At 62.1% G+C, this 55292-nt stretch carries 55 protein-coding genes and 1 tRNA gene (2 of these 56 only partly in view); 20 read left to right on the top strand and 36 right to left on the bottom strand.

Annotated features, from left to right (window positions below; genetic code table 11):
* The 3 genes in view from rpsF to rplI are tightly spaced (at most 19 nt apart) and all read left to right on the top strand, a layout consistent with a single transcriptional unit that may run on beyond the window.
* On the top strand, nt 1–365 hold the 3' portion of the coding sequence (rpsF, locus tag LOKVESSMR4R_RS08550) for a 30S ribosomal protein S6 (RefSeq protein WP_087207500.1). 19 nt of this gene lie to the left of the window's left edge; 365 of the gene's 384 nt are visible here — the last part of the coding sequence; its start codon lies off the left edge, out of view; it ends in the stop codon at nt 363–365.
* 19 nt (nt 366–384) lie between these two features.
* Nucleotides 385–612, top strand: a complete 228-nt coding sequence (rpsR, locus tag LOKVESSMR4R_RS08555; RefSeq protein WP_087207502.1) for a 30S ribosomal protein S18 — start codon at nt 385–387, stop codon at nt 610–612.
* 9 nt (nt 613–621) lie between these two features.
* Nucleotides 622–1209, top strand: a complete 588-nt coding sequence (gene rplI / locus LOKVESSMR4R_RS08560) for a 50S ribosomal protein L9 (RefSeq protein WP_087207504.1) — start codon at nt 622–624, stop codon at nt 1207–1209.
* 74 nt (nt 1210–1283) lie between these two features.
* Here the strand turns inward: rplI and LOKVESSMR4R_RS08565 are convergent, their stop codons facing one another.
* The 5 genes from LOKVESSMR4R_RS08565 to LOKVESSMR4R_RS08585 form a co-directional block, all read right to left on the bottom strand.
* Nucleotides 1284–1763, bottom strand: a complete 480-nt coding sequence (locus LOKVESSMR4R_RS08565; protein ID WP_087207506.1) for a hypothetical protein — start codon at nt 1761–1763, stop codon at nt 1284–1286.
* 213 nt (nt 1764–1976) lie between these two features.
* Entirely contained in the window at nt 1977–2498 is a 522-nt protein-coding gene (locus LOKVESSMR4R_RS08570) for a DNA topology modulation protein FlaR (protein ID WP_087207509.1), read from the bottom strand.
* A 158-nt stretch (nt 2499–2656) separates the two neighbouring features.
* Nucleotides 2657–3988, bottom strand: a complete 1332-nt coding sequence (tig, locus tag LOKVESSMR4R_RS08575) for a trigger factor (protein WP_087207511.1) — start codon at nt 3986–3988, stop codon at nt 2657–2659.
* A 23-nt stretch (nt 3989–4011) separates the two neighbouring features.
* Nucleotides 4012–4096, bottom strand: a tRNA-Leu gene (locus LOKVESSMR4R_RS08580).
* 89 nt (nt 4097–4185) lie between these two features.
* Complete coding sequence (locus LOKVESSMR4R_RS08585; RefSeq protein WP_087207513.1) at nt 4186–5805, bottom strand: NAD(P)H-hydrate dehydratase; 1620 nt, start codon at nt 5803–5805, stop codon at nt 4186–4188.
* Nucleotides 5806–6003: 198 nt separating this feature from the next.
* Between LOKVESSMR4R_RS08585 and LOKVESSMR4R_RS08590 the strand changes: the two genes are divergently transcribed.
* The 3 genes from LOKVESSMR4R_RS08590 (at nt 6004) to LOKVESSMR4R_RS08600 (ending at nt 8811) form a co-directional block, all read left to right on the top strand.
* Complete coding sequence (locus tag LOKVESSMR4R_RS08590) at nt 6004–6342, top strand: P-II family nitrogen regulator (RefSeq protein ID WP_087207514.1); 339 nt, start codon at nt 6004–6006, stop codon at nt 6340–6342.
* 70 nt (nt 6343–6412) lie between these two features.
* Entirely contained in the window at nt 6413–7819 is a 1407-nt protein-coding gene (gene glnA, locus LOKVESSMR4R_RS08595) for a type I glutamate--ammonia ligase (protein WP_087207517.1), read from the top strand.
* Between the two features lie 230 nt (nt 7820–8049).
* Nucleotides 8050–8811: a glycosyltransferase family 25 protein gene (locus LOKVESSMR4R_RS08600; RefSeq protein WP_157898175.1), complete on the top strand. Its 762-nt coding sequence runs from the start codon at nt 8050–8052 to the stop codon at nt 8809–8811.
* A 196-nt stretch (nt 8812–9007) separates the two neighbouring features.
* Here the strand turns inward: LOKVESSMR4R_RS08600 and LOKVESSMR4R_RS08605 are convergent, their stop codons facing one another.
* Entirely contained in the window at nt 9008–9613 is a 606-nt protein-coding gene (locus tag LOKVESSMR4R_RS08605; RefSeq protein WP_087207522.1) for a biotin transporter BioY, read from the bottom strand.
* A gap of 85 nt (nt 9614–9698) precedes the next feature.
* Nucleotides 9699–10121 (bottom strand): DUF6314 family protein, encoded by a 423-nt coding sequence (locus tag LOKVESSMR4R_RS08610; protein WP_237331941.1) that lies wholly within the window; start codon nt 10119–10121, stop codon nt 9699–9701.
* A gap of 93 nt (nt 10122–10214) precedes the next feature.
* Here LOKVESSMR4R_RS08610 and purB point away from each other — a divergent pair, with 93 nt between their 5' ends.
* Nucleotides 10215–11522 (top strand): adenylosuccinate lyase, encoded by a 1308-nt coding sequence (gene purB / locus LOKVESSMR4R_RS08615; RefSeq protein ID WP_087212894.1) that lies wholly within the window; start codon nt 10215–10217, stop codon nt 11520–11522.
* Nucleotides 11523–11540: 18 nt separating this feature from the next.
* Here the strand turns inward: purB and LOKVESSMR4R_RS08620 are convergent, their stop codons facing one another.
* The 3 genes from LOKVESSMR4R_RS08620 to LOKVESSMR4R_RS08630 all read right to left on the bottom strand — a co-directional run bounded on the left by LOKVESSMR4R_RS08620 (nt 11541) and on the right by LOKVESSMR4R_RS08630 (nt 14060).
* On the bottom strand, nt 11541–12149 hold the full coding sequence (locus LOKVESSMR4R_RS08620; RefSeq protein WP_087207526.1) for an acyl-homoserine-lactone synthase: 609 nt from the start codon (nt 12147–12149) through the stop codon (nt 11541–11543).
* Between the two features lie 117 nt (nt 12150–12266).
* Nucleotides 12267–12875: a helix-turn-helix transcriptional regulator gene (locus tag LOKVESSMR4R_RS08625; protein WP_087207528.1), complete on the bottom strand. Its 609-nt coding sequence runs from the start codon at nt 12873–12875 to the stop codon at nt 12267–12269.
* A gap of 252 nt (nt 12876–13127) precedes the next feature.
* Nucleotides 13128–14060 (bottom strand): IS5 family transposase, encoded by a 933-nt coding sequence (locus LOKVESSMR4R_RS08630; protein WP_087207531.1) that lies wholly within the window; start codon nt 14058–14060, stop codon nt 13128–13130.
* A 136-nt stretch (nt 14061–14196) separates the two neighbouring features.
* Here LOKVESSMR4R_RS08630 and LOKVESSMR4R_RS08635 point away from each other — a divergent pair, with 136 nt between their 5' ends.
* From LOKVESSMR4R_RS08635 to LOKVESSMR4R_RS08650, 3 genes are all read left to right on the top strand, one after another.
* Nucleotides 14197–14577, top strand: coding sequence for an autoinducer binding domain-containing protein (locus LOKVESSMR4R_RS08635; protein ID WP_087207534.1), 381 nt, complete (start codon nt 14197–14199; stop codon nt 14575–14577).
* A gap of 58 nt (nt 14578–14635) precedes the next feature.
* Nucleotides 14636–15673, top strand: coding sequence for a FliG C-terminal domain-containing protein (locus LOKVESSMR4R_RS08640; RefSeq protein ID WP_087207536.1), 1038 nt, complete (start codon nt 14636–14638; stop codon nt 15671–15673).
* Between the two features lie 406 nt (nt 15674–16079).
* A complete protein-coding gene (locus LOKVESSMR4R_RS08650; RefSeq protein WP_420645911.1) occupies nt 16080–16964 on the top strand; it encodes a lysophospholipid acyltransferase family protein in 885 nt (294 codons plus the stop codon).
* Here the strand turns inward: LOKVESSMR4R_RS08650 and LOKVESSMR4R_RS08655 are convergent.
* On the bottom strand, nt 16961–17677 hold the full coding sequence (locus tag LOKVESSMR4R_RS08655; RefSeq protein WP_087207541.1) for a DUF1223 domain-containing protein: 717 nt from the start codon (nt 17675–17677) through the stop codon (nt 16961–16963). The genes LOKVESSMR4R_RS08650 and LOKVESSMR4R_RS08655 overlap by 4 nt on opposite strands.
* 249 nt (nt 17678–17926) lie before the next feature.
* On the opposite strand from LOKVESSMR4R_RS08655, the gene acnA reads away from it, so the two are divergent.
* Nucleotides 17927–20704, top strand: a complete 2778-nt coding sequence (acnA, locus tag LOKVESSMR4R_RS08660; protein ID WP_087207543.1) for an aconitate hydratase AcnA — start codon at nt 17927–17929, stop codon at nt 20702–20704.
* A 125-nt stretch (nt 20705–20829) separates the two neighbouring features.
* On the opposite strand, the gene LOKVESSMR4R_RS08665 is transcribed toward acnA, so the two are convergent.
* Genes LOKVESSMR4R_RS08665 through yajC form a run of 9 tightly spaced genes read right to left on the bottom strand, consistent with a single transcriptional unit; the run spans nt 20830 to nt 26840 of the window.
* Nucleotides 20830–21369: a DsbE family thiol:disulfide interchange protein gene (locus tag LOKVESSMR4R_RS08665; RefSeq protein WP_087207545.1), complete on the bottom strand. Its 540-nt coding sequence runs from the start codon at nt 21367–21369 to the stop codon at nt 20830–20832.
* Nucleotides 21362–21505 carry a heme exporter protein CcmD gene (locus tag LOKVESSMR4R_RS08670; protein ID WP_087207546.1) on the bottom strand — a complete coding sequence of 48 codons (144 nt, stop codon included), beginning with the start codon at nt 21503–21505 and terminating at the stop codon, nt 21362–21364. The genes LOKVESSMR4R_RS08665 and LOKVESSMR4R_RS08670 overlap by 8 nt, the downstream gene beginning before the upstream one ends.
* Nucleotides 21498–22226 carry a heme ABC transporter permease gene (locus LOKVESSMR4R_RS08675; RefSeq protein WP_162290725.1) on the bottom strand — a complete coding sequence of 243 codons (729 nt, stop codon included), beginning with the start codon at nt 22224–22226 and terminating at the stop codon, nt 21498–21500. The genes LOKVESSMR4R_RS08670 and LOKVESSMR4R_RS08675 overlap by 8 nt, the downstream gene beginning before the upstream one ends.
* Before the next feature lie 42 nt (nt 22227–22268).
* Nucleotides 22269–22925, bottom strand: coding sequence for a heme exporter protein CcmB (ccmB, locus tag LOKVESSMR4R_RS08680; RefSeq protein WP_087207550.1), 657 nt, complete (start codon nt 22923–22925; stop codon nt 22269–22271).
* Nucleotides 22922–23536, bottom strand: coding sequence for a heme ABC exporter ATP-binding protein CcmA (gene ccmA, locus LOKVESSMR4R_RS08685; RefSeq protein ID WP_087207553.1), 615 nt, complete (start codon nt 23534–23536; stop codon nt 22922–22924). Before ccmA ends, ccmB begins: the two co-directional genes overlap by 4 nt.
* Nucleotides 23537–23890, bottom strand: a complete 354-nt coding sequence (locus tag LOKVESSMR4R_RS08690; RefSeq protein WP_087207556.1) for an Mth938-like domain-containing protein — start codon at nt 23888–23890, stop codon at nt 23537–23539.
* A gap of 12 nt (nt 23891–23902) precedes the next feature.
* The gene (secF, locus tag LOKVESSMR4R_RS08695) at nt 23903–24871 is read right to left on the bottom strand and encodes a protein translocase subunit SecF (RefSeq protein WP_087207559.1); all 969 of its coding nucleotides are present in this window, start codon (nt 24869–24871) and stop codon (nt 23903–23905) included.
* Nucleotides 24872–24875: 4 nt separating this feature from the next.
* On the bottom strand, nt 24876–26537 hold the full coding sequence (gene secD, locus LOKVESSMR4R_RS08700) for a protein translocase subunit SecD (protein ID WP_087207561.1): 1662 nt from the start codon (nt 26535–26537) through the stop codon (nt 24876–24878).
* 21 nt (nt 26538–26558) lie between these two features.
* Nucleotides 26559–26840, bottom strand: a complete 282-nt coding sequence (gene yajC, locus LOKVESSMR4R_RS08705; RefSeq protein WP_087207563.1) for a preprotein translocase subunit YajC — start codon at nt 26838–26840, stop codon at nt 26559–26561.
* 251 nt (nt 26841–27091) lie between these two features.
* On the opposite strand from yajC, the gene serS reads away from it, so the two are divergent.
* Nucleotides 27092–28384 carry a serine--tRNA ligase gene (serS, locus tag LOKVESSMR4R_RS08710; protein ID WP_087207565.1) on the top strand — a complete coding sequence of 431 codons (1293 nt, stop codon included), beginning with the start codon at nt 27092–27094 and terminating at the stop codon, nt 28382–28384.
* A gap of 176 nt (nt 28385–28560) precedes the next feature.
* Nucleotides 28561–29271: a hypothetical protein gene (locus tag LOKVESSMR4R_RS08715; RefSeq protein ID WP_087207567.1), complete on the top strand. Its 711-nt coding sequence runs from the start codon at nt 28561–28563 to the stop codon at nt 29269–29271.
* Here the strand turns inward: LOKVESSMR4R_RS08715 and der are convergent.
* Genes der through LOKVESSMR4R_RS08730 form a run of 3 tightly spaced genes read right to left on the bottom strand, consistent with a single transcriptional unit; the run spans nt 29261 to nt 32749 of the window.
* Nucleotides 29261–30718, bottom strand: a complete 1458-nt coding sequence (der, locus tag LOKVESSMR4R_RS08720) for a ribosome biogenesis GTPase Der (protein ID WP_087207569.1) — start codon at nt 30716–30718, stop codon at nt 29261–29263. The two genes, LOKVESSMR4R_RS08715 and der, sit on opposite strands and share 11 nt — an antisense overlap.
* A 47-nt stretch (nt 30719–30765) precedes the next feature.
* Nucleotides 30766–32049, bottom strand: a complete 1284-nt coding sequence (locus LOKVESSMR4R_RS08725) for a PQQ-like beta-propeller repeat protein (protein ID WP_087207571.1) — start codon at nt 32047–32049, stop codon at nt 30766–30768.
* 40 nt (nt 32050–32089) lie between these two features.
* Entirely contained in the window at nt 32090–32749 is a 660-nt protein-coding gene (locus tag LOKVESSMR4R_RS08730) for a hypothetical protein (protein WP_204248747.1), read from the bottom strand.
* A 247-nt stretch (nt 32750–32996) separates the two neighbouring features.
* Here LOKVESSMR4R_RS08730 and LOKVESSMR4R_RS08735 point away from each other — a divergent pair, with 247 nt between their 5' ends.
* On the top strand, nt 32997–34244 hold the full coding sequence (locus LOKVESSMR4R_RS08735; RefSeq protein WP_087207576.1) for an efflux RND transporter periplasmic adaptor subunit: 1248 nt from the start codon (nt 32997–32999) through the stop codon (nt 34242–34244).
* On the top strand, nt 34241–37918 hold the full coding sequence (locus LOKVESSMR4R_RS08740) for an efflux RND transporter permease subunit (protein WP_087207579.1): 3678 nt from the start codon (nt 34241–34243) through the stop codon (nt 37916–37918). Before LOKVESSMR4R_RS08735 ends, LOKVESSMR4R_RS08740 begins: the two co-directional genes overlap by 4 nt.
* Nucleotides 37919–38024: 106 nt before the next feature.
* Here the strand turns inward: LOKVESSMR4R_RS08740 and LOKVESSMR4R_RS08745 are convergent, their stop codons facing one another.
* Together LOKVESSMR4R_RS08745 and LOKVESSMR4R_RS08750 are read right to left on the bottom strand one after the other, a co-directional pair.
* Nucleotides 38025–39845 (bottom strand): ABCB family ABC transporter ATP-binding protein/permease, encoded by a 1821-nt coding sequence (locus LOKVESSMR4R_RS08745; protein ID WP_087207582.1) that lies wholly within the window; start codon nt 39843–39845, stop codon nt 38025–38027.
* 64 nt (nt 39846–39909) lie between these two features.
* Entirely contained in the window at nt 39910–41040 is a 1131-nt protein-coding gene (locus LOKVESSMR4R_RS08750; RefSeq protein WP_087212900.1) for a LysM peptidoglycan-binding domain-containing protein, read from the bottom strand.
* A 109-nt stretch (nt 41041–41149) separates the two neighbouring features.
* On the opposite strand from LOKVESSMR4R_RS08750, the gene LOKVESSMR4R_RS08755 reads away from it, so the two are divergent.
* A complete protein-coding gene (locus LOKVESSMR4R_RS08755; protein WP_237331942.1) occupies nt 41150–41704 on the top strand; it encodes a TIGR00730 family Rossman fold protein in 555 nt (184 codons plus the stop codon).
* Here LOKVESSMR4R_RS08755 and LOKVESSMR4R_RS08760 read toward each other — a convergent pair.
* The 7 genes from LOKVESSMR4R_RS08760 to LOKVESSMR4R_RS08790 all read right to left on the bottom strand — a co-directional run bounded on the left by LOKVESSMR4R_RS08760 (nt 41699) and on the right by LOKVESSMR4R_RS08790 (nt 49152).
* Nucleotides 41699–42667: a threonine ammonia-lyase gene (locus LOKVESSMR4R_RS08760; protein ID WP_087207587.1), complete on the bottom strand. Its 969-nt coding sequence runs from the start codon at nt 42665–42667 to the stop codon at nt 41699–41701. The two genes, LOKVESSMR4R_RS08755 and LOKVESSMR4R_RS08760, sit on opposite strands and share 6 nt — an antisense overlap.
* A gap of 73 nt (nt 42668–42740) precedes the next feature.
* On the bottom strand, nt 42741–43340 hold the full coding sequence (locus tag LOKVESSMR4R_RS08765) for a superoxide dismutase (protein WP_087207589.1): 600 nt from the start codon (nt 43338–43340) through the stop codon (nt 42741–42743).
* A 150-nt stretch (nt 43341–43490) separates the two neighbouring features.
* Nucleotides 43491–44054: a sarcosine oxidase subunit gamma gene (locus LOKVESSMR4R_RS08770; protein ID WP_087207591.1), complete on the bottom strand. Its 564-nt coding sequence runs from the start codon at nt 44052–44054 to the stop codon at nt 43491–43493.
* Nucleotides 44047–47055, bottom strand: coding sequence for a sarcosine oxidase subunit alpha family protein (locus LOKVESSMR4R_RS08775; protein WP_087207593.1), 3009 nt, complete (start codon nt 47053–47055; stop codon nt 44047–44049). The genes LOKVESSMR4R_RS08770 and LOKVESSMR4R_RS08775 overlap by 8 nt, the downstream gene beginning before the upstream one ends.
* Nucleotides 47052–47381 (bottom strand): sarcosine oxidase subunit delta, encoded by a 330-nt coding sequence (locus LOKVESSMR4R_RS08780; RefSeq protein ID WP_087207594.1) that lies wholly within the window; start codon nt 47379–47381, stop codon nt 47052–47054. The genes LOKVESSMR4R_RS08775 and LOKVESSMR4R_RS08780 overlap by 4 nt, the downstream gene beginning before the upstream one ends.
* Nucleotides 47382–47459: 78 nt before the next feature.
* Nucleotides 47460–47780: a hypothetical protein gene (locus tag LOKVESSMR4R_RS08785; protein ID WP_087207596.1), complete on the bottom strand. Its 321-nt coding sequence runs from the start codon at nt 47778–47780 to the stop codon at nt 47460–47462.
* A gap of 127 nt (nt 47781–47907) precedes the next feature.
* Nucleotides 47908–49152 (bottom strand): sarcosine oxidase subunit beta family protein, encoded by a 1245-nt coding sequence (locus LOKVESSMR4R_RS08790; protein ID WP_087207598.1) that lies wholly within the window; start codon nt 49150–49152, stop codon nt 47908–47910.
* Between the two features lie 189 nt (nt 49153–49341).
* Here LOKVESSMR4R_RS08790 and ccmI point away from each other — a divergent pair, with 189 nt between their 5' ends.
* Genes ccmI through LOKVESSMR4R_RS08805 form a run of 3 tightly spaced genes read left to right on the top strand, consistent with a single transcriptional unit; the run spans nt 49342 to nt 51250 of the window.
* The gene (ccmI, locus tag LOKVESSMR4R_RS08795; protein ID WP_087207601.1) at nt 49342–50538 is read left to right on the top strand and encodes a c-type cytochrome biogenesis protein CcmI; all 1197 of its coding nucleotides are present in this window, start codon (nt 49342–49344) and stop codon (nt 50536–50538) included.
* Complete coding sequence (gene ruvX / locus LOKVESSMR4R_RS08800; RefSeq protein WP_087207604.1) at nt 50535–51011, top strand: Holliday junction resolvase RuvX; 477 nt, start codon at nt 50535–50537, stop codon at nt 51009–51011. Before ccmI ends, ruvX begins: the two co-directional genes overlap by 4 nt.
* On the top strand, nt 51008–51250 hold the full coding sequence (locus tag LOKVESSMR4R_RS08805; protein WP_087207606.1) for a DUF1289 domain-containing protein: 243 nt from the start codon (nt 51008–51010) through the stop codon (nt 51248–51250). The genes ruvX and LOKVESSMR4R_RS08805 overlap by 4 nt, the downstream gene beginning before the upstream one ends.
* A gap of 187 nt (nt 51251–51437) precedes the next feature.
* Here the strand turns inward: LOKVESSMR4R_RS08805 and LOKVESSMR4R_RS08810 are convergent, their stop codons facing one another.
* The gene (locus LOKVESSMR4R_RS08810; protein WP_087207608.1) at nt 51438–52508 is read right to left on the bottom strand and encodes an ABC transporter ATP-binding protein; all 1071 of its coding nucleotides are present in this window, start codon (nt 52506–52508) and stop codon (nt 51438–51440) included.
* Nucleotides 52509–52578: 70 nt separating this feature from the next.
* Nucleotides 52579–53358 carry an SDR family oxidoreductase gene (locus tag LOKVESSMR4R_RS08815; protein ID WP_087212903.1) on the bottom strand — a complete coding sequence of 260 codons (780 nt, stop codon included), beginning with the start codon at nt 53356–53358 and terminating at the stop codon, nt 52579–52581.
* Nucleotides 53359–53454: 96 nt separating this feature from the next.
* Between LOKVESSMR4R_RS08815 and LOKVESSMR4R_RS08820 the strand changes: the two genes are divergently transcribed.
* Nucleotides 53455–54411: a Hint domain-containing protein gene (locus LOKVESSMR4R_RS08820; RefSeq protein ID WP_087207610.1), complete on the top strand. Its 957-nt coding sequence runs from the start codon at nt 53455–53457 to the stop codon at nt 54409–54411.
* Here the strand turns inward: LOKVESSMR4R_RS08820 and LOKVESSMR4R_RS08825 are convergent.
* Together LOKVESSMR4R_RS08825 and LOKVESSMR4R_RS08830 are read right to left on the bottom strand one after the other, a co-directional pair.
* Nucleotides 54408–54995 (bottom strand): hypothetical protein, encoded by a 588-nt coding sequence (locus tag LOKVESSMR4R_RS08825; protein WP_157898176.1) that lies wholly within the window; start codon nt 54993–54995, stop codon nt 54408–54410. The genes LOKVESSMR4R_RS08820 and LOKVESSMR4R_RS08825 overlap by 4 nt on opposite strands.
* 54 nt (nt 54996–55049) lie before the next feature.
* Nucleotides 55050–55292 carry the final stretch of a hypothetical protein gene (locus LOKVESSMR4R_RS08830; protein WP_157898177.1) on the bottom strand. It continues 381 nt past the right edge of the window, so only the last 243 of its 624 coding nucleotides appear in the window; its start codon lies off the right edge, out of view — the gene reads right to left on this strand; it ends in the stop codon at nt 55050–55052.

Consider the following 55292-nt stretch of genomic DNA (forward strand, 5'->3'; position numbering starts at 1 on the left):
TGATGATTGCGCGTCAGGACTTGTCCAACACGCAAGCCGAAGCCCTGATCGAACATTTCGGGACCGTTCTTGCCGACAATGGCGGCAAGATGCTGGAAAACGAATATTGGGGCGTCAAGACGATGGCCTATAAGATCAACAAGAACCGCAAGGGCCATTATGCCCTGCTGCGCACCGATGCGCCCGCACCTGCGATCCAGGAAATGGAACGCCTGATGCGCCTGCACGAAGACGTCATGCGTGTGCTGACCATCAAGGTCGATGCCCATGAAGACGGCCCTTCGGTCCAGATGCAAAAGCGTGAAGAGCGCGGCGACCGGGGTGACCGCCCTGACCGTGGCGGCGAACGCCGCGAACGTCGTTGATCAGTAAAGGATAGCAATCATGGCAACCAAACCATTCTTCCGCCGTCGCAAGTCCGATCCGTTCGAAGGCAATGACGCGCCCAAGATCGACTATAAGGACACACGCACCCTGCAGCGCTATATCTCTGAGCGCGGCAAGATCGTCCCCGCCCGTATCACCGCTGTCGGAGCCAAGAACCAGCGCGCGCTCGCCCGTGCGATCAAGCGTGCCCGGTTCCTTGCCCTGCTGCCATACGCTGTAAAGTAAGGACATATCATGGATATCATTCTTCTCGAACGCGTGGCAAAACTCGGTCAGATGGGCGAAGTTGTGTCCGTCAAGGACGGCTATGCCCGCAACTTCCTGCTGCCACAGGGCAAAGCCCTGCGCGTGAACGCGGCCAATATGGCCCGTTTCGAGGCTGAAAAGGCCCAGATGGAAGCCCGCAACCTCGAAACCAAGAAAGAGGCCCAGGCACTGGCCGAAAAGCTGGATGGTCAGCGTTTCGTGATCATCCGCTCTGCCTCGGATGGTGGCGCGCTTTACGGGTCGGTCACGCCCCGCGATGCCGCCGAAGCCGCGACAAAGGCCGGTTTCAGCATCAACAAAGGTCAGATCGTTCTGACCGGTGCGATCAAGGATCTTGGCCTGCATGACGTGCTGGTCAACCTGCACCCCGAAGTCGATGCCACGATCACGCTGAACGTCGCACGCTCTGCCGAAGAGGCCCAGCTTCAGGAAGCCGGCAAATCCATCGCCGAACTGGCCGCCGAAGAAGAGGCCGCCGCAGAGTTCGAGATCCAGGAATTGTTCGACGATATCGGCGGCGCTGCCGACGAATTCGGCGACGACGACCGCGGCTAAACCGCGACTTTACAGAATGAAAAAGGGCCGCGGCACATGCCAGCGGCCCTTTTTGTTTGGGCGGCCCTGCCCGTTCAGCGGTCGAAGGTTTCCAGCTGCAAGACCGCGTCGCAATAAGACCCGTCATAGGTGCCGATCCAGATGTCGATCCGCCCGTCCGCGGGCTGCGTCAGGGTGATCAGCGGATCAAGATTGCCGTTATCGTCGTCGTCATAATACCACGTCGCCGTCGCGGTATTGATCAACAGTGCCGCATCGCATCGGCTGACAACGCTGATGACAAGTCGGTAAGGCTGCATCCCCGATAGCGCGAACGAGAAATCCGGAGAGGCCGGGAAATACCCCGCCCCCACATCCGTGCTAGGCCGGATTTGCGGGCAATCGCCCAGTGCATGCTGGCCGCCCGCGCCGACCTCGAACTGCCTCGGCGCATAAAGCTCCTTGCCCGTCGCCTGAAAGGATTGCTGCGGCGCAATCGTAAAATCGGGACATGCGACCGCCGCTGTCCCTGCGGCCGAACTCAGGACCACCGCGAATAGAAACCGTCTTAGCATACTGGCGACCCTCGCTTTGCATGTCATCACACATCCGTGATGCTGCCGCCTGAAAACGGAAATTATGGGTCCGCTTTGCGGTCGCTTTATGGCAGCAGCACCCGTGAGCCAACAAAAAAGGGCTAAGGCAGAGCGCATCTTGACATTGCGCCACACCAAGACGCAGACGAGCGTCTTCGGTGCGCAATCTCCGCTTCGAGCCCAAAGCATCTCCTAGATCGAAGCTTTGGCCCACCGCGTGATCACTTCGTTGCGGTCGTTTTCGTTGCGGCATCGCCACTTTTGCGGTCCATCTGCGCTACCGAAAACGTCTGAGATGTAAGTGCGGAACTTCGATCTATTCTTGAGACTGCGAATGGCGAATTTGTATTGCTGCCACGGCCAATCAATGTTGCCGGGTGGAAGTTCTGATCTGGTCTTGCCACGATGTTTCCACGGGCGGGTAGCAAGCCGCCACGCCCTGACATGTTCTGGAGGGTCCAGCCAAACCAAAACGTCAGCCTTCTCAACAGCTTGAGCCAAAAGACTTGGGCCGCCTTCAAGTATCCACGCCTCTTTTTCAAGCGCTTCCGCCAGAGCAGCATCTATCTCAGCGCGTGGGCGTTGACGCCAGTCCTTCTGGAGCTTGATCGCATCGAAAGAGATCACAGGAACTTCTGGTCGGGCCAAAGCTAACTTTGCAGCGAAGTGGCTTTTCCCGACACCGTTTGATCCAGTGATGATTACCTTTTTCAATCCAGCCTCTTCAATAACGCTCTACCGCGCAGGATAGCGATTGTTGTTGGGATATCCAATGGCAACAAAGTCCGCATAACCGACAACCACATCTACGCCCACCCCAACAAAAAAGGGCGCCCGCAGGCGCCCTTTTCCGTCACGACATGCTGTCGCGCTTATTCTTCTTCCAGCTTTTCGACCGCTTTTTGCAGATCGTCCTTGCTGACTTCTTTTTCCGTCACGGTCGCGGCGGCAAGGATATGGTCGACAACCTTGTCCTCGAACATCGGGGCCTGCAATTGCTGGCGGAATTGTGCGTTCTGCTGCACGAATTCAAAGAACTGGCGTTCCTGGCCGGGATATTGGCGGGCCTGGTTCATGATGGCTTGGGTCATTTCCTGATCGGTGACCTTCACCTCGGCCTTCTGGCCGATATCGGCCAGCAACAGGCCCAGTTTCACGCGGCGTTCGGCCAAGGATTTATGCTCTTCGGTGGGCGTGATCTCGGGGTGATCATGGCCCTGCACCTCGGGGTTTTCCTCGTGCCACAGTTGATGCGCGATCTGGTTGGCTTCGGCCTCGACCAAAGCGGCGGGCAGATCAAAGCTGACGACGCCATCAAGCTGATCCAGCAAGGCGCGTTTGGCCAGCGCGCGCGAGGCACCGCTATATTCAGCCTCCAGCCGGTCGGCGATCTGGGTCTTGAGCGTGGCCAGATCCTCGGCGCCGAATTTCGTGGCCAGCTCGTCATTGATCTCGGGCGTTTTGGGCGCGCGGACTTCTTTGATCGTGCAGGTAAAGACGGCTGTCTTGCCGGCCAGATGATCGGCCTGATATTCCGCGGGGAAGGTCACCTCGACATCCTTGACCTCGCCGGCCTTGACCTTCAGCAACCCGTCTTCAAAGCCGGGGATAAAGGAATTGGACCCCAGCACCAGCGGGTAATCTTCGGCGGAACCGCCTTCAAAGGCTTCGCCATCAACCTTGCCCACGAAATCCAGAACGACCTGATCGTCCTTTTTCGCTTGGGTTTTCTTGGCTTCATAGGACACGGCCTGCGGCGATGCGGCCAGATTGTCCAGCGCTTCCTGCACGGCGGCATCATCGGCCTTTACGACCATGCGGTCGATCGTGATCTTGGCGAAATCCACGGCAGGGATCTCGGGCAGCTTTTCATAGGACACATCGACCTGCACATCATCGCCGGGCGTCCAATCGGGGTTCGACATCTTCATCTCGGGCTGGGCTGCGGGCCGGTCGCCTGTCGCATCCAGATGCGCGCGCACAGCAGAATCGATGCTGTCCTGCATGGCTTCGCCCATCAGACGCTCGCCATATTGCTTGCGCAGCAGCGCCATCGGGACCTTGCCCTTGCGAAAGCCTTTCATCTCGATGGTTGGCTGCGCTTCTTTGAGCTTTTCTTCAACCTTCGCGTCCAGTTCCGCCGCGGTGACGGTGATGGCATAGCCGCGCTTGAGGCCTTCGTTCAGGGTCTCGGTGACCTGCATTTGCTGTCCTTTTTTACCTATCTTGGTGCGGGTGGAGGGACTTGAACCCCCACGCCTTGCGGCGCCAGAACCTAAATCTGGTGCGTCTACCAATTTCGCCACACCCGCATGATCAAAAGGGGCAGGTTTTCGGGCCTGCCCCATGTTGGGCGCTGTCTAGCAAAGCTGGTGACGGGATGCGAGAGGAAAATAACCGCCTAAAGCCCCAGTTTGCGAAAGATGGCGGGCAGCTGTTCGGGCAAATCCTCGGCAATCAGACCGGGGCCGAAATGCAAGGCGGATTCGGCATGCAGCCATGCTGCGGTGACAGCGGCCTGCGACGGGGCAAATCCCCGCGCCAAGAGCCCGGTGATGATCCCCGCCAGCACATCGCCCGCCCCCGCCGTCGCCAGCCAGGGCGCGCGGCGCGCGTAAACCGCCCCGTGCAGGGTGCAGCCGCCCAAAGGATCGGCAATCACCGTATCAGGGCCCTTGCGCAACAGGATGCAGCCCGCCCGCTGGGCGGCGGCGCGCACAGCTGCGACGCGGGACAGCCCGGCCTCGGCCAGATCCGGAAACAGCCGCGCGAATTCGCCGTCATGCGGGGTCAGCAGGCACTGGCCATGCAAGGCCGCAAACAGCGCCTTGTCGCGCGCCAAAAGCGTCAGCGCATCGGCATCCAGCACCAGCCTTGCAGGGCCAGATTCTGGGCCGGATTCTGGGCCAGATTCCTGCGCAGGCCCGGGACGGGTGGCGGCAAGGGCCAGGCCCAGCATCGCCGCCGCCCGCGCATCAAGCCCAAAGCCCGGACCAAGACAAAGCGCAGTGATCCGCTTGTCCTGCAACACGGCACGCAGCGCCGCGGCATCGGCGACCTCGCGCAGCATGATCGCATCAAGCTGCGCCGCATTTTCCGCAATCGCATCAGGCGGGCAGGCAATAGTCACAGCCCCCGCCCCGACCCGCAGCGCGGCACGCGCCGCCAGGCGGGCGGCGCCACCCTGCCCGCTGCCCCCCGCCAGCACCAGCGCATGGCCATGCGTATATTTATGACCCTGCCCCTTGGCGCAGGCGCGGATCAGATCGGGCGGCAGCGCATCAACCAAGGTCACAGCCGGCACCGGACCCGCGCGCAGCACCGCATCACGATAAGGCGCAAGCCCGATATCGGCCACCACCAGACATCCGCAATATTCCGGCCCCTCGGCCAGGTAATGGCCCAGCTTGGGGCTGTCGAAAGTCACCGTCAGCGCAGCCCGCGGTACCTGTCCCAGCGCCAGACCGCGATCTGCCGACAAACCCGATGGCAGATCGACCGCCACCAGACGCGGCAGCGCCATCTCGGCCAGACAGGCAAGGATTGCAGCCAATTCCCCCGCCACTGGCCGCGACAACCCGGTGCCAAAAACCGCATCAACACAAAGATCCGCCCCCGCAGAACGCTGCAAGGCCGCCACATCCAGCGGCTGCACCGGCCCCATTGCACGCCAAAGCAATTCTTGCGCCCGCGCATCGGGCGCCTCGGCTCCGATCCCGGCTCCGGCCCCCGCCCCACGCCCAGCCCATGCCAGCACATCCACATGCCAGCCCGCCGCATGCAGTATCTGGGCCACGACATACCCGTCACCGCCATTATTGCCTGCACCGCAAAGCACCAGCGCCCGCCGCCCCATCTTTCGAGTGGAAATATCCCGGGGGTCCGGGGGCTGGCCCCCGGCTGCCGCCAGCTCTGGCCATTGCGCCATGACCGCGTCAACAACAGCGCGCCCCGCCCGCAGCATCAAGGCGGATCCGGTCACCGCGCCCTGCGCGATCGCGGCCTGTTCGATGGCGGTCATTTGGGCGGCTGTCAGCAAATAAGTCAAAAGATTGGCCCCTAAGTTTTCATTTCGCACACTATTTAGTCATCCCGCACAATCCATAATCACCAGCCTCTGTTTCCGGCGGCGCATCCGCATCAGGACTTTGCCACGAATTGTCCCCGTGCAACAGAAATGGTCTCACCGCTGTGACTGAAATCCAAGGAGTCGCATGCCATGAAAAAGATCGAGGCGATCATCAAGCCGTTCAAGCTGGACGAGGTGAAAGAAGCGCTGCAAGACATGGGCGTGCAGGGTCTGTCGGTGGTCGAGGTCAAAGGCTTCGGGCGTCAGAAAGGCCATACCGAACTCTATCGCGGTGCTGAATATGTCGTCGATTTCCTGCCCAAGGTAAAGATCGAGGTTGTGCTGCCCGACGATCAGGTTGATGGCGCAATCGAGGCGATCATTGCCGCCGCCAAAACCGACAAGATCGGCGATGGCAAGATTTTCGTTTCCTCCGTCGAACAGGCCATCCGGATCAGGACTGGCGAATCCGGCGACGAAGCCCTTTAACACCGCTTTCCGCCGCCCGGTCGGGCGTTCGCCAAGCAAAACCCGAGATACTACAGAAAGGTGCCCAAGAATGGACAAGAAAGCTGTTCTCAAACTGATCAAGGATGAAGAGGTCGATTACGTCGATATCCGCTTCACCGACCCGCGCGGCAAGTTGCAACACGTCACCGTGGTTGCCGATCTTGTCGACGAAGACTTCCTTGACGAAGGCTTCATGTTCGACGGCTCGTCCATCGCAGGCTGGAAATCCATCGACCAATCCGACATGAAACTGATGCCCGACGCCTCCAGCGCCTATGTCGATCCGTTCTATGCCGAAAAGACGATCTGCATCCATTGCAACGTGGTCGAACCCGATACGATGGAACCCTATGACCGCGACCCGCGCGGCACCGCCGTCAAGGCCGAGGAATATCTGAAATCCTCTGGCATCGGCGATTCCGCCTTTTTCGGGCCAGAGGCCGAATTCTTTGTCTTCGACGATGTGCGTTTCAGCGTGTCGATGAACAAAGTGTCCTATCAGGTCGATGCGCTGGACGGCGCATGGAACACTGACACCGAATATGAAATGGGCAATACCGGCCATCGTCCGGGCATCAAGGGCGGCTATTTCCCGGTCAACCCGATTGATGATGCACAGGAAATGCGGTCCGAAATGCTGTCCACGATGAAGCGGATGGGCATGAAAGTGGACAAGCACCACCACGAGGTCGCCTCTTGCCAGCACGAGCTGGGCCTGATTTTCGGCACGCTGACCCATCAGGCCGATGAGATCCAGAAATACAAATATGTGATCCACAACGTGGCGCAGGCTTACGGCAAATCGGCGACCTTCATGCCGAAACCCATCGCTGGCGACAATGGCACCGGGATGCATGTGAACATGTCGATCTGGAAAGACGGCAAGCCTTTGTTCGCAGGCGACAAATATGCCGATCTGTCGCAAGAGGCGCTGTATTTCATCGGTGGCATCCTGAAACATGCCAAGGCGCTGAACGCGATCACCAACCCGACCACGAACAGCTATAAGCGTCTGATCCCCGGCTTCGAAGCCCCCGTGCTGCGCGCCTATTCCGCCCGCAACCGGTCTGGCTGTGTGCGTATTCCATGGGCCGAATCGCCCAAGGCAAAACGCGTCGAGGCCCGTTTCCCCGATCCGGCCGCCAACCCTTATCTGGCCTTTGCAGCATTGCTGATGGCCGGGCTTGACGGGATCAAGAACAAGATCGACCCCGGCCCCTCCTCGGACAAGGATCTTTACGATCTGCCCCCCGAAGAGCTGGCATCGATCCCGACCGTCTGCGGCTCGCTGCGCGAGGCGCTGGAATCGCTGGAAGCCGATCATGAATTCCTGCTGGCCGGTGACGTGTTCACCAAATCCCAGCTTGAAGGCTATATGGCGCTGAAGTGGGAAGAGGTTTACGCCTACGAACACACACCGCATCCGATCGAGTTCAAGATGTATTACAGCTGCTGATCGCAGGCTGATTGCAAAGAAACCCCGCCTGAGAGATCAGGTGGGGTTTTTTATTGGGTGGGGCAAGCGTGCATGGCGGCGACCTGCGGGCAATCAAAGGCCGGATGTTAAGCCATGCCAAACCTGTCCCCCTTAGGTCCATTGCCCCGGATCGGTTGTGTCTGTTCCGCCGGTCAGCTAGCCATGCGCAAGCAGCGACGACGCGTCAATTTGAAATGGATGTGGTGATCATGACCGTTCTTGTGCAAGTCATAAATCTGGACAGATCACCCGAAAGACTGCGTGCAATCGGGGCTGATCTTGCGCTGGCGGGTTTGGAATGGACGCGCCTGCCTGCGATTGAGCCTGATAAAGACTACGCGACGACACTGCCCAGCTACCAGCGCGCCCGCGCCCATTATCTTTTCGGGCGCGATCTGACCCGTGGCGAAGTGGGCTGTTTTGCAAGTCATCTCATGGCGCTGCGCGCATTGGTGAACAGCGGGTATGAAACTGGCCTGATCCTCGAAGATGACGCGCAACCTGATCAAGACATGGGCCAGACCATGACCGATATCGCCACCGCATTGGCCAGCACGTCACCCAATTGGGCCTGTGTCAATCTAAGCTATACAACCCGCCTGCGACGTCGTGCGATCGCATCCGTTGCCAGCAACACTTTGTACAGAGCCTATCAATTTCCTTTGCTGACATCCGCCCTGCTGTGGCGCAGAGATCATGCAAAATCATTTGTCGATTGGTGCGACGACACCGGCATTTATGCGCCCTGCGACAATCAGCTCCGCGATTGGATCGCGCTTGGAAACATTGGCATTTCATGTGAATATCCGCCGGTAGGCTTGCGTGCATTTGCCTCGACAATCGCAGACCGGCCTGCCGCGTCATCCTCCCGCACCGGTAGGTTTGGGGGCAGCAAATTATCTGTGCATGAACTGCGGCAAAAGCTGCCTTTGTATTGGCGCAGCGGGATTGCCTATCTGACCAGGGCGTGAAACCACCCTGTCCCTGCCTTTGCGGGCCTGCGATGCGATGATGGCAGCGCGGCTGGTCAGGGCGGCGAAAGACTTTTGTCAAAAGTCTTTCTCTACACAACAAAAATATTCGTCGAATATTTTTGTCCCGCCCCCGTGGCATGAAAAAGGCGCGCAAGAACATTGCGCGCCTTGATCTTGTCGCGGTGTTGCGCGTTTATTTGCGCGCGTCGCCGATCAGCTTCCACAGGCCGGGCACCAGCAAGGCGGCCAGACCCAGTTTCAGCGCATCGCCCAGCAGGAACGGTGTCAGGCCCCAGGCCAGGATCGGTGCGTCCAATCCGTAAAGCACTGTCAGCCAGGCCAGGCCGGGCACATAGATCAGCACATTGCCCGCCAGCATCGCCAGCGCCATCAGCACGACCGACCGGTCCCAGCCCGCGCGTGCCGCATAGCCCAGTGCCAGCGTCGCCAGCACATAGCCGACCAGATAGCCGCCGGTGCTGCCCATCATATAGCTGATGCCGTTCAGGTCAGCGGTCGAGCTTTGGAACACGTCAAAGCCCAGCATCCCCACGATCATCCAGCCGAGAATCGTCGCCAGCCCCAGACGCGGGCCATAGGCCGCACCGATGGTCAGCACGGCGAATGTGCCCATGCTGATCGCGACGGGGCTGCCGGGAACCGGCACTTTGATCTTGGCCATGACCGCCAGCAGGACGATGCCGAAAACGACCATCAGCGCCTGTTTGACGCGCAGCGCGCTGCCTTCGCTTGGGCCGAAAACCTCGGTCATGACGGATTTATTGAGTGCGAGGGCCATGTGCCGCTCTCCCCTGTTTGTGATTACCTGCGTGATTTATTGCCGATGCCGCGTCGCAGCGCAAGCAAAGCCTGTAGGGTGCGCTTCAGCGCACCCCCCCGCGATACTCTGTAACGGACGTATAATCCTTGCGCGGCCCCGTCACATCCCATGTCGCGCGCCAATCCGGCCAGCGGGTAAAATCGTAAACAACGGTATAATGATCGTCTCCGCAGGGATGATCCGTCCCCGCCACCTGCCCCGCTGGCGCAAAGCTGTGAAAATCGCGCCCGTCGGCGAACCGGACGATGACCAGCCCGCCCTCAAAATCCCATAGATAGCGGCGCACCGCCTGCATCACCGGCGCCGCGCCAATCCGCATCTGCCCGCTTTCGGTATAGATCAGCCCTGCCTCACCCACGGGCTGCAACTCCGCGACACCGGTGAAATCGCCCTGCATTGCCCCAAGCCGGTCGTCGATCCGGCGCAGAACCTGCCAGCGCCCTGCAAAATCATCCCGTCCCAACACCGTATCTGTCCCGTTCTTGGCTTGAGGCTTGGCCCCGTCCCTCTTATGACGCAAAGGCAACCCGCTGCCCAGACCAACGAAAAGGTGCCCGCCATGATCCCACGTTATTCCCGCCCCGACATGACCGCCATCTGGGAGCCTGCCACCAAGTTCCGCATCTGGTACGAGATCGAGGCCCATGCCTGCGACGCCCAGGCCGCCATCGGCGTGATCCCCGCGGAAAATGCCGCCGCCGTCTGGAAAGCCAAGGATGCCACATTCGATGTCGCCCGCATTGATGAAATCGAGGCTGTCACCAAACATGACGTCATCGCCTTTCTGACCCATCTGGCGGAAATCATCGGCCAGGATACCGCGCGTTTCGTGCATCAGGGGATGACATCATCGGATGTGCTGGACACGACTTTCAACATCCAGCTGGTGCGCGCCACGGACCTGCTGCTGGCAGGCATGGACCGGCTGCTGGCCGCGCTGAAAACCCGCGCGCTGGAACATAAAGACACGGTGCGCATCGGGCGCAGCCACGGCATCCATGCCGAACCCACGACAATGGGTCTGACCTTTGCGCGTTTCTATGCCGAAATGGACCGGGGCCGCGCGCGGCTGGTCAATGCGCGCGCTGAAATCGCGACCGGTGCGATTTCGGGCGCTGTCGGCACTTTCGCCAATATCGACCCCTCGGTCGAGGACCATGTCTGCGCCCAGCTTGGCCTGACGCCAGAGCCGATCAGCACCCAGGTCATCCCGCGCGACCGGCATGCGATGTTTTTTGCCACCCTTGGCGTCATCGCCTCCAGCATCGAAAATATCGCGATTGAAATCCGCCATATGCAGCGCACCGAAGTGCTGGAGGCCGAGGAGTTTTTCTCTGCTGGCCAAAAAGGCAGTTCCGCCATGCCGCATAAACGCAACCCCGTGCTGACCGAAAACCTGACCGGGCTGGCGCGGCTGGTGCGGATGTCGGTGATCCCGGCGATGGAAAACGTGGCGCTTTGGCATGAACGCGATATCAGCCATTCGTCCGTGGAACGCGCCATCGGGCCGGATACGACGATCACGCTGGATTTCGCGCTGCACCGCCTGGCCGGGGTCGTGGAAAAGCTGGTGATCTATCCGGCCAATATGATGGCCAATATGAACAAATTCCGCGGTCTGGTCATGTCACAGCGCGTGCTGCTGGCGCTGACCCAGGCGGGCGTGAACCGCGAGGATGCCTACCGCCTTGTGCAGCGCAATGCGATGCGGGTCTGGGAACAGGGCGCGGATTTCAAAACCGAACTGCTGGCCGATAAAGAGGTGCTGGCCGCGCTGACGCCTGCCGAGATCGAAGAGAAATTCGACCTTGGCTATCATCTCAAACATGTCGATACGATCTTTGCCCGCGTCTTTGGCGCGCAATAACGCATCAGCGCGCGCCGCTTACAGCTGCGGGGTCGCAGGCTTGCGCGGGATTGCAGGCATGCGCATCGCCACATAGCGGCGCGCATCATGCAGGTTGATATAGGATTCCCCCATGATCCGGGCGGGAAACCCCAGCTGGCGCAGGGTCCGCGCAAAAACCGGCGGGCAAAGCGCGATGATTTCACTGGCGCCATGGGCGCGGGCCTGCGCCACCACACCGTCCAGCACCAGTGACAGGCACCGGGCGCGGTCGGCCTGGGTGGTGACCGTGTCGGAAATCACGACGCGGGTCGCCTCCCAGACCATGGGGGTGACCTCTGCGCGTGGCAGGATATCGGCGGGGATCCCGATCAATTTGCCATCAACCGCATCGCGCAACATATAGGTATGCGTGCCCCATTGCGCCGTGGTCGCCATCGCCCGCATGCCGCCGATGACCTTGCCCGCTTGCAGGACCAGTGAATAATAGGCCTTGGGATTGTCATATTGGTCCATTTCGACCTGATCATCATGCGGGATATCCCAGCCCAGCTGATCGACGAAAAACCGTTTGCGCAGCGCCAGGAATTCGAAAAAAGCCGGACCATGGCGGTGCAGATCCAAAAGATTGAAGGTGATATTGTCCATATCCGTCCCCTGAGCATGAAATCGACAGCCACGATCCGCGACAACCGAAGGTATCGTGACGGTGCCTCAAATTACGCTTTAATTGTAATTGATAAATCGAAAACTTGGGGAAAGCGGCTAAATCAGCCCATATTGGCTGGCCAAGGCGGCGGCCTGCGGGCCGGTTTTTGCGCCCAGCTTCAGCTTGGCGTTTTTCAGCCGCTGTTTGACGGCGCCTTCGGTGACCTTGAGGTGAAAGGCGATTTCTTTCAACCGCTGGCCTTCCTTGATCATGCGTAATGCCTCGATCTCGGCCTTGGTCAGATTCGTGGGCGGCGCGGTTTCGGTATGGCGCCGGGTCAGATAGACCTGCAGCAATTTCGCCTCTAGCGCGGTGAACTCGCGGTCAGACCGGGCAAAAGACGCGAAAGAGCGTTGCTGATCCTTGCTGCTGTCAAAGACCGAAACGGTCAGGCCATAGCGCATCCCAAAGGACCGCGCCTGCGCCAGAACACGTTTGGGATCATCCAGTTCAATCTCGCTCCAGCGGATGCTGCCGACATTGCCATAGGCCCATCGGATCGTCGGATCATAAAGCATAAACCGCTGTTTTGTATAATGATCCACCCAATCATCGGACAGCGCATTGGTTTCTTCCACCGGAAAGGCAAAGCCGATGCGCAGGGCGATGTAATAGCCCGCCGGGGCAAGCTGCCCGATCTCGGCCTGGCCGATCAATACAGACATCCGCCCCCCTCGCGTGCCCTGCCGATAAGAAAACTCTTGTTGCTGCGCATTGCATCACACTAGACTGGTCATCGTGCATACTGCACAGTCAAAAATAACAAAATATAAAAATACTACAAACTGACATGGCAACCGTAAAGCGAGCGTTCCGTGCCTATTAGACAATTACAGATTACCAATATTTTGGAACGTTTCAATGGCTTTGTTGCACAAACCCGCTTGGGGACGTGTTTCCCCTGACCCCGGACGGATTTAGCCTACGGCGACCGTACGCGGTATGCCAAGAGCTGTGAAGCCGTTTAGGATCGCGGCACGGATCTGGATCTCTGCAACCTGGCGATCGAAGTCCCGCGCCGAGAGGCGCTGACCGAGTAGCTTTACACAATGCATTTTTGTCTCAACGCGGCTCCGGCGGTGATATCCAGTCAGGTTTCGCCACAAAGCACGACCCAGATACTTTGAGGATCGCACTGCTTCGTTACGCGCTTTCGCTCCTGCTGTGTCAGGTTTCCACATCTTGGCGTTCTTGCGCGGGGGTATGACGGCGTGCGCATTGCGTGCCGCAATCGCATCATGGCATTTGCGTGTATCATATGCTCCGTCCGCCGTGACGCTGCCAAGCTCCTGATCAGGTGGGATCTGGCTGAGCAAGTCTGGCAGCATCGGGGCGTCCCCAATGCTGCTACTCGTCACCTCGATCGCGCGGATCTCCAGCGTTTCCTCATCGACCCCAATGTGGATCTTGCGCCACAAGCGGCGCTTTGGACCGCCATGCTTGCGGGCATTCCACTCTCCTTCGCCTTCAGCCTTAATGCCTGTGCTGTCGACAAGCAGGTGAAGTGGTCCTGCTGATCCCTTGTAAGGGATGGCGACGGACAACGTCTTCTGACGCCGACACAGGGTACTGAAGTCCGGCACCGACCAGTCCAGCTCAACCCGTTTCAGCAAGCTCTCCACAAACCCGGTCGTCTGCCGCAAGGGCAAGCCGAATAGTACCTTGAGGGTCAAACAGGCTTGGATGGCTGCATCGCTGTAGGTTTTCTGACGCCCACGGCGTCCAGAGGCCTCTGCTTCCCATGACATCTCTGGATCAAACCAGATCGACAGCGATCCCCGCTGCTTAAGTGAATGATTGTACTCTGCCCAGTTCCGGGTCTTGTACGTAGTCGGTGTCCAGCTGCTCATCGCAACCCGCTACCACGCTGGATTCACACAGTGAATCCCCTCATGATGGGATTTGTGCAACAAAGCCCGTTTCAATAGTCTCGTTCCAGATGGATATGCAATTGGTCTTAATATCGCGTATACGACACCGCGTTTCATGTTTCAGACTTATCCCAAAGTCTGGCTGGATTATTATTCACGCAATGGGCTGCTGATGTTGGACCCCATGGTTTCATGGGGTTTTGAACATGCAGGCACGGCGCGCTGGTCGGAATTGGATGATCCCGCCGGTGTCATGAAAAAGGCCGCTGAATTCGGGCTGACCCATGGCGCGGTGGTTGTCGCTTTATCCGATAGTGACCGCAGCATTTGCGGTTTTGCCAAAGCCTCTGGCGAATTCACCGATTCCGAAATCGCCGAATTGGCCGAGAATGTCACCACCTTGCACAACCTGACCGCCGATCTGTTGCGGCTGGAACCCGAAACGGTGGAACAGCTGCGCAAAATGTCGATCATGGTCACCCATCCCGACTCCTGACCCGAATCCTGACCCGGTCAGTAGCAAAGTCTTTACCCATCACCGCTAGGGTGCGGGCATGAGCTTTATGTCCGATATCCATACCGCCGCGGCGCTGACACGCCGGCGCAAGGCCGCGATCGTGGTGCAGATGCTGATCGCCGATGGCGGCAGCATGCCGCTGGCCGATCTGCCCGAACATCTGCAGGAATTGCTGACCGGCGAAATGGCCAGTTTGCGGCGGCTGGACCGGGTCACGATGGATGCGGTGGCCGATGAATTCGCATCCGAACTGGACGCCATGGGGATGGCCGCCCCCGGCAGCCGCGACAATGCCATCGCGGCGCTGGCCGATCATCTTAGCCCGACATTGGCCAGCCGCTTGCAGGCGCAGATGGACAGCTTGCGCAATGGCGATCATTGGCCGCTGGTGGCCGATCTGGCGGTGCCGGTGCTGGCGCGGATCATGCAATCGGAAAGCATCGAAATCTGCGCCGTGGCCCTGTCGAAACTGCCCGTGACCAAGGCGGCCGAGGTGCTGGCAAAAACCCCCGGCGACCGGGCGCGCCGGATCACCTATGCGATGTCGATGACCGGGGATGTGACCCCCGATGTGGTGCGCCGCATCGGCTATGCGCTGGCGCAGGATTATGGCCAGACCCCCGCCACCGCCTTTGACAAGGCCCCGGTGCAGCGGCTGGGCGCGATCCTCAATTCCGCGACCACCGACACGCGCGAAGACATGCTCGAAGGGCTGGGCGCAAAAGATCCGGTCTTTGCCAGCGATGTGCGCAAGGCGATCTTTACCTTCAAGGATATCGCGCCACGGATCAAGGAAACCGATATTCCCACCTGTATCCGCGCGGTGGATGCGCCGGTCTTGTCCACGGCGATTGCCGCGGCTCTGGCCGGTGATGCCGCCGTCGTGGCCTCGGCGGAATATGTGCTGGCCAATCTGTCGCAGCGCATGGCCGCCCAGATCCGCGAAGATGCCGCCGAACGCGGCCCGATCAAAAAGGCCGAAGCAGAGGCTGCGATGGCCGCGATCACCACCGCCGTGCGCGAATTGGCCGATGGCGGGCTGATCGTGATGCGCGACCCCGACGCCGAGGAATGATCCGGTAAGGTGGGTCATGACCCACCCTCCCCCGCCCCCGACAGCCAGATCGCTTTATCGCGTGGACAGCGCGGCGCGATCCGCTTAATCCTTAAGCATGACAGAGGATGAATGCATCATTGATCGCCGCGGGCCTGATCTTTGCGGTCCTGCGCCGCTTGGGTGCAGACAGCGGCCACAGGCTGCTGCCCGCTCTGGCCCCCGCTGTGCCGCCCGCTCTGCTGATACCTGCCATGGCTAGGCGCGCTGCAAGATGCACCATGCAGGCTGCCATGGCGGCTGCATGGCCCAGCCCACCGCCCAGCCCCCCGGCGATCCGTGCCACGGGGGCCGCAGCTGCCCCATGCGCCTGCCAGCGGCCCCTGAGCGCGCGCGCCCCTGCCCCGGCAGCGCTGTCTTTGTGACCATGATGCCCGACCAGATCACCGGCAGCCTGGCCGACCGTGCCGCTGACATTGCCCTGCGCGGCCTGATCGGCAGCGCGCGCCGCCTGCCCTATGGCGCGCGTGTCCGGCTGATGGGGGCGGCGCTGGCGCGCGGGATCGCGCCGCTGGCTGGCTATCGTCGCAGGGCCGAGACCCATCTGGCGCTGATCTATCCCGCGATGCCCCCAGCCGAGCGTCGCCGCCTCGCGCATGCCTGTTGCGACAATTTCGGCCGCACCCTGATCGAGAATTATTCCTGGCGCGATTTCGCGGCGCATCTGTCAGACACGCGGCCCAGCGGCCCCGGCGTCGCAGCGCTGGCACAGGCCGCCGCCGACAAACGCCCGGTGATCTTTGCCACCGGCCATTTCGGCAATCACGAGGCCCCGCGCCAGGTGCTGACCCGGCTGGGCTATGATATCGGCGGGCTTTATCGGCCGATGCAGAACGCCTTTTTCAATGCGCATTATGCGCGCACGATGACATCCTGGGGCGGGCCGGTCTTTGCACAGGGCCGTCAGGGCACGATGGGATTCGTGCGCCACCTGCGCGGCGGGGGCATGGGGACCTTGCTGTTCGATGTCGCCGCCAACGGCCCCGCGATCCCGTTTCTGGGCCAGCCTGCGCATACCGCCACATCCATCGCCGATATCGCGCGGCGCACCGATGCGCTGGTCATCCCCTATTACGGTCTGCGCCAGCCTGACGGGCTGTCCTTTGCGATCGTGCTGGATGCGCCAATCGAGACCGGCCCGCCGCTGGCCATGATGCGGGCGCTGACCGCGTCACTGGAACGCCAGATCGCGGCCAACCCGGCGCAATGGTTCTGGGTGCACCGGCGCTGGAAGCCGCGCGCCGCTGCCTAGCGCAGCCGCGCCGCCCCCATGATCGGGCCATAACCGGCCTGCTGGATGATGGCGACCACGGCCTCGGGGCCTGCGGCCTGCACCTGCAACGCCAAGGGCGTCGCCCCGTCCCATTGCCCCAGCACCACCCAGGATGTGACGATATTGGCGTAATCCACCGTATTGCCCGCATTTTCACCATTGCGGATCGCCACTGTCTGCAGCGGCATATAGCGGATCATCTGCACGTCATAGATCCCCGGCACGCCCGGCCCCGCGTCAAGCGTGACCATCTCTCCTGCCCGGGCCAGACGCAGATCGAACGGATAGGGCTGGCTGGCATGGGCCTGCACTGCATCCATCACCTGCATCGGCCGCGATCCGACGATATGGTCGGTCCCGCCCACGATCATCTGCGGCGTATAGATCATCTTGGCCTCGGCCGCGCGGGCATAGGCCTGTTGGCGCGCGGTATGTTCAGGCTTGCCGAACAGATCGACCCAGCCCAGGTAATCCCAGTAATCCACATGCAGCGCCAGCGCGATCACATCGTCACGCGGGGCCAATTCGCGCAGGATGTCATCGGCGGGCGGGCAGGATGAACAGCCCTGCGAGGTGTAAAGCTCGACCACCACCAGCGCCCCGTCCTGCGTGCCCTCCTGAGAGACCCCCTGCGTTGCCCCCTGTGTTGCCAAGACCGCACAGGTCCCAAGAGCTGCTAAAAACTGGCGCATGTTCCATCCCGCTTGTGGCTGCCAAAGGGGTTTAGGCAAAAACGGGCCGAAATGCCAATCAACCAATTGCGACCGTCCGGCCTGCAATGTTTCACTTTGGACCCCAGAGAACCCCAGAGAACCCCGGAAAAACCGCTTATTGTGTGCAATGGTATACAATTTTTCGCCACACCCCCTTGATCGGCCATCGCGCATGGGGCAAAAGCGCCTCAATAGCCTTGCTTTGCATAAGCCATGAAAGGGATAGCCATGACCGTCACCGTAGGCCTAGATACAGCCAAGACCCGCAAGATTCTGAACGTCGGGGATCAATCCGTCGCCTATTATTCGATCCCCGCGGCACAGGCCGCTGGCTTGGGCGATTTCTCCAAGCTGCCCGCCGCGCTCAAGGTGGTGCTGGAAAACCTGCTGCGGTTCGAGGACGGGGGTTTCTCGGTCTCTGTCGATGATATCAAGGCGTTTTCCGACTGGGCCAAGATGGGCGGCAAGAACCCGCGCGAAATCGCCTATCGCCCGGCCCGCGTGTTGATGCAGGATTTCACCGGCGTGCCCGCCGTGGTCGACCTTGCCGCGATGCGCGACGGGATCAAGGCCCTGGGCGGCGATGCCCAGCAGATCAACCCGCTGAACCCTGTCGATCTGGTCATCGACCATTCGGTGATGATCGACGAATTCGGCAATCCGCGCGCGTTCCAGATGAATGTGGACCGCGAATATGAACGCAACATGGAACGGTATCAGTTCCTGAAATGGGGCCAAAAGGCGTTCCAGAACTTCCGCGTCGTCCCGCCGGGCACCGGCATCTGCCATCAGGTGAACCTTGAATATCTGGCGCAGACGGTCTGGACCGATACCGACCAGAACGGCGAAATGGTGGCCTATCCTGACACGCTGGTCGGCACCGACAGCCACACCACCATGGTCAACGGCCTGGCCGTGCTGGGCTGGGGCGTCGGCGGGATCGAGGCAGAGGCCGCGATGCTGGGCCAGCCTGTATCCATGCTGATCCCCGAAGTTGTCGGATTCGAGCTGACAGGTGCCATGACCGAAGGCACCACCGGCACCGATCTGGTGCTGAAAGTCGTGGAAATGCTGCGCCAATTGGGCGTTGTCGGCAAATTCGTCGAATTCTACGGCGCGGGTCTTGATAACCTGCCCTTGGCCGACCGTGCGACCATCGCGAACATGGCGCCCGAATATGGCGCGACCTGCGGTTTCTTCCCGATCGACAATGAAACCCTACGCTATCTGCGCAACACCGGCCGTGACGAAGACCGCATCGCGCTGGTCGAAGCCTATGCCAAGGAAAACGGGTTCTGGCGTGGCGCGGATTACGCACCCGTGTATACCGAAACCCTGTCGCTCGACATGGGCACCGTTGTGCCTGCGATTTCAGGCCCCAAACGCCCGCAGGACCACATCAATCTGGATGTCGCCGGCAAGGCATTCGGCGATTACGTCAAAGGCGTGCGCGGCGGCGTGACAGCCACCGCCAAGGAAGAAGTCCGCTGGGAAGGTGAAGGCGGCCAGCCAGAGCCCGTCAACATCCCCGGCGACGAAGGCCATCACAGCCGTGGCTATGTCAAAACAGCCGACGGCAGCTATCAGCTGCATGACGGGTCCATCGTGATCGCCTCGATCACCTCCTGCACCAACACATCGAACCCCTATGTGATGATCGGCGCCGGTCTGGTGGCGCGCAAGGCCCGCGCGCTGGGGCTGAACCGCAAACCTTGGGTGAAAACCTCGCTTGCGCCCGGATCGCAGGTCGTCTCTGAATATCTGGAGGCCGCGGGCCTGCAAGAAGATCTGGACGCCATCGGGTTCAACCTTGTGGGCTATGGCTGCACCACCTGTATCGGCAATTCGGGTCCGCTGGACCCTGCGATCAGCAAGGCGATCAATGATTACGACCTGATCGCCACATCGGTCTTGTCGGGCAACCGCAACTTCGAAGGGCGCATTTCGCCCGATGTGCGCGCGAATTATCTGGCCTCGCCGCCGCTGGTGGTGGCCTATGCGCTGGTCGGCGATATGAATGTGAATATCGCCACCGATGTGATCGGGCAGGACAAGGACGGCAATGACGTCTATCTGCGCGATATCTGGCCGACGTCGGCCGAGATCAATGCGCTGGTCGAACGCACCGTGACCCGCGAGGCCTTTATCAAGAAATACGCCGATGTGTTCAAAGGCGATGAGAAATGGCAGGCGGTGGAAACCACCGATAGCGAAACCTATGATTGGCCCGCCGCATCGACCTATGTGCAAAACCCGCCCTATTTCCGTGGCATGTCCAAGGATGCAGGCACGATCCAGAACGTGCATGACGCCAAAGTGCTGGCGGTTCTGGGCGATATGGTCACGACCGACCATATTTCGCCGGCTGGTTCGTTCAAGGACACCACCCCCGCCGGTCAATATCTGATCGCGCGGCAGGTGCCGGTGCGCGAATTCAACTCTTACGGGTCGCGGCGCGGCAACCACGAGGTGATGATGCGCGGCACTTTCGCCAATATCCGCATCAAGAACGAGATGCTGGACGGCGTCGAAGGCGGCTATACCAAAGGCCCCGATGGCGCGCAGACATCCATTTTTGACGCGGCGATGGCGCATCAGGAAAACGGCACGCCTTTGGTGATCTTTGCGGGCGAACAATATGGGGCCGGGTCCAGCCGTGACTGGGCCGCGAAAGGGACTGCGCTTTTGGGCGTCAAGGCCGTGATCGCCGAAAGCTTTGAACGCATCCACCGGTCCAACCTTGTCGGGATGGGCGTGGTGCCGTTCGAATTCACCGGCGGCGAGACCCGCAAGACTTTGGGCCTGACCGGCGGGGAAACCGTCACGATCACCGGCCTGGATGCGGTGAAACCCTTGCAGGACATGGTCGCGCAGATCAGGATGGCGGATGGCACGGTGAAAGAGATCACCGTCAAATGCCGGATCGATACCGCGGTCGAGATTGAATATATCGAAAATGGCGGCGTGTTGCATTATGTGCTGCGCAACCTTGCCAAAGCGGCATAAACGCAAAAGCCCCGGTGGAAACACCGGGGCTTTTTTTTGGGGTTTTGATGGGTGCGCAAGATGGGTGCGCAAGATGCGCACCCATCAATTTTGCCACCGTAGGGTGCGCATTCTGCGCACCCGGTTCACCCACCCATCGCCTTCGCCAATTCCGGCAGGAACCTTTGTTCGTAATCGGACCCAACCAGCGGGCCGATGAACCGGAACAAAACCGTCCCGTCGCCATCCACGATAAAGGTCTCGGGCGGCGCGGTGACCCCCCAATCAATCGCGGACCGGCCGCGCAGATCGAACCCCGTGGCAAAGAACGGATCGTCGTAATCCAACAGATAGCCAGAGGCCTGCGGCTGCTGGTCGCGGAAATTGATCCCCGCGATGCGGTAGCCCTGATCCTGCAAGGCCAGCAGGTTGGGATGTTCGGCGCGACAGGGCGGGCACCAGCTGGCCCAGAAATTGACAATCGTCACCTCGCCCCCGCGCAGATCGGCATCGGTCAGCTGCGTGGTGCCCTGCACCGCCTCGATTGGCACCGGAGGCGCCTGCCGGCCAACAAAGGTCGAGGGCAATTCATCGGGATTGTCGCGCAGGATCCCCGCAAGAAACAAGCCCGCAAAAGCCGCAAAGACCACCGGCGGCAAGATCATCAGGACCGAGACTTTAGCCATTCTTTTCCACCTCGTCCAAGGCGGCGCGCATCCGTGCATAGCGCCGCCAGCTGACCCCGACGATCGCCAGCAGCAGCACGATACTGCCCAGATAGGCGGCCGTCACCTCGACAGCATAGCTTCCCAGATCAGGCATCTTGCCCCCTTGCCTGCAACGCCTTGATCCGGCGCGCGCGAATTTCGGTGCGGGTGCGCATCAGCACAAGGGCTAGAAACAACAGCACGAATCCCGCGATACAGATCAACAGCGGGTAATAAAACACATCCGCCACGTTCTTTTCCGCATCCAGCGACAAGGACGCCCCCTGATGCAGCCCCTGATTCCAGAAAAACACCGCATAGCGCGACAGGATCGCAAAGATCGACCCCACGATACACAGGATCGCCGTCAGATCGGCGGCGGTATCGGGATCCTCGATCGCTTCCCAAAGCGCGATATAGCCCAGGTAGAACAAGAACAGGATCAGGAATGATGTCAGCCGCGGATCCCAGGCCCACCATGTCCCCCACATCGGCTGTCCCCAGACCGCCCCGGTCCAGAGTGCTATCAGCGTCATCACCACGCCCACGGGCGCTGCGGCACGCGCGGCCAGCGCACTGACATGATGCCGCCGCACCACCCAGATCAGGCTGGCGACCAGCATCATGATCCAGGCGTTGATCGCCATCAGCGCCGATGGGACATGCAGATAGATGATCTTGACCGTCGATCCCTGGCGGAAATCATCGGGGGTGAAAAAGAACCCCCAGACCAGCCCCACGACCAGACAGACCCCCGCCAGACCAAAGGTCCAGGGCAGCACGGGTCTTGTCCAGCTCATAAAAAGCCTTGGATTGGCATATTCCCACATCGACATGGCGATTATCTATCCTTCTGAAACATCTGTCTCAATCCCCGATCACCGCAGATTGATGCGTAACACGGCCGCAGTGGCAAAGGGCAGGATCGCGAAACAGCCCGCCGTGATGCCGCCTTGCAGGATCAGCGCGCCGCTGGCATCCAGCCCTGCCGCGCCGCGCCGCACCGCCTCGGCCCCAAAGATCAGCGTCGGCACATAAAGCGGCAGCACCAGCAGCGACAACAGCAGCCCGCCACGGCGCAAGCCGACCGTCAGCGCCGCGCCAAAGGTGCCGATCATCGACAGCGCCGGCGTGCCGATCAACAAAGACAGCAGCAGATAGCCATAAGCCTCGGGTTGCATCAGCAACAAAAAGCCGAAAAACGGCGCGGCAATCGTCAGCGGCAGGCCGGTCGTGATCCAATGGGCGCTGGCCTTGACCAGCCCTGCGGCCTCTAGCGGCAAGGGCGATGTGGCCAGCAGCGCCAGCGATCCATCCTCATGATCCAGCGCGAAAATCCGGTCCAGTGACAGCAGCGCCGCCAGCAGCGCCCCGATCCACAAAATACCGGGCGCGATGGGGCGCAAAACCGCGCGTTCGGGGCCGACACCGAACGGCACCAGCACCACGACGATCAGGAAAAACGCAAGGCCAAGGCCAAACCCGCCCCCTGCCCGCAGCGCCAGCCGCAGGTCGCGCTTCAGCAGGGCGATCATAAAAACGCCTCATCCGTGCCGCCGCCGGTGCCGGGGGCGGATTTGAACGGGGTCAGGTCCAGCACGGGCGCATCCAGCCCCAGATCAATATGCGTGGCGATCACCGCGATCCCGCCCTGGCCCAGATGGTCGTCTTGCAGCCAGCGGGCGAACATCGCCACCGATCCTGTGTCCAGCGACACGGTCGGTTCATCCAGAAACAGGATCTTGCGCCCGATCACCGCCAGCCGCGCCAGCCCCAGCCGCCGCTTTTGCCCCGCCGAAAGCGTGCCACCCTGCCGGTGTCGAAAGGGTGCCAGATCAAAGCGGTCCAGCACGGCCAGATCCAGCGGCAGCCCGTAAACCTCGGCCCAGAAGGCCAGGTTTTCGGTGACGGTCAGCGCGGTCTTGATCCCATCGGCATGGCTGGCATAGGCGGCCGATTCCTCTGGCATCTGCACAAACCCGCTGATCGGCGGTTGCAGCCCGGCCAATGTGCGCAGCAAGGTGGTTTTGCCAATGCCGTTCGGCCCGCGCAAGACCAGCGCCTGCCCTGCGGCCAGATCAAAGCTGACATTGCTCAGGACTGCCGCCCCGCCGCGCGCGCAGCCCAAATCGGCGACATGCAACATTCAGACGGGAATCAGGGCAACCGCGACGCGGCGCCCCTCGGACAAAAGCACGTTATAGGTCCGGCAGGCGGCAGGCGAGGCCATGCTTTCAACGCCGATCCCCACCTGTTCCAGCGTGGTACGAAAATCAGCCGGCAGATGCGCGATTTCCGCACCGGTGCCGACAAAGACCACATCGACATCGGCCATCCGGTCGATGATCGCGCCCGTATCGGTGAACCCGCCCCAAGGCGACACGCCGGTCGGGAACACCAGCACCGGCCCCTGCACGACCTTGCCGCCAATGCGGAAAAAGCCGGGGCCATAGCCGTCAATCGGGACGGAATCGTTATATCTGATCTCGTTCAGGCGCATCGGTTTTCCGCCTCAGGTATCAATATGGCCGTATTTGGTGCCCGCTGCGGGGTCTTTCTTGGACCAATCGCGTTTGACGCCCAGCATCAGCACGATGTTCTTGGCGACGTAAAGCGATGAATAGGTCCCCACGATGATGCCCCAGGCAATCGCAAAGACAAAGCCCCGGATCACATCGCCGCCCAAGACCAGCAAGGCGATCAGCGCGATCAGCGTGGTCCCCGATGTCATGATCGTGCGGCTGAGCGTTTCATTGGCCGACAGGTTCAGCACCTCGACCAAGGGCTTGGCCTTGTATTTGCGCAGGTTTTCGCGGGCGCGGTCAAAGACCACCACCGTGTCATTGATCGAATAGCCCACGATGGTCAGCAGCGCCGCGATGATCGCCAGATCGAACCTGATCTGGAACAGCGCGAAAATCCCGATCGTCAGCACCACATCATGGACCAGCGCGGCCACCGCACCCACCGCGAATTGCCATTCGAACCGCAGCCAGATGTAGATCACAATCGCCGTCAACGCGCCCAGCACCGCCATCACCGCCGTGCGGATCAATTCGCCCGATACTTTTGGCCCGACACTTTCGACCGAAGGAAAGCTGATATCGGGGGCAATACCGCGCAGGGCATCCTGGATCTGCGCAATCGTCTGCGGCGAGATGCTTTCGTCGCCATCCTGCGCCTGAATCCGGATCATGGCGACATTCTGGTCATCGTCAAAGGTCGGATCAAAGACCTGCGTGATACTGACATCGCCCAATTCCAGCGGGGTCAGCGCCTCGCGGTAGGCGGCGACATCGACCGCTTGCGCAGAATCCGTGCGGATCGACGTGCCGCCGCGGAAATCGATCCCGAAATTCAGCCCATAGACCAAAAAGACCACCAGCGACAGCGCCACCATCAGCGCCGAGGCCCCGAATGTCACCCAGGCATAGCGGAAAAAGTTGATATTCGTCTGTTCAGGAACCAGCCGCAAACGCATGGGATCACACCTCGATTGTCTTGGGTCGGCGGTAGGCAAACCAGATGGAAATCAGCGACCGGGTGACGAAAATCGCGGTAAAGACCGAGGTGATGATCCCCAGCCCCAGCGTGATCGCGAAACCGCGCACCGGGCCGGACCCCAGCGTGAACAGGATCACCGCCACCATGAACGTGGTGAAATTGCTGTCGGTGATCGCCGATAATGCGCGTTCATAGCCCAGCTCGATGGCGCGGGCGGGGCCTTTGGCGGTTTTCATCTCTTCGCGGATCCGCTCGAAGACCAGCACATTGGCATCCACCGCCATGCCCACCGTCAGCACGATCCCCGCGATGCCGGGCAGGGTCAGCGTGGCCCCGACCAGCGACAAGATGCCAAAGATCAGGCCCAGGTTGATCGCCAGCGCGATATTGGCAAACCAGCCGAACAGCCCATAGCTTAGCCCCATGAAGATGACGACCAGCAGCCCGCCGACCATCGCGGCCAGACGGCCTGCATCAATGGAATCCTGCCCCAATTCGGGGCCGATGGTGCGTTCTTCCAGAAAGGTCAGTTCCGCAGGCAAGGCCCCCGCACGCAGCAGGACGGCCAGATTGGTGGCCTCTTCGGTGGTGAAATTGCCGGTGATGATGCCCGACCCGCCCGGAATATGGCTTTGGATCGTGGGGGCAGAGATCACCTCATTGTCCAGCACGATCGCAAAGGGCGATCCGATATTGGCCAAAGTGTAATCGCCGAAAATCCGCGCCGCCGATGTGTTGAACCGAAAGCCCACCGCGGGCCGGCTGTTCTGGTCGAAATCCAGCTGCGCATTTTCCAGCTGCTCGCCGGTGACGACAGGGCGGCGTTCAAGGATATAGAACAGCCCCGGTTCATCCAGCGATGGCACAAGGAAATTGCCGGTGCCGGGGGATTCGTTGGCATTGCTGGTGCGCGCCACGACAGGGTTGAATGTCAGCTGCGCGGTGGTGCCCAGCAGATCCTTGATTTCCTGTGCAGACCCGACACCGGGCACCTGCACCAGCACGCGTTCGGCGCCTTGGCGCTGGATCGTGGGTTCGCGGGTGCCGACCTCGTCGATGCGGCGGCGGATGATTTCCAGCGTTTGCAGCATCGTGCGTTCGTTCATGGCGGACATTTCCGCCTCGCTGATGGTGATGGTCAGCAAGGTGCCGTTGATGCGCACATCAATATTAGACGCCGCAGCCCCGGTGAAAGACGTCACCGGACGGCCCAGCCCGCGCACCAGTTCAAAGGCGCGATTGGCCCCTGCGGCATCGGAAATCCGCACCCGCAATTCATTGGCCGGGCCTTCCTCGCGCGTCACGAAGCCCACGACATTGCGTTCCGCCGCCAGCACGTCACGCACCTGCGGCCAGAACCCTTCGAGGAAAGCGGCATGCACATCCTGCACCGCAACCTCGACCAGCAGATGCGCGCCGCCGCGCAGATCCAGCCCCAGATTGACCAGATTGGACGGCAGGAATGACGGCCAGAGACCGGCATCCTGTTCCAGCGCGGCATTGCTTTGCCCCGATGCGATCAGCGCGCGCGCGTCATTCGACTGCTCGACGCGGCTATAAAACCCGTTTGGCAGCGCCAGCATCAGACCAACCACGACGGTCAGCCAGATCATGATCTGCTTGGGATAAGAGATAGACAGCATCTGGCGGCCTTTTCGGCATTGTTAGGTTTTGGTCGGCTCGGTCTTGTTCATCACCGAGACGATGGTCGGCTTCATGACGCGGACGATCACGCCAGAGGCGATCTCGACATCGACCTCGCCCACCTCGTCCTTGACCTTGGCGATCTTGCCCACGACACCGCCCTGGGTGACAACCTGATCGCCACGGCGCAGCGCGGCCAGCATGGCGGTATGTTCTTTTACCCGCTTTTGCTGAGGCCGGATCAGCAGGAAATACATGATCCCGAAGATCAACAGCAACATAATCAGATCGGCAGCTCTCATTTTCCATCCCTTGTGTTGGTGCGGGCCGTCCGGCCCGTTGGTCGCCAGAACCTAAAAGCTGCAAGGGTGATTTGCAACAAGCTCCGTCGTTGACTGGCATATGGGGCAAGGGGGCGCAGGATGCAATCGGGCAGGCCCGCGCCAAGGGCACTTTTGCACGGCTGCGGCGGCCAGAACGATGCGGCCCACTTTCCTCTGGCGGCAAACTGCGGCATATGTCGCGGCAAACGCCCAGCCCAAGGACCGATCCTATGCATGATATCCGCACCATCCGCGACACCCCCGCTGCGTTCGATGCGGCCTTGTCCCGGCGCGGGCTGGCCCCTGTGGCGGCGCAGATCCTTGCGCTGGACGAGGCACGGCGCAAGCTGATCCTGGCCGCTGAAACCGCGCAGGCCGAGGCGAATAAGGCGTCCAAGGATGTGGGCGCGGCCAAGGCGCGCGGCGATGATGCGGAATTTGAACGTTTGCGCGCGCTGATCGCCGATAGCAAGGCACAGATCGCCGCCATGAATGACGAGGCCAAGGCGAAAGATCAGGCGCTGACCGATCTGCTGGCCACGCTGCCCAACCTGCCCGACCCATCCGTCCCCGATGGCAAGGACGAGGCCGATAATGTCGAAATCCACCGCCATGGTGCGCCGCGCGATTTCGCCTTTGCCCCGGTCGAACATTACGAGATCGCGGGCATCAAGACGGGCATGGATTTCGAGACAGCGGCGAAACTGTCGGGCAGCCGTTTCGTGCTGCTTTCGGGCGCTGTGGCCCGGCTGCACCGCGCGCTGGCGCAATTCATGCTGGATCTGCATGTCGAGGAACATGGCCTGACCGAAACCATCACCCCCGTCATGGTCCGCGAAGACATGATGTATGGCACAGGCCAGCTGCCCAAATTCGGCGAGGACAGCTATCAGACCACCAATGGCTGGTGGCTGATCCCCACCGCCGAGGTCACGCTGACCAATATCGTCAATGGCGAAACGGTCGACGAATCCACCCTGCCCCGCCGCCATGTCGCCCATACATTGTGTTTCCGGTCCGAGGCCGGATCGGCAGGCCGCGACACATCGGGCATGCTGCGCCAGCACCAGTTCGAAAAGGTCGAGATGGTCAGCATCACGGCCCCGGATCAAAGCGCCGCCGAACACGACCGCATGACGCGCTGCGCGCAGACCGTGCTGGAACGGCTGGGCCTGCCTTACCGCACGGTCGTGCTCTGCGCCGGTGATATGGGCGCGGGGGCCACCAAGACCCATGATATCGAGGTCTGGCTGCCCGGCCAGAACACCTACCGCGAGATCAGTTCGGTGTCGGTCTGCGGCGATTATCAGGCGCGCCGCATGAATGCGCGGTTCCGCCCTGCGGCTGGCGGCAAGCCTGCCTTTGTCCATACGCTGAACGGATCGGGTCTGGCGGTGGGCCGCACGCTGATCGCGGTGGTGGAAAACGGCCAGCAAGCGGATGGGTCCGTCGATCTGCCCGCCGCGCTGCATCCCTATCTGGGCGGCAAGACGCGGATCACGGCAGAAGGGGTGCTGGGGTGATTGGCAGGGATGGGTGCAAGCACCCATCCTACGGGCATCGTGCCGGTTTATATCCCGCCTGAACACATCGCGGTTCGCTATATCTGGTGATCAGCCTGCGGTTGTCCTAGCTTGGGCTGCAGATCACATCGCGGCCATGCCCCGTCCATTGCGTCCAACCTGCGAGACATCCTGACATGAAACACATCCGCGCCTATCTGACCCTGCTTTTCACCGTGACCTTTGTCACCTCGCCCTTGTTCACCAGCCCGTTCAGCGGCTTTCGCGCCGATCAGCTGCCGATTCCCCAGATCGACCCGCCGATCCAGCCTGCGGGCTATGCTTTCGCGATCTGGGGGCTGATCTATGGCTGGCTGGTGGTCTCGGCGTTTTATGGCCTGTTGAAACGGCCTGCCGCGCGGGCCTGGGACCGGGTCCGCCTGCCTTTGCTGATCAGCCTGGCGCTGGGCACGCCCTGGCTGGCGGTGGCCAATATCAGCCCGGTCTGGGCGACGGCGCTGATCTTTGCCATGGCAGTGCCTGCGATCTGGGCCGTGCTGGTGGCTCCGCGGACCGACCGCTATTGGCTGCGCGCGCCGGTGTCGATCTATGCGGGCTGGCTGACGGCGGCGTCTTTCGTGTCGCTGGGCAGCACGGCGGCAGGCTATGGCGTGCTGATGGGCGCGCTGGGCTGGGCCTATGTCGGGATCATCGCAGCGCTGGGCGTCGCGGCTCTGACCCAATGGCGCAGCCGCGCGCCGGGATATGGGCTGACCATGATCTGGGCGCTCTTTGCGATCATCATCGCCAATGGCACTGATCAGCTGAGCGTCAGCCTGCTGGCCGCAGCCGGGATCACGGTGATGACGATCCTGACCATCACCACCACCGGCCGCCCTATTTCTTAAGATGCTTTGACAGGCGCGACGGCTGCGAGGATTTCTTGTCCTTATAGGGATTCTTGTCGCCCTGATCGCGCAAATACAGCCGGATCGGCGTGCCCGGCATATCAAAATCGGCCCGCAACCCGTTGACCAGATAGCGTTTATAGCTTTCAGGCATCAGGTCGGGATGCGATGTCATCACCACAAAGGCCGGTGGACGGGTTTTCACCTGCGTGGCATAGCGCATCTTGATCCGCTTGCCGCCGGGCGCGGGCGGCGGGTGCTGTTCCAGCATCCCCGTCAGCCAGCGGTTCAGCTGCGCGGTAGTGACACGGCGGTTCCAGACGTCATGGGCGCGCATGATCGCCTGTTGCAACTTGTCCAGCCCCTTGCCGGTCTTGGCCGAGACGGTGACCAGCGGCGCACCGCGCAATTGCGGCAGCAGGCGTTCGAAACTCTCGCGCAATTCGCGCAATTTATCCTGCTTGTCGTCTTCGGTATCCCATTTATTGACCGCGATCACCACGGCGCGGCCTTCGCGTTCGGCCAGATCGGCGATGCGCAGATCCTGCTGTTCGAACGGGATTTCCACGTCAAGCAAGACGACAACGACTTCGGCGAATTTCACGGCGCGCAACCCGTCGGAGACCGACAGTTTTTCCAGCTTTTCATGGATCTTGGCTTTGCGGCGCATCCCCGCCGTGTCGAAAATCCGCATCGGCACGCCGATTCCATCCGGCCCCGCCCAGACCTGTTTGACGGAAATGGCATCACGCGTGATCCCGGCCTCTGGCCCGGTCAACAGGCGTTCTTCGCCGATGATCTTGTTGATCAGGGTGGATTTGCCGGCATTGGGGCGGCCCACAACGGCAATCTGCAAGGGTTTGGCGATGGTCGGCACGCGCGGCGCATCTTCGTCGTCCTCGCCCACGTCAACATCGGTCTCGGGCGCGTCCAATGCGGCGCGTTCCTCGAATGCATCCGAAATCGGGCGCAGCACATCCATCAGCTCGCCCATACCCTCGCCATGTTCGGCGGAAATGCGGATCGGCTCGCCCAGACCCAGGGCATAGGCTTCGAGGATGGTGGCATCGGCGGCGCGGCCTTCGCCCTTGTTGGCGGCCAGAATGACATTGGCGTTTTTCTTGCGCAGGATATCGGCAAAGACCTGATCGGCGGGCAGAACCCCTGCCCGCGCGTCGATCATGAACAGGCAGACATCGGCCATTTCCACGGCACGTTCGGTCAGGCGGCGCATCCGGCCTTGCAGGCTGTCGTCGGTGGCTTCTTCCAGACCGGCGCTGTCGATCACGGTGAACCGCAGATCGGCCAGCCGCCCTTCGCCTTCGCGCAGGTCGCGGGTGACGCCGGGCTGGTCATCGACCAAGGCCAGTTTCTTGCCGACAAGTCGGTTGAACAAGGTGGATTTGCCCACATTGGGACGGCCCACGATGGCAAGGGTAAAGGTCATATGCGGCTCCAGACGGGTCTAAACCCGTCCGCTACACCATCCGCGCGTCAACGGAAAGCGTGCAGTTGCCCTGTCTGGGTGATGACGTAAAGGGTTTGACCCGCCACAACCGGCGCAGAGGCCGCCCCGCCGGGCAAGGCGATGGTGCCAATCAGCGCGCCAGAGACCGGGTCAAACTGCCGGATCAGCCCGTCGGATGACGCCACGATCAACCGCCCACCCGCAAGGACAGGGCCGAAATGCGCGATCACGCTGCGCTGGCGGCGGCTGTTGTCGCTGGCAAGGCCCGGCAAGGCGACACGCCAGACAGGCGCACCGCTGGCCGCGTCAAGCCGGACCAGCTCGCTGATGTCATTGACCATGAAGACCGACCCGCCTGCGGGCCAGATCTGGCCGACAGCGCCTTCGCCTGCGGTCCAGATACGGCTGCCGTCGCGCAGATCAAAGGCGACGCTGCGCCCGCCAAAGCTGGCGGCATAGACCCGCCCTGCATCAATCACCGGCGCGCCCGCGATATCGCTGACCAGCGTCACGGCCCGGCCCAGCCGGTCACCCGCGACAACATTGGTCCAGCGCGGCAAGCCGCCCTGCGGATAGGTGGCCAGAATTTCACCTGATGAAAACGGGATCACCACGATATCGCCGCTGACCGCGACAGGCGCGCTGCCCGCAAAGGCCGTCAGCGAAGGTGTCCCGCTTTGCTGCCAGCGGGTCAGGCCGGTTGCGGCATCCAGCGCCCAGGCGGTGCTGTCGCGGGCCACGACATAGACCAGTTCGCCGTTGAAACTTGCCGGGGCATTGACCGGCGCATTAAGGTTCTTGGTCCAGAGCGTGCCGCCCGTCGCCGGGTCCAGCGCAGTGATTTCACCAAAACCGGTGGTCACATAGACCCGCCCGCCACCAAAGGACACTGCCCCGCCCGATGCCTCGCCCGCGTTGAACCGCGCAGGTGTCAGATCGCGCTGCCACAAGGTCTGGCCGCTGGTCGTGGTCGCGGTGACGGTGGCACCGGCATCGACGGTATAGACCACGCCGCCTGCCACAACGGGGGCGCCGGTGATCCGCGCGCGGCGGCTGTCACCGGCCCCGATCTGGGCGACAAAGGCAGGCTGCAAATCCGCCCCGATTGCGGGATGCGCAGGGCGGGCGGCGGATTGTGTCCAATCGGCATTGATCCGCGCCTGCGGCAGCGCCAAGGGCAGGCTCTGGTTCACCACCGCCACGCTGTCGCGGATGTCGAACCGTTCACCGGGCAGGATGATCTGCTCTTCACCACAGGCCGCCAGAACCGACAAAAGCAAAGCGGCACCAATGAAGGGTCGTAGGGTCATGATCGGTCCAATCCGTTTGTTCGGCCAGTCATTCTGCCGGTTATTGCGGCAAAACAGCGGCGGTCGCGTCTTCACCCAAGGCAATCAGCAAGGTCTGGACCCGGTCCGACAGGCCACGGGTCACGGCGGCATCTTCGGCAATCTGGCGCAAGAGCGCAACAGCGCCGGGCTGATCGCCGTTTTCCAGCGTCAAATAGGCCATCTGTTCCAGCGCCAGCAGGCGAAAGGGCTGACCCGGCTGCGCCAAAGGCGCAAGAGCCGCCATCCGCGCGGCATGATCCCCGACCGGCAGCATCGCCGATTTGATCGCCGCAAGGTCGCGGTAAAGCGGCGCGATCTCTGGCGCGGCCAGCAGGCTATCCAAAGTCGCGGCAGCGGCGACACTCTCGCCTGCTTCTTGCTGGGTCGCGGCGGTCAACAAGGTGGTGATCACGGCGGCATTGCCCTGCGCGCTGACCCCTGCCAGCGCGTTGGCGCGCGCGGTTTCGTCATTTTCGGCCAGCGCCGCCAGCAAAGCATCGCCCGCCGCCTGCGCTGCGGCGCGGTCCTGGGCCTGGCGGTATTCGTTCCAGGCCGTGCCCCCGACGATCCCCAGCACGATCAGCACCGCGATCCAGCCATAGCGGCGCAGATAGCCGAACAGCTTGTCACGGCGCATTTCCTCGGTGACTTCGTCGATAAAGCTGTCTGGATTGCTCATCCCGGCCCCCTTTTGCGCCATGCGCGGCATCATCACTGCGGGGTTCATATCGTGAAGGCTGGCCGCTGGACAAGAGCAGAGCGCAGATTGCACCCCCTAGCGGCCAAATTCCCGCTTGCCCAAAGGTCATCTCTGGCATAACCTGAACTCAATGGTTCAGTTTAAAAGCTGATCCGGCAGCGTGCGTGGCGCGTATTTTATGTGGGGCATCAATCCATGCCTTTATGTGTTTTGAGAAAGGCCGCAAATGCGCTTGATGTCCCTGCTTTCAGCTTTGGCCGTCACGGCCTGCCTTTACCTGATCATCTTTGAACGCGACAGGTTGCTGGTTTTCGCAGGGGCCAATGCCGAAACGCCCCCCGCCGCCCTGACAGCCGATGCGCCCGCGCCACAAGGGATCAGCGTCGTCGCCCGGCGCCAGCAGGCGCAGGCCATTGACAGCGCGGTGCTGCTGCGCGGCCAGACGGCGGCCGCGCGCGAAGTGACGGTGGCGGCGGAAACCTCTGGTCTGGTGATATCCGAGCCTTTGCCCAAGGGCAGTTTCGTCAATGCGGGTGACAGGCTATGCACGTTGGACCCCGGCACGCGGCAGGCCAATCTGGCCGAGGCCCGCGCCCGCCTGTCCGAGGCGCAAAGCCGCGTCCCCGAGGCCGAGGCCGGCGTCATCGAAGCCGAAGCGCGGCTGCGCGAGGCCGAAATCAACCTGAACGCCGCGCGCGCGCTGTCGCAGGACGGCTTTGCCTCTGAAACCCGCGTGGTCGGCGCGCAGGCCACGATGGAATCGGCCATCGCGGGCGTGCAGCGGGCGCGCACGGCGGTGTCATCGGCGCTGGCCGGGATCGAATCGGCGCAAGCATCCGTTGCCAGCGCCGAACGCGAGATTACCCGCCTGACCATCACCGCGCCTTTCGCGGGCCTGCTGGAAACCGATACCGCAGAGCTGGGCGCGCTGATGCAGCCCGGCGCGCCCTGTGCGACGATCATCCAGCTGGACCCGATCAGGCTGGTGGGTTTCGCCCCCGAGGCCGATGTCGCCCGGATCAAGGTCGGTGCCGCCGCAGGCGGGCGGCTGGCGGGCCAGCAAGAGGTCGCGGGCGCGGTCACATTCCTGTCGCGCAGCGCTGATCCGGTGACCCGCAGCTTTCGCGTCGAAGTGACCGTGCCGAACCCTGATCTGGCCATCAGCGACGGGCTAAGCGCCGAAATCATCGTCGCCGCCGCAGGCCAATCGGCCCATCTGGTCGCGCAATCCACGCTGACGCTGAATGATGCAGGCACTTTGGGCGTGCGCATCGTCGGCCCCGATATGACCGCGCAATTCCTGCCCGTGACCCTGCTGCGCGACACGGCCCAAGGCGTCTGGGTCGCGGGTCTGCCCGATGTCGTCGATCTGATCACGATCGGCCAGGAATTCGTGATCGACGGCGTGCCGATCGTGCCCAGCTATCAAGAGGTGAGCCAGCAAGAGACCGGCCAGCAGGAGACCGGCCAATGATCGGCATCGTCGATCTGGCCGCGTCGCGCGCGCGCATGGTGCTGGCCTTTATCGCGCTGTCGCTGATCGCGGGCGGTGCCGCCTATGTCAGCCTGCCCAAAGAGGGCGAGCCGGATATCGAAATCCCCGCGATCTTTGTCTCGGTCCCCTTCCCCGGCATTTCCGCCGCCGATAGCGAGACCCTGCTGGTGCGCCCGATGGAAACCGAATTGTCCGATCTGGACGGGCTGCAAACCATGACCGCCACCGCCGCCGAAGGCTTTGCCGGTATGGCGCTGGAATTCGAATTCGGCTGGGACAAGACCAAGATTCTGGCCGATATCCGCTCTGCCATGAATAATGCGCAGGCCAGTTTCCCCGCAGGTGCCGACCAATATTCGATCACGGAAATCAACTTTTCCGAATTTCCCATCATCGTCGTCAACCTGACCGGTGATGTCCCCGAACGCACGCTGCTGCGCACCGCCAAAAGCCTGCAAGACCGGATCGAAGGCATCGATGGCGTGCTCGAGGCCGGATTGGCCGGTCAGCGCGATGAGATGCTCGAGGTGCTGATCGACCCGCTGCGGCTCGAGACCTATAATGTCACCGCGGGCGAATTGATCGGCGTTGTGACCAATAACAACATGCTGATCGCCGCGGGTGAAGTGGACACAGCCCAGGGCACATTCGCGGTCAAGATCCCCTCGTCCTTTGACAGCGCGCAGGATGTCTATGCGCTGCCGGTCAAGACCAATGGCGACAGTATCGTCACCTTGGGCGATCTGGCCACGATCCGCCTGACATTCGAGGACCGGGTCGGCACGGCGCGGTTCAACGGGGTCAATACCGTGGCCTTGCAGGTGGTCAAACGCAAAGGGTTCAACCTGATCGACACTGTGGCGCTTGTGCGCGCGGCGGTGGCGGCGGAACGCGCCAGCTGGTCGCCCGAATTGCGCGCGGCGATCACCGTGGGCACATCCAATGACCAATCGCGCAGCGTGGCCTCGATGGTCAGCCAGCTCGAAGGCTCGGTGCTGACCGCCATCGCGCTGGTGATGATCGTGGTGCTGGCCTCGCTTGGGACCCGTCCGGCGCTGTTGGTGGGGTTCGCGATCCCGACCTCTTTCTTGTTATGTTTCGCGCTGCTGGCGATGATGGATATCACGATTTCCAATATCGTGATGTTCGGGCTGATCCTGGCCGTGGGCATGTTGGTGGACGGGGCCATTGTCGTTGTCGAATATGCCGATAAGCGCATCCAGGAAGGCACAGGCCCGATGTCGGCCTATACAGAGGCCGCCAAGCGGATGTTCTGGCCGATCATTTCCTCGACCGCGACCACGCTTTGCGCGTTTTTGCCGATGCTGTTCTGGCCCGGGGTCTCGGGGCAATTCATGGGGATGTTGCCGGTCACGCTGATCTTTGTGCTTTGCGCCTCCTTGGTGGTGGCCTTGGTCTATCTGCCGGTCATGGGCGGCGTCACCGGCCGGATGAGCCGGGCTTTCGGCCGGTCTTCGGATGCTTTGCGCGCGCGGCTGCCTTGGGCGGGCTGTGCGGCCTTGGTGCTGCCTGCGATCATGGTCGTGTTCACCGGCGCGATGCTGGTGCTGAACCCCGGCTATCTGTCCGGTGCGGCCGTCCAGACGACAGGCTTTGTCGCCTCGCTGCCCGGAATACTGCTGTTTCTGGGGGGCGCGGTCCTGCTGTCGATCACCGTGGGGGCCGCGCGCATCACCCGGCCCGCCAAACGGATCACGGCGGGATATCAGCGGTCCGGCTTTGGGCGGTTCATGCATTTTATCGTCGGCAATCCGGTCATGCCGCTGGTCACGATTGGCCTGGTGATCTTTACCGTCATGTCGATTTTCAGCTATTACGGGTCCAATAACAACGGCTTTGAATTCTTTGTGGAATCCGAGCCCGAACAGGCCATCGTCTATGTCCGCGCGCGCGGCAACCTGTCCCTGGCCGAGAAAGACGCGCTGGTCCGCCAGGCCGAAGACATCGTGCTGGCCCATCCCGGTGTGATCAGCGCCTTTGCCTTTGCCGGTGACGGCGGGCTGAACACCGATGCCGCCGGCGGCAGCACCCCGCGCGACACGATCGGGCAGGTCCAGCTGGAAACCATTCCCTGGGAAGACCGCGCCGGGATTGCCGCATTGGACGGCGATCTGGTGCTGGCGCAATTGCAGGACCAATTGCAGGCGATCCCCGGCATCCAGACCGAGATCCTGGCCCAGGCGCGCGGCCCGGCCTCGGGCAAGCCGGTGCATCTGCGGCTGAAAGGTGATCATTGGGAGGATCTGATCAGCGCCGCCCAGATCGCGCGCGACCGCTTTGCCCAGACCCAAGGGCTGATCAGTCTCGAGGATACCCTGCCCCTGCCCGGCATTGATTGGCAGATCGACGTCGATGTGGCGACCGCAGGCCGGTTCGGCGCGGATGTGGCCAGCGTCGGCGCGATGGTGCAGCTGGTGACGCGCGGCATCCTGCTTGATACGATGCGCGTTGACAGTTCGGACGAGGAAATCGAGATCCGCGTCCGCCTGCCCGAACAGGACCGCGTGCTGTCCACGCTCGACAGCTTGCGCGTGCGCACCGATGACGGGCTGGTGCCTTTGTCGAATTTCATCACCCGCACCCCGGTGCAGCAATTGGCCCAGATCGACCGGATCGACCAGCAACGCTATTTCGATGTCAAGGCGGGGGTGGCCAGCGGGCTGACCAGCCTTATGGCGGAGGGCACGCCCATCGGGGTGGCCCGGCTTGACCGCGACCAGACCGGCATGGCGCGCTATGGCGATCTGCGCCTGCAGGAGGACACAGATCCCGCGCGCTTTGCCCAATTGGTGGCGGGTGGCGCGATCACGGAAACCCCGCTTAATCCCAATGAACGCATCGCGCTGTTGACCGACTGGCTGGCCGAAAACCCGCTGCCTGCGGGTGTGACCTGGGAATGGACCGGCGATCAGGAAGAACAGGCCGAATCGGGGGCCTTTTTGATGACCGCCTTTGCCGGTGCGCTGGGGCTGATGTTCATCATCTTATTGGCGCAATTCAACAGTATCTATAATTCGGTGCTGGTGCTGCTGGCCGTGGTCATGTCCACCGCAGGGTCATTGGTGGGGATGCTGGTCATGGATCAGGCCTTTTCGATCATCATGACTGGCACCGGGATCGTCGCACTTGCGGGGATCGTGGTGAACAACAATATCATCCTGATCGACACCTATCAGGATTATAGCCGCTATATGCCACGGACCGAGGCGATCACCCGCACCGCCGAAGACCGCATCCGCCCCGTTTTGCTGACCACGATCACGACGATGGCGGGGCTGGCGCCGATGATGTTCGGCCTGTCGCTCGATTTCATGCAGGGCGGCTATACGATCGACAGCCCGACGGCGCTGTGGTGGAAACAATTGGCCACGGCGGTGGTCTTTGGCCTTGGCATCGCGACGGTGCTGACGCTGGTCTTTACCCCCTCGATGCTGGCGCTGCGGGTCTGGTTCGTGACCTATGTGCAATGGGCGGCACAGCTGCTGGCGAAGCTTTCGATGGGCCGCAGCAGCCGCGCCGCCCGCGACTGGGCGCTGGCAAGGCAGGCCGCAAGGGTCAAGGCGCCCGAGGTGATCTGGGTCGAGGATGACGCCCCGGCAGCAGGCGTGAACACAAAGCTGGCGGCAGAGTGAGCAATGGCCGGGGTGCGCAAGATGCGCACCCTACGGTGCAATTATGGCTGCGTAGGGTGCGCATCCTGCGCACCTACAATTGCACCCACGTTTGCCCCACCCGTGGTCAAACCACCTCTTCCTCCACCTGCCTATTCCACAGATGCGCATAACGCCCGCCCTGCGCCAAGAGCGCGTCATGGCGGCCTTCTTCGACGATCACGCCATCCTCTAGCACCACGATCAGATCGGCATCGGCAATCGTGGACAGCCGATGCGCGATGGTGATCACCGTGCGGCCCTGGCCCATCGCCTTCAGCTCGGCCTGGATTTCCATCTCGGTCTCGGTATCAAGCGCACTTGTCGCCTCGTCCAGCAAAAGGATCGGCGGGTTCTTCAGCAAGGTGCGCGCGATGCCAACCCGCTGTTTTTCACCCCCCGATAGTTTCAGACCACGTTCGCCCACGGTGGTCTGATAGCCATCAGGCAGGCTGATGATGAAATCATGGATCTTGGCGGCTTTGGCGGCGGCGATGATATCCGCCTCGCCCGCATCGGGGCGGCCATAGGCGATGTTGTAATGCACCGTGTCATTGAACAGCACCGTATCCTGCGGCACCACGCCGATCTGGGCATGCAGGCTGTCTTGGGTCACATCGCGCAGGTCTTGCCCATCGATCAGCAAGGCCCCGCCCGTCACATCATAGAACCGGAACAAGAGCCGCCCGATGGTCGATTTGCCCGACCCCGAAGAGCCGACGATCGCCACCGTCTGGCCCGGCGCGACATCCAGATTGATGCCTTTCAAGATCCCGCGCGCCGCATCATAGCCAAAGGTCACATCGCGCAGGGTGACGCGCCCGCCGCTGACGACCAAAGGCTTGGCGTGGGGCGCATCCGTCACCTCGGCGGGTTGGCCCAGCAGATCGAACATATCGCCCATATCGATCAAGGCCTGCCGGATTTCGCGGTAGACCGTGCCCAGAAAGTTCAACGGCATGGTGATCTGGATCATATAGGCATTGACCATGACGAAATCGCCCACCGTCAGATCGCCACGTTCAACGCCAATGGCGGCCATGACCATGACGATCACCAGCCCGCCGGTGATCAGCACCGATTGGCCGAAATTCAGGAAAGCCAGCGAATAATTGGTGCGGATCGCCGCCCCTTCATATTGGGCCATGGCGCGGTCATAGCGGTCAGCTTCCCAGCGCTCGGCACCGAAATATTTGACCGTTTCGAAATTCAGCAGGGAATCAATCGCCTTTTGATTGGCGTCGGTGTCCTGATCATTCATTTCCTTGCGGATTTTCACGCGCCATTCGGTGACGGTAAAGGTGAACCAGACATAAAGTGCGATGGTCCCCACGACGACGGCCAGATACCAGACGTCGAATAAAAAGAACAAGACGATGGAAATCATCGCCAGTTCCAGCATCAGCGGCCCCATCGAGAACAGCAAAAACCGCAGCAGGAAATCCACGCCCTTGACGCCGCGTTCAATCACCCGCGACAGCCCGCCGGTCTTGCGGGTGATGTGATAGCGCAGCGACAGGCGGTGAATATGGGTAAAGGTTTCCAGCGCCAGCTGGCGCAAGGCGCGCTGGCCGACGCGGGTAAAGATCACGTCGCGCAATTGCTGAAAGCCCACATTCATCAGCCGCGCGAAACCATAGGCCAGCGTCAGCCCCACAGCCCCCAGCCCCAGCACCGTGGCCGCCGTCGCCCCGTCAGGGGCCAGCGCATCCACAGCCTGTTTATACAAGATCGGCGTGCCGACCGCGATCACCTTGGCCAAAAGCAGCACCAGCATCGCGCCCACAACGCGGCGTTTGACCCAGCCCTGCCCCTGCGGCCACAGATAGGGCATCACGCGCTTGATGACGGACCAGCCCTGCAGGCGGGCATTGCCGAGGTTGGCGTCGGAATGGGTGGTCGGGCGCATCGGTCTCTCCGGGGGTGTTGCCCGTTACTAGGGCGCTGCCCGATGATTGACCAGAGCCAGCTGGCTATTGCGCCCGGTCGGGAATCCGAAACACCTGTCCGGGATAGATCAGGTCGGGGTCGCGGATCAGATCGCTATTGGCCTCGAAGACCTGCACATAAAGGATGCCCGCGCCCAAAGTTTCCTCGGCAATCGCCCAAAGCGTCGATCCGGGCTGGACCGTGCGGGTCGCGACCTCGAACCCGTCCTGCGCGGTCTCTTCGGCCATGACAGCGGCAACGCTGGCGGGTTCTTCGCGCTGGAAGGGTGTTTCCATCCGCGATACGACAATGCCATCGGGATCAACCTCGTCAATGCGCAGCGTATAAACGCCGGTTGCCACAGGCGGCAGGATGATCCGCCAGTCGCCGCCCGCCGTCACCGGTGCTGCGGCCACGGATTCATTATCAAGATAGATCTGCACCTCGCCATCGCCGGTGGCGCGGCCTGTCAATTCCACCGCGCCGCTGGGATCATAGGTGATCGCATCCAGCGCCACATTGGGTTCAGGCAGGACGGCCGCCCCCTGAGCGACGCGCACGCCATCAACGCCGGTTTCCAGCACCACGGGCGCAGCGGCGGGTGCGGGGGTGATCCCGGCTGTTTCGGTAGCGGGCAGATCGGCTGCGGCGGCCGGGTCAACCGGGGCCTCTGCGGGGGCCTCTGCGGGTGCCTCTGCCAGCATCTCAGGCGCGGCCGGGGGCGCAATCGGCGCAACCATATAGCTGGTCTGCGATGGCACCGCCGCCCCGTCGGGATCAGCCAGCAGCGACAGGCGGCGCGGCTGATCCGCCGGATCCGCAATGGCCAGCATCACGAAACTGCCCGTGGCATCCGCCGTGGCCCGCGCAATGGCACCGCCCCCCAGGATCAGATCGACAACCTGATCGGGGGCCGCACGGCCCGCCACGATGATGGATCCGTCAGGGTCCAGCCGGAACGTATCGAATGACGGCACGACGGGGGTGACCTCTTCTTGGGCAATCTCTTCTGGCGCGGTTTCTGCGGGGGCAGCAACAGCCTCTGACACAGCTACTGGCACCGGCGCGGCGGCCTCTGGCGCGGGCAGCAGATACACCACCAGCGCCCCCAGCGCAGCCGCGGGCAAAGCCCCCAGCACCCAAGCACCCACCTGCGATTTTTTCTGTCCGTCCACGCCTGATACCCCATCCCCATTTGACCGGCGAAAATCCGCCCACAGCATTGAGACAATGTAGCAACCCCGCTATGAGCGGTCAAAGCCAAGCTGCATCAAAGGGGTAGCAATGTCCGATTTTCCAATGTCAGTGTGTGTTTATTGCGGCTCTCGGGATGGCAGAGACCCTGCCTTTGCCCAATCCGCCACCGAAACCGGACAGATGCTGGCGCGCAACAATTGGCGGCTGGTTTATGGCGCGGGCGATGTCGGGCTGATGGGCCGGGTCGCCAAAGCGGTGCAACAGGCGGGCGGGCGCACCTTCGGGGTGATCCCCACGCATCTGCTGGCGCTTGAGGTCGGCAAGCGCGATCTGGACAGTTTCGTCGTGACCGAGACGATGCATGAACGCAAAAAGGTCATGTTCATGAATGCCGATGCGGTGGTGGTGTTGCCCGGCGGGGCGGGCAGCCTCGATGAATTCTTCGAGGTGCTGACATGGCGGCAGCTGGGGCTGCACCAAAAACCGATCATCCTGCTGAATATCGCGGGCTTTTGGGACCCGCTGCTGGCGCTGCTGCGCCATGTCGTGGGCCAAGGCTTTGCGGGCGATGATATCTTGTCCTTCGTGACCAGCGCCGCCGATGTCGCCGCGCTGGAAAAAGCCTTGCAGGACGCGCTATAGCGCCGCCATCAGGGCATGATAGCGCGACAATGAAATGTTGGACCCGCAGGCGATGATCCCGACGCGCCGCCCGGCCAGATCATCGCGCAACGGGCCGATGATCGCCGCCAGTGACGCAGCACAGGCCGGTTCTGCCGTGATCCGCAGGATGGACTGGTAAATCTCCATCGCCGCCAGCATCTGGGCATCGGCGATCCGCACGATGCGGTCGACATGGGCCTGCGCCAGCCCGAATGTATAAGGCAGCGCCATGGGCGCCCCCAGGCTATCGGCAATCGTGGCCACCTGGTCCAGCGTGACCGGCGCACCCTGCACCAAAGACCGCGACAGGCTATCGGCCCCCTCAGGCTCGACCCCGATCACCTGGGCGTCAGGGCGCAAATGCTTGATCGCACAGGCCATGCCCGCAATCAGCCCGCCGCCGCCAATGGGCACGACGAATGTGTCCAGATCAGGGGCCTGCGCCAGATATTCGCGCGCGCAGACCGCCGCCCCCAGAACCATATGCGCGGCCTCGAACGGATGCATCAAGGCGCGGCCCTGCGCGGCTGCGGCATTCATCGCGGCAAAGGCCGCGGCCATATCATCATGCAAGGACACAAACGCGCCCAAAGCCTCGCAGCCCGCGATACGCGCAGGATCAGTCGCGCGCGGCATGCAGATCAGCGCGCCCACCCCCGCCGCACGCGCGGCCCAGGCCACCGCCAGCGCATGATTGCCGCCACTGGCCGCCACAACGCCCGCCGCGCGCTGCGCCGGGTCCAGCGCCGCAATCCCCAGATAGGCGCCGCGCGCCTTGAAGGATCCGGCCTGCTGGAACAATTCCAGCTTGACCGTTACACCCGCGCAATCCGGCAAGACCCCGTCCCAGCGCGCCGATACCAGCGGCAAAACCGGTGTTTCAATCAACGCATCGCGCAAAACAGCCGCCGCCGCAGTGATCGCCGCCAGGTCAGGACCCATGATACATTCCCCAAAGAAAAAACCCGCAGGACATGTCCCACGGGCCTTTGATCTTGTCTATGCTCAGAAGCGGTTACATCCGGCTGGCGACATTTTCCCAATTGACCAGATTATCAAGGAAGTTGGTCAGATAGGCCGGGCGCTTGTTACGGAAATCGATGTAATAGGAATGTTCCCACACATCACACCCCAGCAAGGCTGTCTGGCCGAAACACAAAGGGTTCACGCCGTTTTCGGTCTTGGTGATCGCCAGCGCGCCATCGGCTTTTTTCACCAACCAGGCCCAGCCGGACCCGAACTGGCCCGCACCGGCGGCGCTGAACTCGGATTTGAACGCATCGACAGAGCCAAAGCTTTCCACCAGCGCCTTTTCCAGCTCTGACGGCATCTTGCTGGCAGCGGGGGTCATCATTTCCCAGAATTGGTTGTGATTCCACAACTGGCTGATGTTGTTGAAAATCCCGCTCTGCGCGACGGCCGCGGAATCATAGGTGCCCACAATGATTTCTTCCAGCGATTTGCCGGCCCATGGGGTGCCTTCAATCGCCTTGTTGCCATTGGTCACATAGGCATTGTGGTGGATGTCATGATGGAATTCGAGCGTTTCGGCAGACATCCCCTTGGATGCCAGCGCATCATGGGCATAGGGCAGATCAGGAAGCGAGAATGACATTGCGTGTCCTCTTTGTTGTTCAGCATTGCGTTACCCTTTAGGTGGCCCGCAGCTGCGCAAAGGTCAAGGGCAGGCCCCGATTTGCCCCATCTTCCGAGCCTAAATATCCCCGCCGGAGGCCCCGTGCGCCCCGCGCGCGGGATCTGGCGATCACAATGCGCCGACAGGGCCAGCCTTGGCCGAAGCCACCAGCAATTCATGGGCATAATCCGCAACCGAGCGGAAACAGATAACCGTAAAATGATCGGGCTGCGTCATCCAAAAGGCGGCAGCGACCTGCCCCAGATGGCTGCGGCGCAAATCACCGGGGCCAAATCGGGCCGGGTGCAGATCGGCGGGCGTCAGCTTGGCCAGCACCTCGCGCGCGAAACCACCCTCGACATGGATCAACGCACGCGCGTCCGATACGTTCTCGGCCAGGTAATGCTGGCCCGCCAGGGCGGCATCAATCTGCGCCAGCGCCTCTGTGACCTCTTCATAGGGCAGTAGCAGCAAGATTTCATCCGGCGACATCCAGCCCAGGCCAACCGCACCTGTGGCGCTGATTTTGCCTTTGGCTGGAAAGGATTGGCCGGTGATCTTCTTGCAGATCGCGCGCAGCTTGGTATTCGACAGATCGCCGCGCAGGGTGATCATGCCACACAGACCCGCCTCGCGGATCGTGACCTCGCCGGATGTTGTGCGGCCTTGCAAGGCGCTGATGGCGTCAGACATTCTGCTTTGCCCCTTCCTTGTCATAAAACACCGGATCAACGATCCGGGCGGCGACGGTCTTGGCGTCATCCACGGTGTTGAAACTGATCACCTCGCCCATCCGGTCGGGGCCGCGATGCACCAGACCCATGGCGATCCCGCGCCCCAGCGTCGGCGAATGATAGGTCGAGGTCACACGCCCTTGGGTGTTGCGCTGGCCATTGGCATTGGTGCCATCGGCAATCGCATAGGCCCCGTCGGGCAGGACCGATCCGTCCAGCGTTTCCAGCCCCACAAGCCGCCAGCGATCCGGATTATCCATGAAACTGCGCGCATGGGCGCGTTTGCCAAGATAGTCGTCTTTCTTCTTGGACAAGGCCCAATGCAGGTTCAGATCCTGCGGAATGACGGTGCCATCGGTTTCATCACCGATCATGATAAAGCCCTTTTCGGCGCGCATGATATGCAGCGCCTCGGTGCCATAAGGCATGATCCCGAATGCCTCACCGGCCGCGATCAGCGTCTCCCAAAAGGCGCGGCCCTGCCCCGCTGGCACGGCGATTTCGTAAGACAGCTCGCCCGAGAATGAAATCCGGAACACCCGCGCATCAAACCCGCCGATCTGGCCTGCCTGCCATTGCATGAACGGCAGCGCGGACAGATCCATCCCGCCCAGCTTGTCCAGCAGCAGCTTGGCCTTTGGCCCGACCACGGCGACCTGCGCCCATTGTTCGGTGACATTGGCGACATAGACCTGCCAATCCCACCATTCGCATTGCAGCCAATCTTCCATCCAGGCGTGGATCCGGTCGGCCCCGCCGGTGGTGGTGTGGCACAGCCAGCTATCCTCGGACAGGCGCGCGACAACGCCATCATCCATCAAGAACCCGTTTTCCGAACACATCAGCCCGTAACGGCATTTGCCCACAGGCAGGTTGGACATCATATTGGTGTAAAGCATGTCCAGAAATTTGCCTGCATCCGGCCCTTTGACCACCAATTTGCCAAGGGTCGAGGCATCGAGCAGCCCGATATTGCTGCGCGCATTGGTGACTTCGCGGTTCACGGCATCATGGACCTTTTCGCCGGCACGCAGATAGGCGAAAGGCCGGCGCCATTGGCCCACGGGTTCATTATCGGCGCCATTGGCATTGTGCCAATCCGACATCGGGGTCTTGCGCAAAGGCTGGAACACTTCGTCGCGCGCAGCCCCTGCAATCGCCGCCATGGAAATCGGCGTATAGGGCGGACGAAAGGTCGTAGTGCCGACATTGGGGATCGCCGCGTTCAAAGCATCAGAAAGCACCGCCAATCCGTTGATATTGCTTAGCTTTCCCTGATCGGTTGCCATGCCCAGCGTGGTATAGCGCTTGGCATGTTCGACGGATTCAAACCCTTCTTGCGCGGCCAGCTGCACATCGGTGACTTTCACGTCATTCTGGAAATCCAGCCATGTTTTGGACCGCAACGCATAGCTGGCCCCCTGCGGCATCATCCAGACCGGGGCGATCGGGCCTTGGTCAGCATCGGTGGCGACGGGGGCCGCGGCCAAGCGTTTCTTATGCCCGCATGCCGCCGCAGCCGTCTTGCCCGCGGCGATCCCGTCAGCCAGCACATCGGCGCTGCGCAGATGGCCATTGGCGACACCGGCGGCGATCACGAAACCCGCGCCATCAGCACCGGTTGGCGGGCGCGCCGTGTCAGGGCGGAACATCGCTTGGGCATCGTCCCAGACCAGCTTGCCGCCGCAATGCGACCACAGATGCACGACCGGCGACCAGCCGCCCGACATCGCCACGCAATCGCAGGCGATTTCTTCCAGCACAGCGCCTTCACCGGCCTGCGCACAAAGGGCGACACCGGTGACACGCTTGCCGCCTTTGACCTTTGCGATGCCTTTGCCATCGGCCACACGGATGCCCAAGTTGCGCGCCTGGTCGATCAGTGGCCCTGCGGGGGCGGTGCGCGCATCGACAATGACCGGCACTTCCAGCCCTGCCTCTTTCAAGGCGATGGCGGTGCGGTAAGCATCATCGTTATTGGTCACAACCACGGTGCGATCCCCGATAGAGACGCCGAAATTCACCGCGTAATCGCGCACGGCCCCCGCCAGCACCACGCCGGGCAGATCATTGCCCGCAAAAGACAGCGGCCGCTCGATCGCCCCCGTGGCGGTCACGATCCGCGCGGCGCGAATACGCCACAGCCGGTGGCGCGGACCGTCCTGATCGGGCACGTGATCTTTCAGCCGTTCATAGGCCAGCGTATAACCATGGTCATAAACGCCCGCCCCCATGCAGCGCGCACGGATCGTGACATTTTCCATCTTGCCAAGCAGTTGCAGCGTGAAATTCACCCAATCGGCCGCATCCATCCCGTCGATCTGCACGCCGTCCACGACAGCGCGGCCACCCCAATCGGCGGTCTGTTCGATCAGCAGAACCTGCGCGCCGGACTGCCCCGCCGCCAGCGCCGCTGCCAGCCCCGCGATCCCGCCGCCGACCACCAGCACATCCACATGCATGTTGAAATGCTCATAGATATCCTGATCGCGATCCTTGGGCGCGCGGCCCAGACCGGCGGATTTGCGGATGAATGGTTCATAGACATGTTTCCAGAACGGGCGCGGGAACATGAACATCTTGTAATAAAAACCCGCCGGCAGAAAGCGCGACAGATGCGTGTTGATCGCGCCCACGTCGAATTCAAGGCTGGGCCAATGGTTCTGGCTGGTCGCCGTCAGCCCGTCGAACAATTCTGTCGTGGTGATGCGCTGGTTCGGCTCGAACCGCGCGCCTTGGCCCAGATTGACCAGCCCGTTGGGTTCCTCGGCCCCTGCCGCGACCACGCCGCGCGGGCGGTGATATTTGAATGACCGACCCACCAGCATCTGGTCATTGGCCAGCAGCGCCGAGGCCAGCGTATCGCCTGCAAAACCGCGCAGGTTTTTGCCGTTGAAGGTGAAAGAGACCGGCTTACTCCGGTCGATCAGACGGCCATGCCCCGAAAGACGCGTGCTCATGCGAAATCTCCCCATGTCCAGCCGGGACGTTTGGCCGTGATCTTGTCGCAGATGTCCTGCGGCGGTTTGGTGGTTTGGGCCGGATAGGTGCCAAAGACCTCAAGCGTGGCAGTGCAGCGCGCGGCCAGAAACCATTTGCCGCAGCCATAGGCATGCCGCCAGCGTTCGAAATGCACGCCTTTGGGGTTTTCGCGCATGAACATGTAATCCTCGAACTGGTCATCGGATGATCCGGGGCCAAAGCGTTTGAGATGCGCCTGCCCGCCCGGTTGCAGATCGGTTTCATCGGCCTGAACCCCGCAATAGGGGCAGTGAAGGGTCAGCATGGGGCAACCTCTGGTCTGCACGGCAAAAAGGCGGACGCATCGCTGCGCCCGCCTGTCGCGGTGATCATCGAAATGGAATTATTGCGGAGCGGCAGGGACAGGCTGCGGATCAGTGACCGCAGGGTCAAGCATCGGCTGTCGCGGCGCGGCCGGATCGACGCCCATGCCAGTGCCCATACCTGTGCCAGTGCCCATACCTGTTCCCGTGCCCATACCTGTGCCCGTACCAGTGCCGGTAACAGGATCGACGACTGTGCCTGTATCCGTGCCGGTATTGGTGACAGGCGCGGTTGTGGTGCCGCGCGAGAACAGCGCCAAAAGCACGACCAGCACAAGAATGCCAAGCGCGACACCGATCCAGATGCGCGCGCCTGATTGCCGGTTGGGAGGGGTAGCCATGATGAAAACTCCTTTGTCTGCGATGTCATCAGACATCCAAACGCAGGACGGCCGGGATGTGTTGCAGCAGGCGCATCCGCTCGGCTGATTGCCGCCAAGCGGCGCTGAAGACCGGTCACAGCACGCATCAATGCGCCACCCCCGCGGCGACGCTTTCGTCGATGAACTTGCCTTCGCGGAACCGGAACATCGAAAATTCCTCGGTCAGCGGCGATTGGCCCTTGGCGATCAATTCCGCCATGGCCCAGCCTGATCCGGGGATGGCCTTGAACCCGCCAGTGCCCCAGCCGCAATTGACAAAGACGCCATCGACCGGCGTTTTCGACAAGATGGGCGAGCGGTCGCCCGTCACATCCACGATCCCGCCCCATTGGCGCAGCATTTTCAGCCGCGCGATCATCGGGAAGGTTTCCACCAGGGCGCGGACGGTTTCCTCGATATGATGAAAGCTGCCGCGCTGGGTGTAATTGTTATATCCGTCGGTGCCGCCGCCGATCACCATCTCGCCCTTGTCGGATTGGGACATATAGCCATGCACGGTATTGGCCATGACCACGACATCCATACAAGGCTTGATCGGCTCTGACACCAGCGCCTGCAAAGCCACCGATTCAATCGGCAGCCGGAACCCCGCCATCTGCGCCATCACACCGGAATGGCCCGCAACGACCAGCCCCAGCTTGTCGCAATCAATCGCGCCCTTGGTGGTATCGACGCCGATCACGCGCGCCCCGTCACGGCGAATGGCCGTGACCTCGCATTGCTGGATGACATGCATGCCCATATCCGAACAGGCCCGCGCATAGCCCCAGGCGACCGCATCATGGCGCGCCGTGCCACCGCGCGCCTGCCACAAGCCGCCCAGCACAGGATAGCGCGGCCCGTCGATATTCATGATCGGGCACAGCTCTTTGACCTTGTCGGGACCGATCCATTCGGTTTTCACGCCTTGCAGCGCATTGGCATGGGCGGTGCGTTTATAGCCGCGCACCTCGTGCTGGGTCTGGGCCAGCATGATCACGCCCCGCGGGCTGAACATCACGTTGTAATTCAGGTCCTGCGACATCGTCTCATAGAGGCTGCGGGATTTTTCATAGATCGCAGCCGAAGGGTCTTGCAGGTAGTTCGAGCGGATGATCGTCGTGTTGCGGCCGGTATTGCCGCCGCCCAGCCAGCCTTTTTCCAGGATCGCGACATTGGTGATGCCGAAATTCTTGCCCAGGTAATAGGCCGTGGCCAACCCATGCCCGCCCGCACCGACGATGATCACGTCATATTTGGCACGCGGCGCGGGATTGGCCCAGGCACGGGACCAGCCTGTGTGCTGGCGGAACGCTTCTCGCGCAATGGCAAAGGCGGAATATCGTTTCATCGGCGCGCGATTCCCTGTCTGATATCTGCCCCTGTCTGGACCTTTCGGGGCGTGGAAAGGATACTGCCAGCGGCGTCTGGACCGCGATTTACGACATGGCCGCGCCACAGTGAAGGGCCATGGCGTCGCAGGCCCTTTTCACCTTGGCCCATGGCGGTTATGTCGGGGCCAACAACCGCGAGAGAGCTTATGACATTCTGGATAATTGTCGGCGTGATGACATTGGCTGTTGCCGGTCTGATGGCCATCCCGCTGCTGCGCACCCCCGATGTGCAAGCTGACAACCCCGATGTCGCGATCTACCGCGCGCAATTGGCCGAGATCGACCGCGATCTGGAACGCGGCCTGCTGGACCCCGCCGAGGCCGACCGCTCGCGCACCGAAATCGCGCGGCGCCTGCTGGCGGCCAGCAAGATGGATCAAGGCATGCTGCGCAGCGACAGCCGGCAGGGGCTGGTGGCGATCAGCGTGCTGGCGGTGGTCGCGGCGGTGACATTCGCGACCTATCTGCAGCTTGGCGCGCCGGGCTATGGCGATGTGCCGTTGCAGGCACGGCTGGCCGCGTCAGAACAGATGCGCGCCAACCGGCCTGCGCAGGCCTTTCTGGAACAGCTTGCACCGCCCCCGCCCGCCGTCACCCTGCCCGAGGATTACCGCGCCGCCATCGACCGCCTGCGCGAGATCGCCCCGACCCGGCCCGATGATCTCGAAGCCTGGTCGCGGCTGGCCTTTCACGAGGTCGAATTGCGCAATTATGCCGGTGCCGCGCGGGCGCAGGACCAAGTGGTCAGCATTCTGGGCGATGCGGCCGGACCGGCCGATCTGACCCGGCTGCTGGATCTGCGGGTGGTGGCGGCCGGTGGGCTGGTCTCGCCCGAGGCCGAACAGGTGATCCGCGCGATCCTGGCGCTGGATGATACCAACCTGGCCGCGCGCTATTATCTGGGGCTGCTTTATGACCAGACCGACCGGCCCGACCTGGCCTATCGGCTCTGGCGCGATCTTGCCGAAAACGGCAATCCCGCCAGTTTCCACGCCGCCTCTGCCCGCCAGATGATCGAGGATGCGGCCTTTCGCGCCGGGATCGATTATACCCTGCCCGCCCTGCGCGGCCCTTCCGCCGAGGATATCGCCGCAGCCCAGGACATGAGCCCAGAAGACCGCCAAGCGATGATCGGCGGCATGGTCGAGGGGCTGGCCGACCGGCTGGCCAATGACGGCGGCACTGCGACCGATTGGGCGCGGCTGATTGCGGCCTATGGCGTGCTGGGCGATACCGACAACGCCCGCGCGATCTGGGTCGAGGCGGCGGATGTCTTTGGCGCCAATGCCGAGGCCATGGCGATCCTGACACCGGCCGCGCGCGACGCAGGCCTGCTGGAATGATCCTTGACGCGCCCGAGGATTTTGCCGCGGCCCTGCCCGCCCATGGCGCGCTTGCGGGGCTGGACCTTGGCACGGTGACGATCGGGGTGGCGGTATCCGACCTGATGCGCAGCGTGGCCAGCCCGCTGGAAACCATCAAGCGCAAGAAATTCACGCTCGATGCGGCGCGGCTCTTTGAGATCACGACCCACCGGATGATCGTCGGGCTGGTGCTGGGCCTGCCGCGGAACATGGACGGGTCCGAAGGGCCGCGCTGTCAGGCGACCCGCGCCTTTGCGCGCAATCTCGAAAAGCTGACGCCGCTGCCGATTACATTCTGGGATGAACGCTTGTCCACGGTGGCCGCCGAACGGGCCATGCTCGCGGCGGATATGTCCCGAAAACGTCGCGCAGAGCGGATCGACAATGTCGCGGCAAGCTATATTCTGCAAGGCATGCTGGACCGGCTGCGACATCTGGAGGCGCGCGCGTGACCATCCCCGAACCGACCGACCACATCTGGAAACGGGCCGAAATCGACAGCCCCTGTATCAAGATCTGCGTGATCCAGCCCGAAACGCGGCTGTGCACGGGCTGTCTGCGCACGATCGACGAGATCAGCGCCTGGTCACGGATGACCCCCGAGGCACGGGCGCAGGTGATGGCAGAATTGCCCGCCCGCAAAGGGCTGGTCGCCAAACGGCGCGGCGGGCGTGCGGGACGGGTGAAGTGAGGGGGCTGTCGACAGGCAGCAAGCCTTTGTCATGTCGGGGATCATTGCGGGCGATATAGGGGCCGATATGCCCAAATTCATCCAGATAAGCGATATACGTCAAACAGATACCTTTAAACACGAAAACCCGCGCTTTCGCGCGGATCACGCTGCCGCGCAGGGCGCGTAAGGTGGATCAAGATCCACCCTACCCCCGCGGAAAGACAAAACACCGGTCCCGCCGGATCATGATCCACAGCGGCGTGCCCACCTTTGGCAAAAATACCGATGGGACAGCGGCGCGCAGGATGGACCCGTCAAAATCCATGCGAAATTCCACCAGGCTCGACGCGCCGATGAACCGCGCGCGCTGCACCACGCCGCGCGCGGGGGTGCCGTCTTGGGGGGTCGGGTTCGGGCCGCGACCGGCGCGGTCAAAATCAATCTTCAGATGCTGGGGGCGGATCACGATATCGACCTCGGTCCCGTCCGGCACGCCGGGGGCGAGGAACTGACCAAAGGGCGTATCGGTCAGCGCGCCCTGGACTTTGCCCTTGATCACGTTGATATCGCTGAAAAAACCCGCCGCCTGCAAATCCTTGGGCGCGTTATAGATATTATAGGGCGAGCCGCGCTGCACCACGCGCCCGTCGCGCATCAAGGCGATTTCATCGGCCATGCGCAGCGCCTCGTTGGGTTCATGCGTGACCAGCAAGACGGCGGTGCCTTCGCTTTTCAAAATCTCCAGCGTCTCATCGCGGATATCATCGCGCAGGCGGTCATCGAGGCCGGAAAACGGCTCGTCCATCAGCATGATGCGCGGCTGCGGTGCCAAAGCGCGGGCCAGAGCGACGCGCTGCTGTTCGCCGCCCGACAATTGATGCGGGTAATCATGCAGATAGCGCAGCATCCCGACCTTTTGCAAAAGCGCCGTGACCCGCCCGTCATCGCGCCGGCCGCGCAGCCCAAAGCCCACATTCTGCGCCACGGTCAAATGCGGAAACAGCGCGAAATCCTGAAACATCAACCCGATGGACCGGCCTTCGGGGGGGACGCGGTCGACCGTGTCACAGATCAGCTGGCCATCGACATGGATCGTGCCGCTGTCTTGCATATCCACGCCCGCGATGATCCGCAAAGTGGTGGATTTGCCGCAGCCCGATGGCCCCAAGAGGCAGGTCACCTGCCCCGGCATCACCGTCAGGCTGACATCATCGACGACGCGCCGCCCGGCAAAAGTCTTGACCAGATGGCGAACGGCAAGGCGGGGCAATGTCATGCAGGCAATCTCTGATCAAAACAATAGGGTTTTGTGGACCTAACAACCCCGCCCCGCCGGTGCAAGTGGCTCAGATCGTCGCGTTGATCGCCCCGCCATCCAGCACGATGTTCTGGCCGACGATGAATCCGGCATGTTGCGAACATAAAAAGGCACACATCGCGCCGAATTCGGCGGCGGTGCCATAGCGGCGGGCGGGGATCGTCGCCTCGCGCTGCGCCTTGGCGGTGGCCATATCGATGCCCTGCGCCTTGCTGACACCGGTATCAAGGCTGATCGCGCGGTCGGTTGCATGGATGCCGGGCAACATGTTGTTGATCGTCACCCCGTGCTGCGCCACCTGCCGCGCGGTGCCTGCGACATAGCCGGTCAAGCCCGCGCGCGCGGCATTGGACAGGCCCAGCTGCGCAATCGGTGCCTTGACCGACCCCGAGGTGATATTGACCACCCGGCCCCAGCCTTTGGCGATCATGCCGGGCAGAACGGCCTTCATCAGCGCGATGGGGGCCAGCATATTGGCATCGAGTGCCTTGATGAAATCGTCGCGTTCCCAATCCGACCACAGCCCCGGTGGTGGCCCGCCCGCATTGGTCACCAGAATATCGACATCGCCCGCCGCCGCCAGCAGACGCGCGCGGCCATCCTCGGTCGCCACATCGGCGGCGATTGTCGTGACCTGCACGCCGAAACGGGCGCGGATATCGGCGGCTGTCGCCTCTAGCGCCTCTGCGCCGCGCGCGTTCAGCACAAGGTTGACCCCCGCGCCGGCCAAAGCCTCGGCACAGCCGCGCCCCAGCCCCTTTGACGATGCGCAGACCAATGCCGTCTTGCCCGAAATATCCAGATCCATCATCATTCCCCCTCTTTGCGCCCCTGACCTAGCATCCTCGCCCGCCATGGGCAATTTGATCTTACCCCCGCCGGGCGCGCGGTGTAGAGATCGGACATGCCAAGCCATCTGATCACGATCGAGGTGTTTCGCGCCGAGGATGTGACCGTCGTTGACGGTGTGCTGCAAGGAGAGCCGCTGGGCTTTGCCGATGAATTGGTGCTGGACGATCTTTATGCGCTGGCCCCGCAAGCCGCAATGCTGGCGCTGGATCTGATCGCCGAACCGGCCGGGCTGCGGCGCAAGACCGGCGCGCGCAATGCCGTGCATCTGGATTGCTGCCTGACGCTGATGGCCCCCGATGGCACCACCCATGATGCGCTGGTGCTGGTCGAGGAAAACGCAGGGCTGGCCGTCGGTATCTATCTGATGGCGCTGGGCGATATCATGCCGGATTGCGCTTACCGGCTGGTCGGGATCGCGCGCGAAACCGCGACCCGCCGCTTTGCCGAGGCGGCGGCGGGGTCTTTCGCGCGCGGCACAAGGATCACCATGGGCGATGGAACGATGCAGCCGGTCGAAACGCTTTCGCCCGGCGATCTGGTGCTGACGCGGGATGCGGGCAAACAACCGCTGCGCCATGTGACACAGGCCACGATGCGCGCAACCGGGCGCTTTGCGCCGGTGATCATCACCCAAGGGGCCTTGCATAACGAGGCCGATCTGGTGCTGCGCCCGGATCACCGGATTTTCATCTATCAGCGCAGCGATCTGTTGGGCACGGGCCATGCCGAGGTCTTGATCCGCGCGCGCCAGCTGGTCGATGGCGTGACCGTTTTGCGCAAACGCGGCGGCTATGTCGATTATTTCCAGCTGGTGCTGGATGATCACCATATCATCTATGCCGAAGGGATCGCCGCCGAATCGCATTTGGTGGATGCCAATACAAAACACGCCATGCCCGCAGGCGCAAAGCTGCACCGCCACCGCCCGCATCTGGATTACGAGGTCCGCGACAGCCTGATCGACCCCGCGACAGCGGCCGATCTGCTGCGGCGCGCCTCGACCTGCTAGGGGCTGCGTTCGGCGGCGAAACGACCGTCGAAAACAGCGATCTCATCGCCCTGTCGCACAGACCCCCGCGCGATCACGCCTGCGACACCGCTGCCTTGCGCCCCGTGAAAATCGCCCGACATTTCGGCGCTGACCAGATGGGTGATGGCGTTTTGGGTCAGGGTGCCCGACAGATCGGCGGTGAATTGGTAATCGCGCGCGGCGGCGGCATCGGGGTAAAGCCTGCCATTGCTGATCAGCAGATCACCTGTCGCTTCCCCCGCCGCCCCTTGCAGATTACCGATACGACCGGTCACCGGATCGGACGCCGCCGCGAAACTGACCCTCAGATCCAGATCCCCGTGATAAAGCGCCGCCGCCGCCCCGCCCAAGGGCAGGTTCAGCTGCACAAGGCCGCTATAAGACAGATCACCCGTCGGCGGCAGGCTGGCAAAAGCCGTGATCCCCGGCGTGGTCACGCGGTCCTGCAAGGCCGCAAAAGCATCGGCAGGCACAAGCGCATTGCCCGCCGCACCGCCCCCACCACCGGAACAGGCCGCCAGACAAAAGATCAGACCAGATACCAAACACAGACCGCGTAACATGCCGCTTTGTCGCGGAACTTGGTTAACAAACCGTTACGATCACGGCATCGCGGGTCACGGCGCCACAGGTTCGGGCGCGGTCGGTTCCGCCACCAGCACCAGCGTGCCGCTGCGGATCACACCATTTTGCACCAGCAAAGGGTCTAGATCGGCAGCGGACAGGCCGGTGATCGGATCGCCCAGAAACAGGCCGGTCAGCTGGCCCGAGACCGCCAGCTGCTGGCCACCACCGGTCAAGGCCCCGGCATAGGACAGGTCCAGATCGCGGGCGACCGGCGCATCGCTGATCGTGATCTC

It is taken from the genome of Yoonia vestfoldensis (assembly GCF_002158905.1).
GTDB lineage: Bacteria > Pseudomonadota > Alphaproteobacteria > Rhodobacterales > Rhodobacteraceae > Yoonia > Yoonia vestfoldensis_B.

Bases quoted from the DNA above. Each gene is read 5' to 3' on its own strand.
- LOKVESSMR4R_RS08785 (WP_087207596.1), bottom strand. From the start codon at position 47,780: ATGGCTACCCCTCCCAACCGGCAATCAGGCGCGCGCATCTGGATCGGT.
- LOKVESSMR4R_RS08670 (WP_087207546.1), bottom strand. From the start codon at position 21,505: ATGCCTGATCTGGGAAGCTATGCTGTCGAGGTGACGGCCGCCTATCTG.
- LOKVESSMR4R_RS08810 (WP_087207608.1), bottom strand. From the start codon at position 52,508: ATGACATTGCCCCGCCTTGCCGTTCGCCATCTGGTCAAGACTTTTGCC.
- LOKVESSMR4R_RS08605 (WP_087207522.1), bottom strand. From the start codon at position 9,613: ATGGCCCTCGCACTCAATAAATCCGTCATGACCGAGGTTTTCGGCCCA.
- rplI (WP_087207504.1), top strand. From the start codon at position 622: ATGGATATCATTCTTCTCGAACGCGTGGCAAAACTCGGTCAGATGGGC.
- glnA (WP_087207517.1), top strand. From the start codon at position 6,413: ATGGACAAGAAAGCTGTTCTCAAACTGATCAAGGATGAAGAGGTCGAT.
- LOKVESSMR4R_RS08740 (WP_087207579.1), top strand. From the start codon at position 34,241: ATGATCGGCATCGTCGATCTGGCCGCGTCGCGCGCGCGCATGGTGCTG.
- ruvX (WP_087207604.1), top strand. From the start codon at position 50,535: ATGATCCTTGACGCGCCCGAGGATTTTGCCGCGGCCCTGCCCGCCCAT.
- LOKVESSMR4R_RS08820 (WP_087207610.1), top strand. From the start codon at position 53,455: ATGCCAAGCCATCTGATCACGATCGAGGTGTTTCGCGCCGAGGATGTG.
- LOKVESSMR4R_RS08780 (WP_087207594.1), bottom strand. From the start codon at position 47,381: ATGCTGACCCTTCACTGCCCCTATTGCGGGGTTCAGGCCGATGAAACC.
- LOKVESSMR4R_RS08770 (WP_087207591.1), bottom strand. From the start codon at position 44,054: ATGTCTGACGCCATCAGCGCCTTGCAAGGCCGCACAACATCCGGCGAG.
- LOKVESSMR4R_RS08600 (WP_157898175.1), top strand. From the start codon at position 8,050: ATGACCGTTCTTGTGCAAGTCATAAATCTGGACAGATCACCCGAAAGA.
- tig (WP_087207511.1), bottom strand. From the start codon at position 3,988: ATGCAGGTCACCGAGACCCTGAACGAAGGCCTCAAGCGCGGCTATGCC.
- yajC (WP_087207563.1), bottom strand. From the start codon at position 26,840: ATGAGAGCTGCCGATCTGATTATGTTGCTGTTGATCTTCGGGATCATG.
- secF (WP_087207559.1), bottom strand. From the start codon at position 24,871: ATGCGTTTGCGGCTGGTTCCTGAACAGACGAATATCAACTTTTTCCGC.
- ccmI (WP_087207601.1), top strand. From the start codon at position 49,342: ATGACATTCTGGATAATTGTCGGCGTGATGACATTGGCTGTTGCCGGT.
- LOKVESSMR4R_RS08730 (WP_204248747.1), bottom strand. From the start codon at position 32,749: ATGAGCAATCCAGACAGCTTTATCGACGAAGTCACCGAGGAAATGCGC.
- LOKVESSMR4R_RS08635 (WP_087207534.1), top strand. From the start codon at position 14,197: ATGTTTCAGACTTATCCCAAAGTCTGGCTGGATTATTATTCACGCAAT.
- LOKVESSMR4R_RS08825 (WP_157898176.1), bottom strand. From the start codon at position 54,995: ATGTTACGCGGTCTGTGTTTGGTATCTGGTCTGATCTTTTGTCTGGCG.
- secD (WP_087207561.1), bottom strand. From the start codon at position 26,537: ATGCTGTCTATCTCTTATCCCAAGCAGATCATGATCTGGCTGACCGTC.
- LOKVESSMR4R_RS08690 (WP_087207556.1), bottom strand. From the start codon at position 23,890: ATGCGCCTGAACGAGATCAGATATAACGATTCCGTCCCGATTGACGGC.
- LOKVESSMR4R_RS08725 (WP_087207571.1), bottom strand. From the start codon at position 32,049: ATGACCCTACGACCCTTCATTGGTGCCGCTTTGCTTTTGTCGGTTCTG.
- LOKVESSMR4R_RS08760 (WP_087207587.1), bottom strand. From the start codon at position 42,667: ATGGGTCCTGACCTGGCGGCGATCACTGCGGCGGCGGCTGTTTTGCGC.
- serS (WP_087207565.1), top strand. From the start codon at position 27,092: ATGCATGATATCCGCACCATCCGCGACACCCCCGCTGCGTTCGATGCG.
- LOKVESSMR4R_RS08665 (WP_087207545.1), bottom strand. From the start codon at position 21,369: ATGGCTAAAGTCTCGGTCCTGATGATCTTGCCGCCGGTGGTCTTTGCG.
- LOKVESSMR4R_RS08590 (WP_087207514.1), top strand. From the start codon at position 6,004: ATGAAAAAGATCGAGGCGATCATCAAGCCGTTCAAGCTGGACGAGGTG.
- der (WP_087207569.1), bottom strand. From the start codon at position 30,718: ATGACCTTTACCCTTGCCATCGTGGGCCGTCCCAATGTGGGCAAATCC.
- ccmA (WP_087207553.1), bottom strand. From the start codon at position 23,536: ATGTTGCATGTCGCCGATTTGGGCTGCGCGCGCGGCGGGGCGGCAGTC.
- ccmB (WP_087207550.1), bottom strand. From the start codon at position 22,925: ATGATCGCCCTGCTGAAGCGCGACCTGCGGCTGGCGCTGCGGGCAGGG.
- rpsR (WP_087207502.1), top strand. From the start codon at position 385: ATGGCAACCAAACCATTCTTCCGCCGTCGCAAGTCCGATCCGTTCGAA.
- LOKVESSMR4R_RS08620 (WP_087207526.1), bottom strand. From the start codon at position 12,149: ATGGACAATATCACCTTCAATCTTTTGGATCTGCACCGCCATGGTCCG.
- LOKVESSMR4R_RS08655 (WP_087207541.1), bottom strand. From the start codon at position 17,677: ATGCGCCAGTTTTTAGCAGCTCTTGGGACCTGTGCGGTCTTGGCAACA.
- LOKVESSMR4R_RS08585 (WP_087207513.1), bottom strand. From the start codon at position 5,805: ATGACCGCCATCGAACAGGCCGCGATCGCGCAGGGCGCGGTGACCGGA.
- LOKVESSMR4R_RS08565 (WP_087207506.1), bottom strand. From the start codon at position 1,763: ATGCTAAGACGGTTTCTATTCGCGGTGGTCCTGAGTTCGGCCGCAGGG.
- LOKVESSMR4R_RS08745 (WP_087207582.1), bottom strand. From the start codon at position 39,845: ATGCGCCCGACCACCCATTCCGACGCCAACCTCGGCAATGCCCGCCTG.
- LOKVESSMR4R_RS08790 (WP_087207598.1), bottom strand. From the start codon at position 49,152: ATGAAACGATATTCCGCCTTTGCCATTGCGCGAGAAGCGTTCCGCCAG.
- acnA (WP_087207543.1), top strand. From the start codon at position 17,927: ATGACCGTCACCGTAGGCCTAGATACAGCCAAGACCCGCAAGATTCTG.
- LOKVESSMR4R_RS08630 (WP_087207531.1), bottom strand. From the start codon at position 14,060: ATGAGCAGCTGGACACCGACTACGTACAAGACCCGGAACTGGGCAGAG.
- LOKVESSMR4R_RS08755 (WP_237331942.1), top strand. From the start codon at position 41,150: ATGTCCGATTTTCCAATGTCAGTGTGTGTTTATTGCGGCTCTCGGGAT.
- purB (WP_087212894.1), top strand. From the start codon at position 10,215: ATGATCCCACGTTATTCCCGCCCCGACATGACCGCCATCTGGGAGCCT.
- LOKVESSMR4R_RS08735 (WP_087207576.1), top strand. From the start codon at position 32,997: ATGCGCTTGATGTCCCTGCTTTCAGCTTTGGCCGTCACGGCCTGCCTT.
- LOKVESSMR4R_RS08625 (WP_087207528.1), bottom strand. From the start codon at position 12,875: ATGTCTGTATTGATCGGCCAGGCCGAGATCGGGCAGCTTGCCCCGGCG.
- LOKVESSMR4R_RS08775 (WP_087207593.1), bottom strand. From the start codon at position 47,055: ATGAGCACGCGTCTTTCGGGGCATGGCCGTCTGATCGACCGGAGTAAG.
- LOKVESSMR4R_RS08675 (WP_162290725.1), bottom strand. From the start codon at position 22,226: ATGTCGATGTGGGAATATGCCAATCCAAGGCTTTTTATGAGCTGGACA.
- LOKVESSMR4R_RS08715 (WP_087207567.1), top strand. From the start codon at position 28,561: ATGAAACACATCCGCGCCTATCTGACCCTGCTTTTCACCGTGACCTTT.
- LOKVESSMR4R_RS08815 (WP_087212903.1), bottom strand. From the start codon at position 53,358: ATGGATCTGGATATTTCGGGCAAGACGGCATTGGTCTGCGCATCGTCA.
- LOKVESSMR4R_RS08640 (WP_087207536.1), top strand. From the start codon at position 14,636: ATGAGCTTTATGTCCGATATCCATACCGCCGCGGCGCTGACACGCCGG.
- LOKVESSMR4R_RS08765 (WP_087207589.1), bottom strand. From the start codon at position 43,340: ATGTCATTCTCGCTTCCTGATCTGCCCTATGCCCATGATGCGCTGGCA.
- LOKVESSMR4R_RS08650 (WP_420645911.1), top strand. From the start codon at position 16,080: ATGATGCCCGACCAGATCACCGGCAGCCTGGCCGACCGTGCCGCTGAC.